This is a genomic window from Bordetella tumbae (assembly GCF_965139195.1).
Classification (GTDB): domain Bacteria; phylum Pseudomonadota; class Gammaproteobacteria; order Burkholderiales; family Burkholderiaceae_B; genus Bordetella_A; species Bordetella_A tumbae.
This window is the reverse complement of the sequence record NZ_CBCSJH010000011.1, coordinates 113,288-153,863: the sequence shown is the minus strand read 5'-3', so window position 1 is coordinate 153,863 and position 40,576 is coordinate 113,288. Positions and strand designations below refer to the sequence as shown.

The window sequence follows — 40,576 nt, the reverse complement described above, 5'->3', positions numbered from 1 at the left end:
GATCGATCAATTACTGCCGCATAACTGGCAACCGCAAACACCATAAACAGCAACGCCCGCTTATGCGGGCGTGTCAATATGGGATGGCCGGACGCTTACAGTCAAAGACACCAGGTGCATATGCCCAGAGATAGGCGCGATGAGTCTTCTTGTTGCCAGGCTGGAGTCTGCACCGGCGTTTCGTCGGCATGCATCACGCGATGTGCGACGATCGCCTCTTGCCGGTATAGCGGTAGATGGTCGGCGTACTTGGCCACCAATACGTGAGCCACCAAGCCAGTGGTGGCCATCCACTTGTCGATGATATGCTCTTAGATACGTCCTACCGTTTCAAGATGGGTTGTGCCCGGACGTTAACACCAAATTGGCAAGTCTTACATGGTGACAGACAGGGGCGGACGGGTTAACCGGTCCGTCCTTTTTGTCTGCAACTCCAGGTAATATAGCCCTCATCTGCATTAGAGCTTTGGGACCCATCACAATGAACGGATACATCACCGCAGCGTTGCCGCTGCTCATGTGCGCGGTGACCTTTGGCATCATTGGGCTATCCGTGAGCAATCTCACATTTATGTTGTTAGGTGCCGGTATGCTCATTGGAGGAGTACCTCTGCTCGCGATGGGAATGAGTCGGCCTCGAATGGCGAGCAAATAGCTATTCTGGTCACTCCGTTACGCTCACAATATTCATTAGGAGCCCGCCATGAGGCTTTTGATTGCTGTGCCGCTGCTTGCAGTATTCGCCGGCTGTGCGACGCAGACGCACAACTTGCCTACGCAGACTGACGTCAATCTGCAGAAGTACGCGGGAACGTGGTACGAGCAGGCGCGGTTACCAAATCGCTTCCAGGAGGATTGCGCAGGCGATGTCCGGGCCGATTACACCCTTCTCGCCAACGGATCGATCGAAGTCGTGAACCAGTGTCGTACCAGCGACGGAATGACGAAAGTCGCTCAGGGCGAAGGACGATTGGCGACAGCGTTTGATCCGCCAGATCCGGCGCGACTGGAGGTACGCTTCGCACCGAAATGGACATCATGGCTGCCCATGGTCTGGGGTGATTACTGGATCATGCGATTGGAAGGAAACTACCAGTATTCGCTGGTCGGCACGCCAGATCGAAAGTACCTGTGGGTGCTATCCCGGGAACGCCGTGCTGATGACGGGACCGTTCGTCGATTGCTTGACCACGCCAGAACGCTGGGGTTTGATGTGGATAAGGTAGTTCGCACCAAGAACGAATCGAGTTAGCAGGATCTCCGTGGCAACGCGGCGATTGCCAGATCGAATCGCAATGCAAGCCAAAAAGCTACCGCGTTCGTGCAAACAAGAAGATTGAAGACTTGCTCGACCAAAAGAAAGCCGCCCGTAGGCGGTCAATAGCGAGCAAGCGCGCAGCGCTGTTCTTCTAGTTCGTTTTTCAAATTCTCCTGGGCGCTCTGCTCGCGAGTCGCAATCCCAATTCCTGCATGTATTCCCGTAGCTCGTGTTCGGCGGATGTCGCCTGACTCGGAGCGGGAGTGGGGTTGATCAACTGCCGTCCGGCAGCGACAGCGCGCCGAGCGCGTAGTTCGGATTCTGATAAAGGCTTAAGTGTTTGATGGTAGAAAGACTCCATCGCCATCTCCTGATTTGTGCAGCATGAGCGTGAACTGATCGCTCAGGGCTCAATCTTACATGCGGCTCAGGAACGCAACCAACTCAAGAATTGCAAACTTAGTGCGTTAAACGGACTTCGTTCATGAAGTCACGCGCGAGCCCTGCATGACAAGTCGACGCGCAGTACGAGACGTCGAATAAGTCAAGGATTGCAAAGTGTGCAGTCATACGCGACGTTTACCTCGGATTTGAATTTACACTCGCCGCTCGTTCACATCAGTCGCAGAACGACACTCCTTCTGAATAAAACACGCTCTTGGCGAGACGGCATTTCCATGCCTCTGTCGCCGAGCGAAGATGCGTGCGCGGAAGTTTTTTCTTTATCAAATTTTTCTACAGTAGTATCAAAAAATGGCAGATTTAAACGGCCTGCAAGGCCGTATCAATTCAGTTCAGAACAACATCAACAGCCAATCGAGCTACGAATCCGATCTCAACCAACTGGAGCGCCTGAAAGCGGTCGCCGAAGAGTCCAAGGCGCTCGACGATACAGAGCAAGCGCAAATTCGTAATGCCATCGAGAACGCGATTACGAACATCACGAACAATACTTCCCAGAAATACAGCACCGATGTAGACGCGAAATCGGATTTCGATCAAGCGATCGAAGCGGTACGTCACGTTTACGACAACGCTGTATGTTTTACGCGCGGTACGTTGATCGAGACGCCTCAAGGGAGGGTGCCTATTGAGAGCCTCAAAGAGGGAGACCTCGTCAATACGCGGTCTGGGCCTGCGCCGATCAAATGGATAGGCAAGCGCTCGTTTAAAGAAATATCTCAATGGAAAGGCAGCGCCAGGCTGCAGAACTATCCCGTCCGCATCATGAAAGGCGCAATAGGTGATGGGGTTCCGTCGACACAGCTATCCGTGTCTCCGTGGCATCACCTCTATGTCGACAACATTCTTGTGCGTGCGATGGACCTGGTGAATGGCATTAACGTCTATCAAGATTCCTCAATTGATGAGGTCCACTACCTGCATATCGAGCTTGAGCAATTCGATGTCATCGAGGCACATGGTATGTACTCGGAGTCGTGGGCCGACGGTGGCAATAGAGATTTCTTCGAGAACGTGGACGTCGCCGCGCTGCGACCGGAAGAAAGAGAACGACGCCGAGCTTCGCGCCCTGGATTTCAGGTTGTCCGTCCGGGTGACAAGAATGCCCATCTGTTGAAGCTGATCCAGGACGCCGTGAAAGAGCGTGCACCCGCCGCAGTCAAGAAAGCCGCATAACTCCTCAATATGCACCGCGACCAGACGCTCACGACCTTAAAGCAGGTTGTTGGTGTCTGCGAGCGGCGATCTGGCACTGCGGTCTTTCGATGATCCGGTGGGACCCGAACAGCTGCAGCCTGAATACGATGGCAACAGCTGTTCGTCGGCACCTATGACCGCGACTTAGTCGCCGTCCGCGCCCGACGCTTGCGCGCCCATATCACTACGCCGGTCACGCTCAGCGCCGCAACAAAAATCCCCGTGAGCGATATCAATACGCGTCCCGGCGTGCCCAGCAGCCGGCCGGAGTGCAGTGGCAACTGCGCCTGCATGAAGACATCGCCCGCAGTGCCTTGGCCCGGCACCATTTGGTCGAGGATCGCACCCGTGTCTGCGTCCAGGTAGAGCACCTCATTCCCCATGCCGTTTTCATCCCCGTCATTTTCCGGCGTGAAGAACGTCACGCCATAGATGCCGAAGCGCTGTGCATAGAAGAGGGACCCGGCAGGAGCGGCCCAGCCGCGGCGATGGCCCTCGGCCTCGGCTGTCGCGATAGCTTGCTGTCGGTTCACCAGCGGATCGGCCAGTTCGCGCTCGCGATTGCCTTGGCGCGACTGGAATGGCGTGGGCGTCAGGGTCGAGAACATCGACACCAGCGGCCGCATCACTTGCGTTCCCAGATTGAGCGACACCGAGGTCAGGGCCAGCATCAGCAGCAGACCCCACACCCATACGCCTCCGGAGCGGTGGATATCGAAGTTGAGCTTGGCGCCGCCCTGACGCAGCCGGAAGCTCAGTGACTTACGCCAGCTGCGTGCACTGGGAAACGAGATACAGAGCGCCAGAAAACAGTCGATAATCCAGACCGCCGATACCACCCCCATCAGCCACACTCCGAAGTCGATTCCCCAGCCTTTGGGGATGTGCATGGTGTAGTGCAGCTTGTAGAGAAAGGGCAGCAGGTTCTCGCGCGACAGCGATATCTGGCCCCACTGCCGCTTCCCTTGGATTTGGCCGGTGGCCGGGTCCACGGCCAGTTGGTTAAAGCCGAGGCGGTACGGCGCGCCTGTGACGGGATCTATGTGCGCAGCGACGCCCAGCATCGCAGTATGGCCAGACTCGAGCGTCAGTGGCACAAAGCTGACTCGCAGGCGCGGATCAGCCGCCTCGACCCGGCGTGCCAACTCCAAAGGAGAAAGCGGGTTATCCGTCTCACCGGAGGCGGCCACGTACAGGTCGGGATTGGCCCACTCGTCGAGTTCGTGATTCCAGGCGATCACCGCGCCGGTCAGGCCGGCGATGAACAGGAAAGCAGCGATGAACAGGCCGCACCAGCGGTGCAGCACTACCAGCGCGCCGCGCATCAGAACTGGTAGCGCGCCGTCAGCGTCACGCTGCGCGGCTCGCCATAGACATTACTCGGAAAACTCACATTGCCGGACAGCGCGTTGTAGTACTTCTTGTCGAAGACGTTGTTGATGTTGAGCTGCATGTCCAGCTTCGGTGTGGCCTGCCAGCCCACCACCAAGTCGGCCAAGGTGTAGGCGCTTTGGCTGATGCGATAGGGCACACCACTCGTGGTGCCCTCGTTGTAGATGGGGCCTTGGCGGTAGACCGAGCCGCCGATGCGCCAGCCTTGCAGGGCGCCGGACAGTCTATACATCGTCGACAGCTTGAACAGGTGGCGCGGCGTGTCGGTATCGAATAGCTCGCCCACATTGTCGGCATTCGCATCCCTGCGATAGCGCGCGATGGCTACCGTGTAGCCGAGACTCACCTGCCAATTTGGGGTGATGGCGCCCTGCACCTCAAATTCCACACCCTGGCTGCGCACCTTGCCAGCGGTCGAATAGCAGGTGACGGTCGGGTAGCCAGCGCACTGGGTCTGATCGGTGCTGCGGAAGGCACGGTTTTTCTGGTCCATGCGGAACAATGCTGCCGAAGCATTCAGCGCGCCATCGAAGTATTCGCCCTTGATGCCGATTTCGTAGTTTTCACCGATCACTGGATCCAGCAGATTGTTGCTGGCATCCATGTAGTTTTGAGGCTTGAAAATGTCGGTGTAGCTGGCGTAGAGCGAGTGCTGGTCGTTCAGGTCGTAGACAATGCCGGCGTACTTTGTCAGTTGGTTATTGATGCTGTAGCGGTTATGCGCACTGGCGGATGGCGTGTTGGAGGTGAAGCTCGAATAGGTGTTGACGGTGTCGTTGTAGTCGAACCAGTCCAACCGCCCGCCCAATATCAGCTTTAGCCGATCCGTCACATTGAGACGCGTCGTGGCGTATAAGCTTTGCTGGGTGACATTGGCGTCCATCCAGTCCCGCAGCGGGATGTTGGGGTTGGCAACGGCGCTCGGGTCGAAGTCGTAGAGATCGAGATCGTCGTACAGCACTACGCCTTGGCGGCTGTTGCCGTCGAAATCGACATCACGGTAGCTGGCGCCTAGGACCAGCTCATGAGTACGGCCTAGCAGTTCAAATGGGCCGTTGGCATAGAGGTCCACGCTGCTCTGCTTTTCCTTATGGGCGTTACGCGCACCTAATTGACGGTATTTGTCGGTGGTGACGTTGTAATTGAGGTAATGGCCCAGCATGTCGACCTCGGCCTGCGCGTAATAGGCCGAGAGATGCGTACGCCAGCCGTTGTCGAATCGGTGGTCGAGCCCCACGAATGCCGAGGTGGTGTTCTTGTTCCAATGTTCCCAGTCATTGGCATACGATGTGGATCGAGGCAGATCCAGATCACTGCCGTCGCGGGCCACGGGCAAACCGGTGAAGCCATTGCCATGCAGCCGGCTCTCCTGATGCAGCGCGCTGAGCGTGAGCGTGGTGGAGGCGCTCAGATCCTTCTCCAGAATCCCGTAGAACGTCTGGCCACTGCTGTCTTCGCCGCGCTTGTAGCTTCCGTAGTCCTGAGTGGCAATCACCGCGCGGCCGCGCAGACTGCCGTCCTCCGATAGCGGACCGGAGGCGTCCAACTCGGCTCGATAGTGGTCCCAGCTGCCAGCGCTCACGTCGGCGGATACCTGTGGCACATCGGTCGGCCGCTTGCGCACCAGGTTGATGGCGGCCGATGGATTGCCTGCGCCCTGCACCAGTCCAGTGGCACCACGCACGATCTCCACGCGGTCATAGATCGCCATATCGGTGGACAACAGGTCCTGTGACAGATTAGAGCTGTCCAGGCTCACGGGCAGGCCGTCGAACATGATGTTGTCCACGTACATGCCACGCGCATAAAACGAAGCGCGCTCCGGCCCGAAACGACGGTACGTCAGGCCGGGTGCAGCTTGCACCACGTCGTTGATCGTCTGCAGGTTCTGATCCTTGATGAGTTCGCTGGTAATGACGGTGACCGACTGCGGCGTCTCGCGCATGGACAGGTTGAGCCGGGTCGCTGTGCTCATACTGCCGGTGGTGTACGAGTCCGTGCCCTCGGTCGTGGCGTTGGCGGCAGTCGCGCCGGTCACCGTGACCACGGGCAGCGTGGCGGCGTCGGACGCCTCGGATGTCCGCGTAGGGTCGACACGCAGCACAAACGCGCCATTGTCCAGTTGCTCGGCCCGAAGGCCGCTGCCGGCGAGCAATAGGGCCAGCGCGCGGGCGGGTGGATGCCGGCCATTCACGCCGGCCGTGCGTTTGCGCTCGGTCTGCTCGGCGGTGAAGGTCAACATGATGTTGGCCGTGCTGGCTAACTGACGTAACGCGGGAGCCAGCGGCCCGGCGGCAATACTGAAGTCGGCCACGGCGGTCTCGGCAGCACCGGTGGCGCTTTGAGCATGCACGAGGGCCGGTGCGCCGGCTGCGAGGGCGACAGTCAGCGCTAGCGAGGCAAGCGCAACAGCAGATAAATGTGGGCGCTCCGAATCGTGGGCGCGGTGCGGGTTCGGCATGTTCTTCCTCTTGATTGGACCTCCGAAAATTCCGGTCCCTCATAAGGTAGGTGCCGCGAAAACGCCGATCGGGCAGTCGATGCGAAAAGTTTTTTCCCTAGGCCTTAATCAGCCGGTACGACCGTCGCCCAGAAACGGGTACGCCGCTGCACGCGTACCGGCAGCACGCTGGGCAGCGTGGCCAGGATGCGGTCGGTGTCGGCCAAGGGGAAGACCCCCGAAAGACGTAGACCCGCGATTTGGGGATCTACGCGCAGGATGCCCGGCCGGTAGCGATCCAGTTCAGCCAGAAAGTCGTCAAGCCGCTGCTCGTCAGCCACCAATTGACCTCGCACCCACGCATCCGCTCGGTCGTCGATCGAGCGCGGCGCTTCGACCGCGTTGCGGCTGAACTCGGTCTGTTGACCGGCTTGTAGCAGACGGGCACTGCCGGACTCGGCCCAGGGGGAGATTTCCACTGCGCTTTCCAGAACCGCAACACTGGTCCGCCCGGTGCGCTGTCGTACAGTGAAACGGGTGCCCAGCGAACGGATGCTGCCTTCGGCGGTCGTCACCAGCAGCGGCCGCGGATCGGCCAGGCCTGGTTCGTGGCGAGTGGTAATCATGATCTCGCCCGCCACCAATAGGATGCGGCGTTGGTTTGCATCGAAGCGCAGATTCACCGCGCTATCCGTGTTGAGCGTCAGCCGGGTGCCGTCATCCAGTGTGAAGTCGCGTTGCTCGCCGGTGCTGCTGCGGTAATCGGCCACGCTGGCCTGCCAGGTGCCGGAGCGAGAAGCGAGGAGCCCGACGCCGGTGGCTAATCCACCCCACAGTAGCATTCGGGTGGCCCTTCGGCGGGCGGTGGAGGACGGCCGGTCGCTCGCGCTGTAGGACGACAGGGCCGCGTAAGCCGGAGCGCGCTCCAACGATTTCATCCGGCCCGTGACGGACTCGACGTGCTGCCAGGCGGCTTCATGGTCGACATGCGCCTGGCGCCATTGACGCCATTGGCGTTGCTGCTCATCGCCAACCTCTCCGGACATCAGCAGGGTGAGCCAGTCCGCAGCAGCATCCGCAGTAGCCCGACTGATGGTCCGGCCACTGGGCAGGGTCAATGTGTCGCTATGGGAGGCCATGAGGTCAGACCGCCAGCGCGAACATGCATTCGCGGTTGGCCCTGGTCAGATATTGCTTTACCGAACTGGTCGAGGTCCCCAACCGCTCGGCGATCTCGGCGTAGCTCAGTTCGACCAAGTGTGCCAGCAGAAAGGCTTCCCGCACCTTGGGAGGTAGGCCATCGAGCACGCGGTCGATCTGCTGCAGGCTCTCGACGGCCATCAGCCGCGCTTCCGGCGAGGGGGCTACTTCTTCCGGCAGGCAGGCGAGGGCCTCGAGGTAAGCGGTTTCGAGCAACTGCCGGCGGTGGCGGTGCGCGAGGAGCCGACGGGCGACTGTTGCCAGGAACGGACGCGGCTCCCGGATCTCGATAGCCGCAGTCTTGCGGTCCAACAGGCTCAGAAAAGTGTCCTGCGCCAGGTCGGCTGCCGCGAACGTGTCGCCTACGCGCCTGCGCAGCCAGCCTTGAAGCCACGTGCTGTGCTCGACATACAGCCCGGCCAAATCATCGGTAATAGGTTGGTCCTGGGCGGGCATGGGGTGGAGCAGGGGAGGATGAAATAAAATGAGAATTGATCTCATTATACATACTCGACTTAATCGATTCGGCAGCCCCGTCTCGCACGAGTCATGTGCGTCTACAACCGTCAGGGAAAGACACTATCCGTTCGCAACGGCGATGGGCGCTTCAAAGCTCGGCAGGCTCATCGCACGAACGGCATATTTTTCCTGGAGCGCCTTCTCCGCATCGTAGTCGCGCAACACCGTAAATCCAGGACGATCAGCGCGACGACGTTTGCGATCTTGCGGCCGCAGTTCGGACACAGGCACGTTCTGGAAAAAATCTCGATTGCCACCGTCAGCCCACGATTCGGAATACACGCCATGTGCGATCACCACGTCGAACTGATCCAATTCCACGTGGTAGTACTCCACCCATTCCGTGCGTGGCTCTTGCACGATGGTGCTGCCATTGACGAGACACTTCGCGCGTACCAGCACGCCGTCCAGCCATAGATGGTGCCAGGGCGACACCAGCAGATCGGCGTCCGGCATATTCGCGGCAAAGGCGTGCTGCCTGATCCTGATAGGCAGGGTCGCGGCACGCTCGTCATCGGTGCGCAGTAGCGCGACACGGTACTTGCGCCAGCCTATCCATTTCACGGTGCGCCATCCGGATTGGCCCAGGACTTGATCACCAGGTTGCAATGCCTCGATAGCGACGCTGCCGCGTGGTGTACGTAAGCGCGACCCTTTCAGAAAGCAGACCGGCATCACAAAATCGCCGTTGGTGAAATAGCTTTGCGGATCGTCAGCAATGACGGCTCCTACGCTCGACGGCATGCCCTGGAACGACATCGTTACCGGCAAGGCGCCGCTTACGAAATGAACTGTGCCCGTCTCGGATGTCGGATCGTAGCTGAACTGCATAAAGGCGGCGCCGGGCACATGAATAGAATCCCCCGCGCTCATGCCATTTATCGTGATAGGGCTCGTGATGCCGGAACTCACGTATGTGAAACTACCATCACCATCGCCGCCGAACTCCACATTTAACTTCACGGTACCGCCATTAGGTACAGGACCCGTAAACTGATTCACCGTAGCCGAGGAGGTCCCATCGATCACCAGCTTGCCCGGTATCTGATCGGCACCGGTGGTAGCAAACAACAAGTCTGGCGTGTCCAGGGTCGCGCCGTTGGTCACGACCACAGTCGCGCCCGTCGTCGGAAACATAAACAGCGGGACCGACACTGTCAGATCCACGCCGTCGACGGTCAGCGTATGAGGACCGGGGAGCAGGGTGGCGCTGTTAATACCCGGATCTGCATTGGTCTGATCGACCGTCGCGTCGGCAGCCTTCAGATCGAAAAAGAAACTCGCCATTTTTTATTGCGCCTTATTAGTGGCAGGGACGTAGCATCAGCGTCCACGTCGCCGGGTTGTCACTCGAGTTCTAAAGCCGTGCCCGCCGAGGAGAGTCTATAACTAATTGAAACAATCATTAGGGCTTGATTACAACAGATGCTCGTGAGGCAATTATATTTTATTTTTTTACAAATTTATTCTATATATGACATTGAGAGAGTCGCGCTAACGACCTCAAGAACGAGGCTCCGCGCGTACTCCAGTAAACGAAACACCACACCGAACCCGGGGTTATCACTGCTGTGCCAGACGGGATCGATACCAGCCTCACGCTGGACATGGCTTCATTACCGCTCGGCGCTTACCACAAGCCATCGCCCGTAAATCGATTGCGGGCTGCCCGCCTGTTCCCAATAGTGGGCTTCGTCGGCATCTGCAGCGTGAGCGGCCTTGCGGCGGCAGTAGGNCGCCGCCGGCCAGCCCAATAGGCGTTCAACGAGTCGCTTTGGCTTCGGTTCGTCGACCTCGTGCAGTTCAATTTGCCGAAATCCTGAAGTGCTGAGCACCAGGTGCAGTTGGGGAAATGAAAATGGAAAATGCGTGATGTAGTCGCCCCGCTTTTTGCCATACATCGGGCTGAACCCTGAGTGAAATCCTCGCAAGAAGAACTGTCCTCGCGATCTGACGTGCCATGAATTCGGCGTGGTGACAATCAATTTGCCGCCGGGCCGCAGCACATCGCGAAAGCCTTTCAGGGCAGATCCTGGGTTGGTGAGCAAATGAATGGCTTCGCAGCAAACTACCGCATCGTATTCGCGGGGCATCTTGGGCAAGGGCTCGTCCAGATCGTGTTCACGGACCATCCCATAGGCAGGCACCTCCACCGGGTATTCCCACAACCCCAAACCGTCGATCTGCAAATCCGGCTGAAGTCGGGAGAATTCATGTCCCAGCCACCCATGGCCGCATGGAGCATCCAGGACCGCGCGAGCCGGCTGCCTTTGCAAGATATCGAGGACCACCGGGTGGTAGGGTTTTTTGATCAGGTGTGGCTGCACTGTGGTTTCCGTCCGTACTGCATGTCGTACAAGCGTAAGCCAAGAATGCCTGAAACTCTCGTGCATAGATGGGCTTGTCTCGGCCAGAAATGAGCGAATAGGACAGGGGTAGGGGCCTCGCCGTTCGTGATCGGCGTCGATTATCACGAAGGAAATTGATTACGTGGTTTGGTATTGATATTTCGCAATAATCTTGTGCAAAAGTGGAGTAGTGTTTCTCGTTCCTCCGTTACATTGTTATAGAATGTTCTCGTGTTGCCTGCGACCCGTTGTTATTCGCGGCGCTATTCGCGAACAGCTCCGGTTGCATTCGACCCCCATCTTGGTTACCGGAGAAAGGCATGTCTGAGCCTGTCGCTGTTCCCGTTAAACCCGCTTCATCCGCGGCCCCGCCCGCCAGTCCCCCCAGCAAAGCAAAAATCCCCATTGGCTTGATCGCCGGGGTGATTGCCATGCTCGCTGTCCTGTTTATGCCGATGTCTGACGCACTGCCCGTGGCAGGGCATCGCATGTTGGCCATCCTGGTGTTTGCGGTGGTGGTATGGATCACCGAGGCCGTGTCGTACGAAGCCAGCGCCATCATGATTACAACCTTGATGGCGTTTTTATTGGGTACTGCTCCGACGGTGCAGGACCCCAGCGTCCTATACGGTACCTCTCGGGCTATCACGATGGCGTTGACGGGGTTTTCAAATTCTGCACTCGCCCTGGTGGCTGGCGCGTTATTCATCGCCGCTGCCATGACGTTTACCGGCTTGGATAAACGGATCGCACTGGTCACCTTATCTAAAGTCGGGACCAGCACGCGCCGCATCATGATGGGCGCGATTGCGGTCACGATTGTGCTCAGCCTGGTGGTGCCTTCTGCGACGGCGCGCAGTGCTTGCGTGGTGCCGATCATGATGGGGGTCATCGCTGCGTTTGGCGTGGAAAAGCGCTCGCATATTGCCGCCGGCATCATGATCATCGTGGCGCAGGCCACCAGTATCTGGAACGTCGGCATTCAAACTGCCGCCGCACAGAACCTGCTGACGGTGGGCTTTATGGACAAGATGCTGGGCCAGCGTGTGGCCTGGTCCGACTGGCTGATCGCCGGTGCGCCGTGGGCCATCATCATGTCGGCGTTTCTCGTGGTCCTCGTGCTGAAACTGTTGCCCCCCGAAACGGACGCAGTCCAGGGCGGCAAGGAAGCCGTCGAGCAATCGCTGCGTGATCTCGGACCCATGACGGGGCCGCAAAAGCGGCTGATGATCGTATCGGTCCTGTTGCTGCTCTGCTGGTCAACCGAAGGAAAACTGCACAGTTTCGATACCACGTCGACGACGTATTTTGGTTTGGTGTTGCTGATGCTGCCGCGTATCGGCGTCATGACATGGAAAGACGTGCAGTCGCGTATTCCGTGGGGTACGGTGATTGTGTTCGGGGTGGGCATCAGCCTGGGCACCGCACTATTGACCACGCAGGCCGGCCAATGGCTGGGCTCTCAGGTGGTGGCCAATACCGGCCTGGATAAAGTCGGATCCGTGGGTATCTTTGCGATCCTGGGTGTTTTCCTGATTCTGATTCACCTGGGTTTTGCCAGCGCGACGGCGTTGACGTCCGCCATGTTGCCGATTTTGATCTCGGTGCTGCAAACCTTGCCGGGCGATTTCAACCGCCTGGGCATGACGATGCTGCTGGGTTTCGTGGTGAGCTACGGCTTCATGCTGCCCATCAACGCACCGCAGAATATGGTCTGCCTGGGTACGGAAACCTTTACCGCCAAACAGTTTGCCAAGGTCGGTATCGGCGTCACGATCGTGGGTTTCGGGTTGATGTTGGTGATGGCTGCAACGTACTGGCGCTGGCTGGGCTGGATGTGAGGATGCTGCGATGAAGATACGTATCGAAGACGCCATCGCTTATGGCACCGCGCTGTTGCAGGCGCAAGGCATACCCGACGACATCGCCGCCAATGTGGCCGAGCATCTGGTGGAGTCAGACCGTGTTGGCTATACCAGCCATGGCCTGTCCATTCTGCCGAATTACCGCAAGGTACTGGAAAAGGGACTGGCCAACGGCTCGGCGCGTCCCACGGTGATGTACGACCATGGGCCCATGCTGGCTTTTGAAGGCAATCAAGGCCTGGGCCAGCACGTGGGCAAGGTGATCATGCAGCAAGCCTTGGAGCGCACGCGCGAACACGGTCAATGCATTGTGACGCTGCGCAATAGCCATCATCTGGGCCGCATGGGTTTTTACGGTGAAATGGCCGCGCACGACGGCTTTATCCTGCTGGCGTTCACCAACGTGATCAACCGTGAGCCTACCGTAGCGCCGTTCGGCGGAGCGCAGGCTTGCATGACGACGAATCCCTTGTGCTTTGCGGGCCCGCTGCCAGATGGCCGCCCGCCTTTCCTGGTGGACATGGCGACGAGCTCGATTGCCGTGAACAAGGCGCGCGTGTTGGCTGCAAATGGCCAGCAGGCACCGGAGGGATCGCTGATCGATGCGCAAGGGAATCCGACTACGGACCCTAATGCGTTGTTTACCGATCCTCCCGGGGCGTTGCTGCCCTTTGGCGGGCACAAAGGTTATGCGATGGGCCTGGTGGCCGAGCTGTTGGCCGGCGTACTGTCGGGTGGCGGCACTATACAGCCGGCTCGTCCGCGCAAAGGTGCAGCGATGAACAATATGTTCGCGTTGCTGCTCGATGCCCGTGTGGGTTTTCAAGCGGATTGGCGCATTCAGGAGGTCGGCGCTTTTATCGACTATCTGCATGCATGCAAGCCGCAGCCGGGTGTGGATGCCGTGCAGTATCCGGGTGAATACGAGGCCGCGAATCGCGCGCGGAATAAGCATCAGATCGAGTTTGCTCCCGCGATTTGGGACAGCTTGGCAAAGTTGGGCGGCGAGCTCAACGTGTCACTGCCGGCATCGGCGGACTGAGTTGCCTCTGTTCTGATCCCAGGCGGTCTTGGTGCGATCGACGTGACGCTGTTCTTGTATACGTCGATCGCGGCAACGTAGCTGCATAGCGTCAGGCTGACCAACCGTTGTGTCGACTATTCACGCAGCCAATCATTCAGGACTTCCTCGGTATGTTGCCCAGGAGCAGGCGGCGCACTGCGTACGCTGGCAGGTGTGCGGCTGAACCGCGGCGCCGGCGCCGGTTGCACGACGCCATCCACCTGAACAAAGCTGCCACGCGCCTGCATCTGCGGATGGTGTGGGGCCTCGGCCATGGACAGCACCGGCGCGTAACAGGCATCACTGTCCGCCAAGCGCTGTTCGATCTCGGCCAACGTCATGGCCGCTACCGCGTCGGCGATTACCTGACGCAACCGTGGCCACGCGGCATGATCGTTGCGGGGCGGCAATGTCTCCGGATCCAAACCCAGACGCCGAATCAGTTCTTCATAGAAACGAGGCTCGACGGCGGCGAAGGACACATAGCGTTGATCACAGGTGCGATAAACGCCATACCATGGCGCTGCGCCGTCCAACAGATTTGATCCGCGCGCGTCACGCCACACGCCCGCAGCGCGTAAACCATACGTACTAGCCATCAGCAGATTGACGCCGTCGACCATGGCGGCGTCGACGACCTGGCCCTTGCCGGAATGCAGGGACTCGATATGAGCTGCCAACATGCCTGCTAATAGCAACATGCCGCCGCCACCAAAGTCACCGATCAAGTTCAGTGGCACGACAGGATCGCCATCCGGCTGGCCGATGGCGTGTAACGCTCCCGTCAGGGCAATGTAATTCAGGTCATGTCCCGCGACGTTGGCCATCGGTCCGGTTTGGCCGAAGCCCGTGACGCGGCCATAGACCAGTGCCGGATTGCGGGCCAGGCAGTCCTGTGGTCCGATGGACAGCCGTTCCATCACACCGGGGCGGAAACCTTCAATCAGCATATCCGCTTTGTCCACCAGGCGCAGCAGTGTTGCCACGCCAGTCTCTGTCTTGAGATCCAATGCTACCGACCGGCGGCTGCGATTCAGGACTTCGAATGTGGGCGGGATGGGAATTCCCCGCGCTGGAGCATTGGCACGTTCGATTCGCACCACGTCGGCGCCCATGTCGGCAAGCATCATGGCGCAAAATGGCGCGGGACCGAAGCCCGCCATCTCGATGACACGAATGCCATCAAGCGGACCGTTGCTGCTGTTTTGCATATGGTCTCAACCTAGTCGCAGTTCACGTCTGGCCACCTGCATAGCGTCCTCGCCATCGCGCCGTCCCAGTATCCAGCCTTCATGTGGCTGCAGGGCCTGTGTTTTGACGTCGACCAGCTGTTTCCAATCCTGGATCAGGGTGCGATGCGCGATTTTCCACTGCCCGTCTCGCCGTTCCATTCGATCCAGATAGCGTGACGACGTGAACATATCCACCGCGGCATCGGGATCGCCGCTGGCGCCGCCGGTCAACTGAGACAACTGAGATTTGGCGCCCTGCGGATACTGCTGGATCGTCCGAACGTAGGATTCGACCAGTGCAATGTCCTCGGTCGCAAACTCGATGAGCAGGTTGCCGACGAAATGGCTGGAAAAGGGGATGGGTTTGTGCCGCACCATTATCCAGTCCACCAGGCCCTCGATGGGACCGATATAGGGGCCGTGGCTGTCTATCGCCCCTGGATAGAAGAGGTCCAGGATACCCTGGCGGTCCAGGCGGTCTACCGCTCGGCACCAGCGATAGATGACATCCTGGATCATGAAGCGGTCGGCAATGCGTTCGGGGCTGTACTGTTCGATCACTGTCGGATTCCTTATGGTGGAAAGGGCAACGCCGTGGGTTGCCACGGGGAGGGGGTTTACGACGATGTGAAATTGACCTGTGCGGACAAGGCTCGGATCGTTTCGCTTTCTGTCGTTATCAGGGTTCGAATTTGCGACGGTGAGCCGCCGACGGGTGTGGCGCCATAGGACTCCAGTAGTTGGCGAACTGCGTCGTCCTTCAGCATGTCGTTCAACACTGCGTTCAATTTCTGTATGACCTCGGCAGAGGTGCCCGATGGCGCTGCGACACAGAACCAAGGCGCCATGACGTAGTCCGGCAAACCCGCTTCGATCATGGTCGGCAGTTGCGGCAGCAGAGGAGAGCGGTCTCTTGATGTGACCGCCAACGCTTTCAGCTTGCCAGCCTTGATCAGCTCCAGCGACGACGAAATATTGTCGATCGTGAAATCGATCGAGCCTCCCATGAGGTCTGCGAGCATGGGGGCGCTGCCCTTATAGGGCACGTGCTGCGCTTGAACACCTGCCCGCAGTTTGAATAATTCGGCGGATACGTGAGAGCTCGACGCCAGGCCAGGACTGCCATGATTCAATTTTCCCGGATTGGCCTTCATGTAGGCGATGAGTTCCTGGACCGAACCCACCGGCAGGCCGGGCCGTATCATCATCACATTCGGGGTTTCGGCAATATTGATGACGGGGTCAAAAGAATCGATCTTGAATGCCAGATTGTCGTAAACAAAATGATTGGTCACGATCGTACCGACCGATCCCATCAGCAAGGTATAGCCGTCCGGCGCGGCACGTGCCACCGCGGCTGTGCCGATAGTCCCGGTGGCGCCTGGCAAGTTTTCGACGATCACGGGCACGTCGAATGTTTTTTGCAGGTAATCGGCTGTGCGCCGGCCCAGGATATCGGTTGACCCGCCCGGGGGAAACGGCACCACAATACGGATATTCCTGACTGGCCACATATCTGCATATGACCAGCCGGGAATCATTAATGTGCTTGCCATCGCACATGCAATGAAATGTCTGCGCTCCATACTCATTGTCTGCTCCTTTGGTGTGATCTGCTTGTTGTCGTTGTGAGGTGCTGAGCACTGATCCTGCTTATTCCCTCCAGACAGAGGCCAATGCATCGGCCAGGCGCATGCCTTGCGCCAGCCCGGCTTCGGCACTGGGTTGGCGGCCGGCAGGGTCGAGGACATTGTCTCCAATCGCCTTGCGTGAATAGTCGTCTGGCAGCACTGCTTCTACGTGTGCGCCGGCGCGTTGCAGCACCAGGACTTCGGCGCGCAAATGGCCACTGACGGGGTTGGTGTCGCTATAGCCGAGCGGGGCAAGTACCAGCACGTGCTTACAACCCAGTGCAAGGTCCGCATTGGTCATGGATCGAATGCCGCCGTCCATGAGTTGCCTATCATCAAATGGCACGGTGGGCCATACGCCGGGGACAGCGCAGCTGGCCATCACGGCATCGGTCAGCGCTAGACCGGATTGCGCGTCCAGTACGACCAGTTCCGCCGTTGTTGCATCGACGGCTGTCAGACGCAGTGCGGTGGCGGGCCAGGCTGTGCGGCTCAGTCGCGCGCTGATGACAGCGCGGCGTGTGTCCAGCGATGGCGTCTCACTGCGTATGGCAAAGGCGCCTATCCGTCGGCGAGCCTTTGTGAGGTCACCCTGGACTTTATCCACCAGGACGCGGTTTTTCTGGTCGGCATCTTCTTGTGAATAGTGTCTAAATAGCTCACCTGATGCTTCGGCTGGCTGTTGCTGGCGCGCGAGTAATTCTTCGGCGGGCACGCCTTGGGCAAGTTCGGTGCTAACGACCGATCCGGCTGATGTTCCGATCAGCAAACAATCGGATGACACTATGATGCCGGCACGCGCCAATCCCGCCATGACGCCGATTTCCCAGGCAATGCCGGTGACGCCGCCTCCGCCGAAAACGACGCACTTCTCGAAGCCCTTCTCCATAGGGCGTTCCATCAGATCACCTTATCGGCGCGTAACTGATCCAACTCGTCGCGCGATAGTCCCAACAGACCTGCATACACTTCTTCATTGCTGTCACCGAGTTCCGGCGCCGGTGTGATGCTCTTTTCGGGAGCGTTCGAGAATTTGGGCACGACGCCTGTCATGCGGATAGGCCCGATCTTGGGGTCATGGACGGTAGTGATCGTGCCTCTGGCCTGATAGTGCGGGTCGTTCACCATGTCCGCCACGCTGTAAATGAACGAGTACGCGAGTTTGCCTTCGTCCAGGATGCGGCAGATCTCGTCGGTGGGCTTGCTCAGTATCCATTCAGCCACCCCGCGATTGAGCTCGTCCACATTTTCCCAGCGCGATTCGTGCGATACGAAGCGCGGATCCGTTGCCCAGTCCTGCCGTCCCATGACGGCGCACAGACGCTCAAACCCTGCATTAGCGGAGATCGTCAGGATGATGTAGCGGCCGTCACTCGTCAGGAAATGCTCGCCCGGCGCCGAGGCAAAATGGGTATTGCCACGCCGCTGCCGAGCCGTGCCCAGGCGGTCGTAGGCGGGAATCAGCACATCGGTGAATCTGGCGATGGACTCATACATGGCCAGATCGATTTCCTGTCCGCCGCCGTCATGCGTATCCCGGTGGTAAATGGCCATTAATAGCGCAAACGCGCCGAGGATCGCGGTCTGGTAGTCCGCAATCGATGTGCCGATCTTGACGGGCGGGCGATCAGGAAAACCGGTGATGCCCATGACTCCGCCGAACGCCAGTGCGATACGGTCGTAACCTGCGCGTGCATGGTAGGGCCCGGTCTGGCCAAAGCCCGAGATGCGCAAGAGGATGAGATCCTCGTTGTGTGCCTTCATGACGTCGTACGGCAAACCCCATTTTTCCAGGGTGCCGGGGCGAAAGTTTTCGACAACGGCATCGGCATGCGCGATCAGCTTCAATAGCAGCTCGCGCCCTTGCTGCGTACGCAAATCGAGCGTGACCGATTTCTTGTTGCGGTTCTCGACGCTCCAGTAAAGGCACACATCGTCCACATAGGGGCCGATGTCTCGAACCGTGTCGCCGCGTTCGGGGACCTCGACCTTGATCACCTCGGCCCCGAAGTCGCCAAATAGCGTGCACGCAACAGGGCCCGCGACCATCGTTCCTAAATCCAGAATCCGCAGCCCGCTCAACAGGTGGCCGGTGTTGCTCTCTGTGTTCATCGTGTTCATGATTTACTCCACTGCCTGTGGCTCGTCCTGACTGTCGCAGGGATGCTGCGCTTTCACGACGAAATCATCGAGCCGGGTATCGCGCAACATGTGCCAGTAGTCGTCATTGCGAAACGGTGTCGGGGCGACTACCTTGCCATTGGCGTTGCAATACCAGTTGGACATGCCTTTATGCGTCCAGATCATCTTGCGGTGGGCATCCTGGACGCGGCGGTTAAAGGTATCGTGCACGTCCTGCCGGACTTCGATTTCGAAATGCTCGTCGCCGGCCTGATCCATGGCTTGACGCAGCAAACCCAGCACGTAGCGCACTTGAATTTCCAGCGACGCGACGACGCTGCCGCCATGGCCCAGCGCGGTATTCGGTCCAGCCAGCACAAACAGGTTGGGGAACCCCGGGGTCGTCACGCCCAGGTAGGCCTCGGCCCCTTCGTTATCCCAACGTTCGCGTATGGATTCGCCTCCTCGTCCGTAAACCTCCACCGACGAGAGAAAATTCACGGCATCGAAGCCTGTCGCGATAATCAGGACATCCAATTCGTGTTGCTTTCCATCCTCGGTCCACACGGTGTTGCCGTCGACCCGGGCGATGTGGTTGTTTTCGAGCGTGACGTTGTCGCGCGTCATCGTGCGGTACCAGCCGTTATCCATCAGCATGCGTTTGCCGAATGGCGGGTAGTCCGGCAATACGCCGTCAAGCAACTCCTGTCTGTCGCCCAACTCGGTCTTGATGTAGTTGGTGAAATACTCGCGATGTTTGTCATTGCGGCGATTGATCGCACGCTCCGGATGCGGCCAGGACGCATCGACCTGCAGTGATGCATGTATGCGGTCATTGAATACCCAGGCCAGTCGCTGCCGATACCATTCTTGATAGAACGGGACTTCGCGCAACAGGAACCGCACACTATGCGGTACGTCTTTCTTGAATCGCTCGAAGGGCGCTGCCCATTGTTTGGAGCGTTGGAATACCGTCATGTGCTTTACCTGGCCGGCAGTGGCCGGCACGATCTGCATTGCGCTCGCGCCGTTGCCGATGATGCCCACGCGCTTGCCCGTGACATCCATGTCCGCCGGCCAGCGGGCGGTATGAAAACAAGGCCCAGTGAATGTGTCCAGCCCTTTGATGGACGGGTACTTCGGCACGTTCAGAATGCCGACGGCACTGATCACCACATCGGCGACCAATGTCTCTGTCTGGCCGTTCGGGCCTGTCACCGTCACCGACCAGGTGCAGCTCGACTCGTCATAGGCCAGGCGTTCGCATTGGGTGCTCACGCGAATGTGTTGACGCAGTTTGAAGTCGTCCACCACCTTCAGAAAATACCCTTGGATTTCGTCGCGCAGCGCGAAATATTTCGTCCAGTCCCGCTTGGCAAAGGAGAATGAATAAATATGATTCGGCGTATCGACGCCAGCGCCGGGATAGTGATTTTCGTACCACGTGCCGCCGATATCCGGGTTCTTTTCGATGACCGTATAGTCGATCCCTGCGCCTTGCAGCCGGATGGCGGCGCAGATGCCGGCGACGCCCGCGCCGATCACCACGACCTTGAAGCCCTCTCTCGGGTGGAATCGCTCGCGCTGATCCAGCTGAAACTCCGGGTCCAATCCCAACCAGGAAGCAATCATCGGCCCGTACGAGTCGGGGACGTCCTCGCCGATGCTGGTCGAGAGCATCCGGACCAGATCTTGTGGCGTCGGATCGGGCAGGGCAGGGGTCTGTCCCGCTTTCCAGTCCAGGATTGCCTGGTACGCCGTGTTTCTGATCTCGTCTTGAATGGTGTCGGGCAACCCACCGGAGTCGTTGTCATCGAGCCCGGCGATACGGCTGCACTGATAGGGTTCGGCCAGCCATTTCCGGTCTCCGGTCAAATGCACCAGGACCATCAGCAAGGTAGGTAAATTGGCCGATTGAAGCGCCTGGCGAAGATCTGATGACCAGTCCTGATTCTGGTTGGATTGCGTGATAGACATGCGATTTTCCTGCAAAGAGAAACAGCTCTCCCCGCCGTGCCGCAGTGGCGGCACGGTAATAGGCTCAAGCGAAAGGAATGCCGCTCCGACGGACCGGCTTGAAAAACGTTAGTTGGCTGCCATGCCGGAATTACGTACGACCTCACCCCATTTGTCGTAATCCACGTCGATCGTTTTCTGCAGGCCCTCGGGCGTGCTGCCGTCGGGCTGAAAACCCAGCGACATCAGTTTGTCTTTGAACTCGGGCTGCTCGACGATTTGATTGATTTGTTTATTCAGTTTGGCGATCACGTCTGATGGCGTGCCCTTGGGCGCCAGCAATGCAATCCATCCTACGGCATCGTAATCGGCCACTCCGGCCTCCTGCATCGTGGGCACCTCTGGCAGCACCGGCGAACGTTCGCGGTCCAGGACCGCTAACGGCCGCAATTTGCCGTCCTTGATGTTGCTCAGTTGGGCGCCGATACTGTCGATCATGATCGGTACCCGCCCGGCAATCACATCGATGGATGCGGCCGCGCCGCCTTTGTACGACGCCGACGTAATCTGCACATCGGCGCTGTGATTCAACAATTGCAGGGCCAGTTCGAACGCTTGGGCTCCCGAAGCGAACGTCATGTCCCCAGGCTTGGCCTTGGCCTGGGCGATCAGGTCCTTGACAGAGTTTTGCATCAAGCCTGGGCCGGCCAGCAGCACCATGGGGACCTTGGCGATCATGCTGACCGGCGCAAAATCTGTCTTGGGCGCGTATAACTGATTCTTTTGCAGATGAGGTCCGGTCACCAAGGTGCCGCTCACGCCGAGGCCCAATACATGGCCATCAGCGGGGCTTCGGGTCACGGTGCTCAGGCTCAGCATCCCGCCGACGCCAGGCTTGTTCTCTACGACGAACGCCTGCTTGTTCATTTCCTCCAGGTCCTTCGCCACGAGCCGGGCCACGATATCCGAGGCTCCGCCAGGGGGATATCCCACGATGATGCGAACTTGTTTGTCGGGATAGGTCCCCGCCAGGGCTGGCGTTCCCGCTACGGCCAGACTCGCGAGCGCCATCAGCAGCACGTGCTTCATTCGGTATTCCTCCTTTGGTGGTGTAGTGATTGTTATGACGGCCAGAGTATTTGCGCGACGACGAGTCGGGTCAAAGCGGATATGCGAAATCGATCACAATATGCACATTTGACATAAATCCGTCGTCACGCCTGAGGCATATATTCATAATATGCACATTATTGAGGCATCTACCGCGTGGTGTTTCCATGTCCATACCGACCAAAGTCTCTGGTGGCCAGTCTGTCTTTCGTGCACTGAGTTTGCTAAAGCTCGTGGGCATGCACCACGAGAGTGGCATTGCTCTGCGTACCTTGGTGGATGCCACGGGCCTGGATCGCACCACGGCCTATCGACTGGCCAGCATCCTGGTCGAAGCAGGCTTGGTCGAGCGTGATGACAAGAAACGCTATCGCCTCGGGCTGGAGGCGATGCAGCTCGGTTTGAAATCCATGAGCAGGGTGCCGATCCTGGAGCGGTGCCGGCCCTTGATGATCCGGCTTGCGCGTCGAACCGAAGACACCGTTTATGTCGTGGTTCGTAATGGCGACTATGCCCACTGCATTCACTACGAAGAAGGCACGTTTCCGATCAAGGCGCTGGTTCTGCAGATAGATGGTTTGCGCCTGCTTGGCGTGGGTTCAGCGGGCACGGCCTTGCTGTCGACATTGAGCGATGCCGAAATCAGGGAGTTTCACCGGCGTCAGCAAAAAGAGCTGCCGCCATCGCGCGCGAAGTTGGCCACGGTGCTCGATGAAATGCGGACCATCCGCAAGCTCGGCTACGCGTCGACCGAGAATCTGGTCGCCGACGGTGTGGGGGGCGTAGGCGTGGCGTTCGAGGTCACGCCGGGTTCTTATGCTGCCATCAGTGTGGGAGCGATACGTAGCAGGATGACACCGGAACGCACGCGCCGAATCGCTAAAATCATGATTGAAGAGCTGAGCGCAACGGGCTGGAAATCCAAGTCCTCGTCAGGATGATTGGAGGCGGCAACGTCTGATTCTCGGGCGGTGACGAGCGCCGGCTCGGCCTCGGATTTGCGACGAGGCGGACAATCTACAGATGTCGTATTTTTTCTCACAGGAGCGCACGTGCCCATTGTTCTAGCATTCATCGTGCTCGCGGCCATTATTTATGGTGCGGTTGCTTTGTACATGAGCGTTGCCGCAAAGTTCGGCTGGTTGGCGGGTGTAGGTGCCGATTTGCTGGCGGTCGCGCTGATCGTTGTTGTGATCGCCGGCTTCGTTCAACGGTACCGCACGATTCATGGCAAAACCGTCAATGGCAAACGTGGGTTGTCGCTAAAAGAATCCTGGGGTGGAATTCATATCGACGCCAATGAAAAGCGAGGTTCGTTGACGGTCGATGGCAGCAATGCTCAATTCATTTTCACGGATATCGGCAACGTCCGGGCGCTGACGCGCGACGGGCACTGGATGCTTGCATTGCATCTGGCGCACGACGCTCAAGGCGACTGGGAAATCCCCATGCCGGATCGCAAGCAAGCGCATCGCTGGGCCAAGATATTTACCTTGGCGGCCGAACAAAATCTTTGACTATCTCTGAGTCGCTGGCAGCAGCGGTGCCTGTCGCCGCCACGAGACCGTCATACCGAGAATAGTGCTCTTTCGGTAAAGCCACACCGAATAGACGCGTATCAAACCAGGGCGGTTGTCACCGATTGACGTTCCGGACCATACGCACGGGCGATCATGGCTATCCGCTGCTCGACGGTCATGGCGCGGAATTGGTCGTCAGTCAGTTCGCCAAAATTGTTGACGTATTCGTCCCAGAGCACGAGGTCGGAAGCAATCTGGCGGTAGGAATAGGGCTGCATGGCTGGGCTCCTTTCTGTCAGAGCCTGTAGTGTGCCTTGCGAATATGACATTTTTGCCGACGCCCTGTCGGCAATGAAAAGCGGCACCCGGGGGTGCCGCTGACTTGCAAGCAAGCTTTAGCTGCTGCTGCATGTATCAGACGTCCTCACTTCGTTTATAGCGGTCTCTTTGCGATTGGGGACATAGTTGTGGTCTAGCTGCAGGCCGGTTTTGCTGCCGGGGACGCACGAGTCGCCGCCTGCGCCGGTGGGCATTGCATAGCGGTTGTCAGTATTACTCTGACCACTTTGCGCCGGGTAGGTTGCGCCGGAGGGCGAGGTCTGGCCCGACGGCACGGGCGCATTGGACGGTACGCTCGTATCGGGTGCGCTTTGGGCATATGCACCGCTAGCCATGGCGCCTATGAAGGTTATCGCTGCAACCCGGGCAAGTAGTTCACGCTTCATGTGAGTTCTCCAAACGGTGTGTGGGCTCGGTGCACCGCAAATATCGTGCCGACGGTGACTACCGTAATTGGAATTCTGACGCCTGACTGCATGTAGGGCGAGTCTCGAACCGCAACGAACCGTCGGTAAATTTTTCTGTGCGGATACATAAACAGACGCTTCAAAAGCGCGGTGGTAGATCTTGATTCCCTCTCCAAAAGTCCTTTTTTATGCAGGATTGTTACGTTGATTGAAAAAAATCACGAAATACAACAATATTTCTCTGCCATCTGTTTACATTATTGGCAATGCGCCGGGACAGGTGCGACGGCGCTAGCAGGCCAACAGGGAGGAGGAGAGATATGCGTACGTTCAATCGCAAGATCGCCGCATGGCTGGCATGTGGCGCCGTGGCATTGCTGGCAGGTTGCGCGGGGCCGGGTGGCGACAAGCATGCCACCATCGATATGCCGGGTTTGACGCAGCCTGTAGAAATTCTGCGCGACCAGCACGGCGTGTCGCACATTTACGCCCAGAATCAACACGATCTGTTCTTTGCCCAGGGGTTCAGCGCGGCGCGCGACCGGTTGTGGCAACTGGATCTCTGGCGCCGGCAGGGCGAAGGCAAAATGGCCGAGCAGTTCGGCCCGCGTTTCGTCGAGCAAGATCGAGCCGCGCGCTTGTTTTTATACCGCGGCGATCTGCAGGCCGAGTTTGCCAGCTATCACCCCGAAGGGCAGGCGATCCTGACGGCCTTTGCCGATGGTATCAATGCTTATGTCGATTGGGTGAAGGCCAATCCCGAACAATTGCCCCCCGAATTCAAACTGACGGGTACCGAGCCGGGTTACTGGAGCCCGCAGACATCGCTGATCCGTATCTATGGGCTGACCCGTAACGCGACGAGTGAAGTCAAGCTGGCCCAGCAGATCGCGGCGCTCGGTGTGAATACTGTGCAGGACCTCGGCGTCTATGAGCCGCCCATTGCCTTGCAGGTACCGGCTGGATTGAACGTGAGCCAGATCAATGAAAACATTCTGGCCGACTACAACCTGGCTCGCAAGGGGCAGAAATTCGAAGCGGGCGATTTCCCTCGCAGTCCCTTGGCTGCGGCCGAGCGCGAAGAGCTCGCGCGCAGCCTGTCGGCCAATATGCTGGCCTCGCTGGACCCGGCCTTTGATCCGATGGCGCCTCGCTATGAGAGCAACAACTGGACCATCTCTGGCCAGCGCACAGCCACAGGCCGGCCGATTCTGGCGGGCGATCCGCATCGTGCGATCGCGATGCCATCGCTGCGCTACATGGTGCACCTGAACGCGCCGGGGTGGAATGTCATAGGCGCAGGTGAGCCAGCATTGCCTGGCGTATCTATGGGGCATAACGACCGTATCGCATTCGGCCTGACCATCTTTGCCTTTGCCGACGAAGAAGACCTCTACGTCTATGACACGAATCCGGCGAATCCCGATCAGTATCGTTATCGCGGCGGCTGGGAAAGCATGCGGTCCGTGGACGAATCGATTCCGGTACGAGGCCAGGCCGCTGCTGCACGGCAGTTGAAGTTCACCCGGCATGGGCCCGTCATTCACGAAGACCGCGTGGCTCACAAAGCCTACGCGCTGCGCGCCGCTTATCTGGAGTTTCCGGGAACGGCGGCCTACTTGGCCAGTTTGCGCCTGAATCAAGCCCAAAACTGGCAGGAGTTCGTCGCCGGTATGGAACGGCATTACACCCCTAGCGAAAACATGGTGTATGCCGACGTGGATGGCAATATCGGCTGGTTCGGCGGCAGCATCGCGCCGATTCGCCCACGCAAGGACTGGTCAGGCATGCTGCCGGTGCCGGGCAATGGCGATTACGAATGGAACGGTTTCCTGCCGACGCGTTCGCTGCCTAAAGCGTTCAACCCGCCTGAGGGCTATATCGCTACAGCTAATGAATACAACCTGCCTTATGACTATCCGTACAAGGACATGTCCGGGCGCGCTTGGGCAGAGCCGTTCCGTGTCAAGCGAATCCGAGAAGTCCTCGCCGATGCAAAGGGGCTGGATCTGGAGGCCTCGCAGCATCTGCAGTTCGACAATCTGTCGTTGCCGGCACGGACATTGACGGGCTATGCAAAGACGCTGAACTCTACCGATCCTGTGGTTGGCGAGGCACTGCGCTTGTTGAAGGACTGGGACTACCGCACCGAAGTCGATTCCGACGCCGCCACTGTGTATGAGTTCTGGTTGCCAGAGGTGGTCAAGCGAGTGTCCGAGCTCTATGTGCCTCCTCAGGGCAGCAAGGTGTTCGGTAACTTGGCGACGATCAAAGTGCTGGAAAAACTGGCGACGCCCGATGCGGCCTTCGGTCCGCGGCCAGAGCAGGGCCGGTCAGCGTTGCTGCTGGCCGCGCTCGGCGATGGGATGCGTAAGCTGACCGCGGCACTGGGTACCGATCCCAAACAATGGGAATGGGGGCGTCTGCATCATATCCAGTTCGAGCACGGCCTCGCTGGCCTACTACCGTCCGGCACCGCCAAAGCCTACGGCACGCCTCGCTATCCGGTCAGCGGCGACAACGATACGGTACATCGCGCGACATTCCGCAAGTCGGATTTCCGGCAAATCAGCGGCGCGTCGTATCGGCAGGTGATCGACGTAGGCAACTGGGATAACTCTCGCATCCAGAATACGCCGGGACAATCCGCCGATCCGCGCAGTCCGTATTACCGGAATCTGCTGGAGGGCTGGGCGACAGGGAAATATATTCCCATGGCATTCAGCCGTCAGAAAGTTGAGAGTGAATTGGGGGATACGTTGGTATTGCGGCCTCGATAGCGTTTGGTAAAAAGGCAGGCGGAATGCCTGCCTGACGCTGGTGTGGTATTGACGATGGCGCGGTTCGATGGAACCGCGCCATATCTTATTTATTACCCTTCACGTGCCTGAGTACTTCGCCTCGATGCGCCGCGATATGGTCAGTTTTGTCGCTCTTTATCTCGTACTGAGGGTGATCTGGCGAGGCACGGTGGGTATGTCCCTTGTAGTCGAAGTCCTCAGTATGGACGGCAATGATCGTGCCTGCTACGTGGCCCGCCTCGGAATTCCAGGATACGTGGTCGCCGATCTTGAATGTCTTGAGCATGGCTCGGGCTCCTTGTGTGCCGATGAGGGTTTCAGAGTAACTCTTGTTCGGGGAAATTGTTTAATTGTTGTTTTATCAAAATTAAATTAACATAAATATTGGTATTTCAATGATTAATCGTGATGCCCCGATCTTATCCTCTTCCCGTTGAGGTTGACCAGACGCTGGTCGAATTTGGTGAAAGACTGGCCCTACGCCGGCGTATGGTTGGCCTGACCCAGGCTGATCTGGCCGAGCAGGTAGGGATAGGGTTGTCTACACTCACTGCCATTGAACGTGGAGACGCGGGCACCTCTATCGGAGCTGTGGCCCGGGTCCTTTGGGGGCTGAATGTGCTGTCCGACCTGGATACGATTGTCACGTTCGAAACCAGTGACCCTTTGCTGATCGAACGTATTGATGACGTGCCTAAGCGTGTGCGCAGAAGGAAGTCCAAATGAGTTCATCACAGCTCAAGACAGTGTGGGTCTGGCTGCCGGGGCAGACTCATCCCATCATTGCCGGGCGGTTCGAGATACAGATAAGAGCCGGTCAGCCGATCGGTTCTTTTGTCTACGATCCGACATACGTCGCTCACGCAACGTCGTTTAGTCTCGATCCGGCTCATCTGGTTCTCAATCACAAACGCCCCGATAAAAAATATGAGACTCGGCTGAATAAAGGGCTTTTTGGCGTTTTCCGAGATGTATGCCCCGAAGGGTATGGCCGTGATCTGCTGAACTATCGATTTGGCAGAGAGGACGAGCCTCTCTCCGATATGGATCTGTTGGAAAAGTCCGTGGGCGATAGTGTTGGCGCCATTGAGATTTGTGACGACATCAAGGCGAAATTGGACTCAAGTGTTTCTCCTTCCTTGAGTTGCTTAGTGGATGCGCTTTCTGACCTCAGCCCTGAGCGCGCCGCAAGTCATGCCGTACACCGGATGTACGAGATTGGTACCAGCATGGGGGGTGAGCGGCCTAAGCTGACCGTCCACGATGACGACTCTCAGTGGTTGGCCAAGCTGCAAGATCGAGGCGATGCTCCGCACATGCCGGCCCGTGAGAATGTCGCGATGAGGCTTGGACGGCTGTGCGGTCTAAATGCGGCAGAGGTTCGATTCATACGTACGCCGAATCAACATGAGCTTGTGCTTGTTAAGCGCTTTGACCGTCTTGGTATTGACGGACAACGGATCCCATATTTAAGTGCCCATACAGCTCTTGGGCTGGATATAGGAACTTTACCAGGTCATCGCTCCAGATCTTATTTGGCGTTGGCGGACCGAGGGCGTCGAATGGGTGTCGGGGAGGAGGATATCAAAGAGATCTGGAAACGCATGGCATTTAATGCACTGATCAATAACGTGGATGATCATCCACGAAATCACGGGTTCGTGCGAGTCGATGGACAATGGAGACTGGCGCCAGCATTTGATCTCGTGCCCTTGATGAGAAAAAATGATGGAATTGGTCCAATATTGGCCATGTCTGTCACGCGTTCGGGAGAACGCCAAGCCGGCGTGACGCAGCTCCTGGAATCCAGTCGGCATTTTGGGTTGAAGCCTCGAGAGGCTGCCGCATGGCTGATAGAGTCAGCATCTACGATTAACGATCGGTGGCTTGCCGAGATGCTGCAAGCCGGCGTGAGTGAGGAGTTTTGTACATCGCGGCAAATTGCTAGTTTTACATTCGCCAAAATGATCGCGAGTTCTCCTGAGTTGACCTTGAATGCTGCAGATCACTTAGGCAAAGGGACATCTGGAGTCAAAAGACAATCAGGTTCATCGTGAGTCGTCAGAACATCACGGACTGTGCCGGGTGGCCATCACGCTGATAAACCAGAATGGCCGCAGCCAGATCTTCGGATGCTGTCCCCACCGCTTTATAGACCGTAATTTCATCCGCAGACCTACGCCCTCGATGAACGCCATTGCACAGGTCTTCGAGCGTGGCCCGCACGTTGGCGGCGTCGAACCGGCCGTTCCTGATAGGGGAAAGCAGATCACCGGATTTTTCCAACGCCTCGGTGGTATCGATGAACACGGATGTGTCTGCGAACGTTTCGTCATCTGATTCCCGCATGGCGGGTTGAAAACTGCCGATGAGGTCCAGGTGCGTTCCGGGCTGCAGCCATGCCCGCTGAATCAGCGGCGCGCGCGATAGCGTTGCGCACGACACGATGTCGGCTTGTTCGACCGCGCTGCGCAGATCGGCGACGCTATGCGCGTCAAAGCCTTCGGCACAAAGCTGTTGTGCGAGGCTATCGGCTTTTTCGGGATTGATGTTCCACACCGAGATTTTCTGGATAGGACGTATCGCTGCATAGGCTGGCGCGAGTGCACGGGCGACGTTGCCGGCGCCCACGATCAGCATGTTTGTCGCGTCCTCGCGTGCGAGATAGGATGCCGCCAATGCCGAGGCTGCTGCGGTGCGTCGTACGGTGATCTGGTCACCGTCGATGATGGCCAGCGGCTGGCCGTTGGTGGCGTCAAACAGCGTATAGGTAGAAAACAAGCCAGATTTGCCCTGTTTGGCGTTCTCTGGAAAGATCGTCACGTGCTTGATGCCCAGGTATTTGCCGTCCTGCCACGCAGGCATGATCAACAGCGTATCGGTCGTGTGCTCGCGTTCATTGATGGTATGAATATGCCGGCGAGGGACTACGCAAGTCTCAATGAACATCTGCCGAATGGCCGGAATCAGCGCATCGAATACCAAGCGTTCTGCAGTGGTGTTGCTGTCGAAAATTTTCATCGATTGCATCTCCGGTCATCGAATTTCAGGACATAAGACGTGCGCGTACACCCTCGGCTGCGACTACGCCGCTGGCCATGCTTGCCGTCAACAGATAGCCGCCCGTTGGGGCCTCCCAGTCGAGCATTTCTCCCGCACAGAAAATACCCTGTGCATTGTTGAGCATCAAGGTGTCGCCGGTGGCCTCCAGCCGTACACCGCCAGCGCTGCTGATGGCCTCATCGATCGGCCGCGTACGCAGTAATCGCAGGGGCAGCGCCTTGATACGGCGCGCCAGCAATGCCATATCCTGCCAAACCTGCGCATCGGTGCACTCACGCAGCAATGCTGTCTTGACGCCCTTTAGTCCAAGCCGGCTCTGCAAATGACTGGCCATGGAGCGCGCGCCGCGAGGATGTGAAACTTGTGCGAGGACTTTGTCGGCAGAGAGGTCGGGTAGTAAGTCGACCCAGGCAGATGTTGAGCCCTGTGCGTCAATCGCGTCTCGCAACCCGGCTGACAGCGCATAGACCAGGCTGCCTTCGATGCCCGATTCGGTCAGCATGAACTCGCCGCGCCGCCATGTGCCGGGCTCGCCATTGCGATCCAGCGCCATGGCGACCGATTTGAGAGGCGTTCCTGCATAGCGTTCGCGCAGATGTGCGCTCCAATCTGCCTCAAATCCGCAATTGGCCGGACGCAGCGGCTCAACATCTATGTGATGCTCCTGCAGGCCCGCGACCCAGCTGCCGTCAGAGCCCAAACGAGCCCAGCTGGCGCCGCCCAAGGCCAGTATCGCAGCGTCCGCATGCACAGTCAGCGGCCCATGCGGCGTCTCAAAATGCAGCATCTGAGGGGTGGCGGTTTCACCCTCCGGCCAACCGTTCCAACGGTGCCGCATGTGAAAGCGCACCCCCGCGGCTCGCAGCCGCGNCAGCCAGGCTCTCAATAGCGGAGCTCCCTTCATTTCCAGCGGGAATACACGCCCGGATGAGCCGACGAATGTTTCGACGCCCAAACCATGAGCCCATTCACGCAACGCTTGTGCGTCCAGGTGTTGCAGCCAGGCGGCGACGGCTGAACTGCGGCTGCCAAAGCGCTGATTGAAGCGCTCTGATGGCTCACTATGCGTCAGATTCAATCCACCACGGCCAGCCAACAGGAATTTCCGTCCGACGGAGGGCATGCCGTCGTAGACGTCGGCCAGTATGCCGTGGCGCGCGAGCGTCTCAGCCGCCATCAAACCAGCGGGGCCGCCGCCGATGATGGCGACGCGGACGGAGGGGGATGAGGCGGGGGAGGTCGTATCGGGCATGAGCAGGGTTGTCGGAAGGGACAACGTCATTGTCGCATGGCAGGTACCTCAGTACCGGCGCCATGGCGAGAGCTAGGCCGGTATTCAGAAAGGAACGCCGAGGGTTTGCTGCCCGTCACCATTGCTGTTCAGAAAGCCTCGTCAGCGTATTCAACACAGCGAGTCCACGAGGAACGATCGTGTCGATCTCGCAATACTCATCCAGCGTGTGGAACTTCCCGCCCACAGGGCCGGTGCCGCATAAGGTGATGACCCCCAGGCTGGAGGTCACGCCGGAGTCGGCACAGCCGCCGCTGAATTCTCCCTCGGCCTGATGCCCCATGGCGTTCAATTCCGATTGGTACAACTCGAACAGTTGCTTGGATTGCGCAGTGGGCACGAATGGGCGGAATTCGCCTTTGATATCCAGCTTGGATAGCGTGCCGGTGATAAAGGACTTGTTGCAGATGCAGCGTATGCTGCTGACGAGCGATTCGCGCTGTTCCAGATCGAAAATGCGCAGGTCAATGGATGCTTTAGCTGATGGCGCCGAGGTATTGACCGACAGGCCGCCAGACACTAGACCGACATTGACGGTGACGCCTTGGTCTATGTCGGTGAGTTCGTCCAGCGCCACAATCTTGTGGGCGAGCTCAGAGATGGCGCTGATGCCTTCGGAAAAATTGGCGCCGGAATGCGCGGCGCGGCCCTCGATATCCATTTCAAAGAACACGCCGCCTTTGCGGCCGGTGACTACGTTGCCTGAGGGGCGGCCAGGCTCTGCATTGAATGCGAAACGAGCTTTCTCGGCAAAGGGCACGATGACGTCCTTGCTCAGTGGCGAGCCGATTTCTTCGTCGCAGGTGAATAGGGCAGTTATCTCAGGCAGCGGCTCCGAGCTCTGCGTGGCAGCGGCCAGGATGAACGCGTTCATGACGACACCGGGTTTCATGTCGGCCACACCGGGACCGTAGGCTCGGCCGTCCTGAATGCGAAAGGGACGTCGGGCGGCTTCACCGGCCGGGAACACGGTGTCGCAATGTCCCATCAATAAAACCGGCTGCCCCACTGTGCTGCCGGCGTTCACTGTGACAGAAATTGCGGCTTCGACATCGCCGACGAAATGCGGCGTCACCGCTAAGCCATGCTCGGAGAAGAATGATTCGAGACGTCGGAATACTCGCGCCACGCCGGGCTTGTCGTAGCTGTTGGAGTCGATATTGACCAGGTCTGCCAGCAAGGCCAGCATGTTGTCGTGTTGGCCAGCTAGCCATTGTGTTGCGGGAATTCCGGCGGTTTCGTTCATTTGTTCGGTCCGTTGGGGATGCTCGGATGAAAAGGCTGTTCCGGGGAGTTGCGTTAGTTGTGGTATTACTATTTAATACTTAATATTATTATGCGCTACTTGACCTAACCGGTCTATTCTGGAAAACGATGACAAGCAACGCTCTGTACGTAGGCTCAGTAGGCAAGGCATTTGCCGTACTGAACTGTTTTAAAAGCGCCAGCGGTGATCTGAGCCTGACTGAGATAATGGAACGGACCGGGCTGGACAAGAGCGCCGCGCAGCGCTACGCCTATACGCTGAACGCCGAAGGGTATCTGGAACAGAATCCGCAGACGCGCCGATATCGCCTGGGAAAGCGTGTACTAGATTTGAGCTTTCACTTTCTGCGCACGCATGAGTTGGTAGAGGCGTGGAATCCCATCATGCTGAGCCTATCGCAGGCCACAAGTGAAAAGATCAGTCTGTCTTTGTATGACGGCCGCGAGCTGGTGCATGTGATGCGTCACCAGACCAAGACAGAGCATTACCACGCATCGTTGATTGGCCGTCGCGTGCCATTATTCTGTACTGCTGGCGGGCGTGCGGTGTTATCGCGGCTCGATGAGGAACGGCTCACATCGGTGCTGGCCGACGCAGAGTTGAGGGCGTATACCCAACATACCTTGACGACGCCGAAGGCCATCAAGGCCGCATTAAAACCTGTACGGGAAAAGGGCTACGCCATGGTCGTCGATGAGTTCATCATTGGCGAGATCGCACTGGCTGCGGCAGTGATTGACGCCAGCGGGGCTCCGGTTGGGGCGTTGCACCTGGCGGGTGAGTCGCGCGAATGGGACGCAGCGCAGTACGAGGCCAGATTCGCGCCGCACCTGCTGAATGCAATTGCACAGTTTCAACGGCGCAATCAGTTTGGGTGAGAGGCGGACATATGGCTCGCGCGAGGCGCCGGCCGCTAATTCGGCGGCTTTGTCGTCAATCGGGCATGCCGCGCCAGCAACGTGTCAAGCTGATTGGCAAAGGCCTTGCGATCCGCCTGGCTGAATGACGCCGGGCCACCCGTCTCGATGCCGCTGGCTCGCAACTCCTCCATCATGTCACGCATAGCCAGGCGCTCTCGAATCGTCTCCGGCGAATAGCGCTCGCCGCGCGGATTCAGCGCCATGGCGCCTTTTTCGAGTACTTCAGCGGCCAACGGGATGTCTCCCGTGATGACCAGGTCGCCCGCCTCGGCATGCATAACGATATGCGCATCGGCCACGTCGAAACCACGTGGCACCTGCACCGCCCGTATCAGCGCAGACGGGGGCGTGTACAGCATTTGATTGGCCACCAGCGTGAGAGAAATCTGCCAGCGCTGAGCAGCGCGAAACAGAATGTCCTTGATGACTGCGGGGCAGGCGTCGGCATCGACCCAGATATGCATAAATAATTCAGGCGTCGAGCGCTTTTTGCAGGAGCTCGGCCACGATGTCGTTCGTGGATACGCCTCGTTCCTGGGCCAGGGCACGCAGGCGATCAGCCTGCACCTGGGTGAGTTTCAGAGGAAAAGGCACCAGACCTGCGGCCTGGTCCAGTTTGCGCTGTTCGCGCCGATCGAGCAATTGATCGGAACCGTAACGGCCGGGGGTGCCCGCTTGCTTTAATTGGCCAGCGAGTTTCAGGGCTTTGTTCTTTTCGAGATCGTATTTTTTCATGGTTTTTCTGATTGAGACGGCCGTTCGAGAACTGCTCACGGAAAGGAATTTTGAGTAAGTCAGTTCGCAGCAGACCGGGAGTTTGTGCGGCGCGCAGTCCAGCTACGAACTATAGCGTATTGGCGTCGCTTCCAAACCTCAGGGAAGAAGCAAATAACAAATAAAAGTCTTTTTGCAACAGCGGCTTAGGTGACATTCGGAATGCATATATGCATACAAATTTTGTTTCGTAGCGGCAACTGCGTTGCGCAGTTTTAATAGTCCTCTTTCCTTCATTCCGCCTAGCTCTTTCGGAGCCCTCCATGACATTTTCCCGCTGGTTCATTGTTCCTTTGGCCGCACTGACAGTTTTCAGCGCCCATGCCGCCGACAAACTGCGTATTGGCGTGGTGCCGGGCGCTTACGCTGATTCGATCAATGTCGCCGCCAAGGAGGCCAAGGCTCAAGGTATCGATGTGGACGTGGTGGAGTTTACGGATTGGACGACGCCCAATGTGGCGGTGGATTCGGGCGATCTGGATATCAATTATTTTCAGCATCAACCCTTTCTGGATAACGCTATCCAGAAAAACGGCTACAAGCTCGCCAGCGCAGGGACGGGGATTCTGGCCAATGTGGGGTTGTATTCGCTCAAGCACAAGGATATCTCGCAGGTGCCAGAGGGCGGCAAAGTGGGCATTGCCAACGATCCGGTGAACCAAGGGCGTGGCTTGCTGTTGTTGCAAAAGGTGGGGCTCATCAAGCTCAAGGACGCAGTGGGTTTTTTGGGGACGCTGGACGACATCGTCGAGAATCCGAAGAAACTCAGTTTTGTCGAGGTGGAAGGACCACAGCTGGTGCGCATCACGGGCGACGTGGATATTGCGCAGGGGTATCCGCATTTCATCGTGGCGGCCAAGGCATTTGATCCCTCCAGTGGATTGGCCTATTCAGGTATTGAGGACGCCCGTTTTTCGATTCAGTTTGTCGTGAAAAGCGAGCGTACACAAGATCCTGTGATTCAGAAGTTTGTCCAGATTTATCAGAGCTCTGATGCGGTCAAAGCCGATATCCATCGTGCGTTCTCTAACGACAATCGCCTGTACACGCTGGCCTGGATCAAGCAGTAAGAACGCCAAGGGTCTCGCGCAGCGTGTTGCGTGAGACATAGAGAAAGGGGCATTTCGATGGGAGTATCCGTTGCAATAAGGCAAATGCTGGCGGGGCAGGATGCCAAGGAGGCGGGAGGCAGTGAGCTGTCATCGACAGCAGTTCTGCCCCCGAGAAGCGCAGAGCGCGGGACAGGAGCCGTATCGTTTCGCAACGTGGCCAAGACCTATTTTTCGTCGGCTGGCCCGGTGCAGGCGCTGCAGGCAATCAGCCTGGATATCAAGCCGGGCAGTATCTTTGGCATCATCGGACGCAGCGGTGCCGGAAAATCCAGCCTGTTGCGCACGATCAACCGGCTGGAGCCGCTAACAAGCGGTCAGGTGCTCGTTGACGGTGTAGACATTGCCACGCTCGACGAATCGCAATTAGTCGAATTGCGCCGCCGCATCGGGATGATCTTTCAGCATTTCAATTTGCTCTCGGCCAAGACGGTGTTTGAGAACGTCGCGTTGCCGTTGCTGGTGGCGGGAGTGCATAAAACTCAGGTGACGGAACGGGTCAATGAGCTGTTGGCCCTGGTCGGTCTTCAGGACAAGGCCAACACCTATCCGGGCCGCTTGTCGGGAGGCCAGAAGCAGCGCGTCGGCATTGCCCGCGCCCTGGCGACCGGGCCGGAGATTCTGCTGTGCGACGAGGCGACGTCGGCGTTGGATCCCGAAACGACACAAGCCATTTTGCAGTTGCTGCGCGATATCAATCGTACGCTTGGTATTACCGTCATTTTGATCACGCACGAGATGAGCGTGATCCGAGAGATTGCCGACCAGGTGCTGGTACTGGAGCACGGACGCGTCGCTGAGTTGGGAGAGGTATGGCAGGTATTTGGGAATCCCCAACATACGGCTACGCAAGCGCTGCTTGCGCCGTTGCAGCATGGCCTGCCCGATGATGTACGGCGTTCTCTGTTGCCGACCCGGCCAGCAGGGCGCAGTGCACAGGTCTTGCAGCTGACCTACGGGGGCCAAGGTGGATTGGAGCCGGATTTTTCTCGCATAGGCCAGGCACTGAGCGGTTCTGTGCGGTTGTTGCACGGAGGGCTGGATCGCATACAAGGGCACGCGCAGGGACAGTTGCTGGTCGCGTTGCACGATGTTGTTGTTGGCGAGCCGGATCGGAAAAAATTGACGCAGGGGTCACAGGCCATTGCGCACGATATCAAGGTGCTGGGATATGTCGCTGACGCTGTCGATTTCCATTGAGCGTTATTGGAATGCGTTGATCGACACCCTGATGATGGTTGGCGTGTCGGGGGGGATTGCTTTTGTCGCGGGCGTTCCGTTGGCTGTCTTGCTGATTGTGACCGCACCGGGCGGGTTTTTGGCTTCGCCGCGTATTAACCGTGTGGTGGGCAGTGTGATCAACGGGTTCAGGGCAACGCCATTCATTGTCTTGCTGGTTGCGTTGATTCCGTTCACCCGCATCGTGGCAGGCACCACGATCGGGGTGTGGGCAGCCATCGTTCCGCTGGCGATCAGCGCCACCCCGTTTTTTGCGCGCATTGTCGAGGTGAGTTTACGGGAGGTCGATCCGGGCCTGGTCGAAGCAGCCCAGGCGATGGGTTGCAAGAAATGGGACATTGTGCGGCATGTCTATTTGCCGGAAGCGCTGCCGGGGATTATCGGGGGATTCACCATTACGTTGGTTGCGCTGATCAGTTCGTCGGCGATGGCCGGTGCAGTGGGGGCGGGCGGCTTAGGGGATTTGGCCATCCGCTACGGCTATCAGCGTTTCGACACGCAGGTGATGCTGATCGTGATTGCTGTGCTGATTCTGTTGGTGACTATGGTGCAGGTCCTCGGCGATGGCTATGTGCGGTGGCTGCGCAACCGCTGAGTGTTCGAGGGGCTGCCCACAGCGTGCTCGCCGTTGCGAGGGGCAGGGAGCCGCTATTTTTGCGATTCAATCTTGAGGTCTGGAATGACAATACTGAAAGCTCGGAGCGGTGCTTTGCCTGCTGAGGGGCTCGGTGCTACGGTGCCATCGTCATCAGCAGGGGAATCCCCTCGCATTCTCGAGCGGCTGCCCCTGCCGCCGCAGACGCCATATCGCGTCACTAGCGACGCAGAAGCGTTACAGATCGCACGGGCTTTGGCAGAAGAATTTCGTGTGAGCGCCGCCGAACGCGACCGAGAGCGCCGCCTGCCTTGGGACGAAATAGAGCGCTATACCGCCAGCGGTCTATGGGCGATCACCATCCCCAAGGAATACGGTGGGCTTGGGGCTTCGTACGAAACGCTGGCGCAGTTGTTTGTCACGATCTGCGGGGCGGATCCCTCGCTGGGACAGATTCCGCAGAATCATTTTGCGGTCATTCAAAATCTGAAAGACACCGCTAGCGAGGCACAAAGACAGCGTTGGTTCGCAGATGTGCTCGGCGGACATCGGATTGGTAACGCGGGGCCGGAACGTAAAGCAAAGGCCGCGCAGCTGGTCTCGCCGACAGCCCGCTTGCAGCTCAAGGCAGACGGCAGTTTGAGTGTGAGCGGCTCGCGGTTTTACTCCACGGGCTCGGCTTTTGCACACTGGATACCGTTTCGGGCGCAGGATGAACAGAGCAGGCCCTTACAGGTTTGGGCCAGGCGCGATGCTCCCGGTGTGACGATCTTTGATGATTGGAATTCCTTTGGCCAGCGTACGACGGCCAGTGGCGGCATAGTGTTCGATCGCGTGCCGGTCGGCGAGGACGACGTGGTCCCTATATGGCGTTTCCAGGATGTTCCCACCTTGTCTGGCCCGGTATCGCAGTTGATTCAGGCTGCCATTGATGCTGGCATCGCTCAAGGGGCGCTACGTGATGCGCTGGATTTTGTTCGGGAAAAAAGCCGGCCATGGGTGGATTCGGGGGTGACGCGTGCGAGCGACGATCCTTACATCATCAACGAGGTTGGTCAATTGCAGATTGAGGTGGATGCAGCTCATGCTGTATTGCTGGAGGCTGCGCGGCATCTGGATGCAGTTGCACACCAGCCCATTGACGAACACGTCAGTGCTCGAGCTTCTGTCGCCGTGGCACAGGCCAAGATCCTGACAACCGAGGCCGCCTTGCTCGCCAGTGAGCATTTGTTTGCCTTGGCGGGTTCGTCTTCCAGCCGCGCGGCACATAACCTGGATCGGCATTGGCGCAACGCGCGAGTGCATACGCTGCACGACCCGGTACGGTGGAAATATCACTTGATTGGAAATTATGTGCTCAATGGTGCGTTGCCCAAACGCCATCAATGGAATTGAGAGCGATGAGCAGAGGTATCACTATGGCGAGCAGACCAGCACATGAGGCATCGACGTCGGGGGCACGGGCTGCGCCGGCGTCATTGCCTGCGCAGCCCGCACAGATCATTCGCAGCGAATCAGAAGCCTTGGAGATTGCAAATCAGCTTTCGAGCGAGATTGCTATCGAGGCACAGCAACGCGACCGTGACCGTATTTTGCCCTGGCAGGAAGTGGACGCATTGAGCCAGAGCGGTCTGTGGGGGATCACGGTGCCACGGGAATACGGCGGCGCGGGCGTTTCTACCGGAACGCTGACTCAAGTTGTTGCCTTGATCGCCGAGGCGGACGGGAGCGTCGGGCAGATTCCGCAGAATCACTACTATGCGCTGGAGGTACTGCGCGTTGGTGGGTCATCGGCACAAAAGGCGTTCTTCTATGAGCGTGTGCTACGCGGTGAGCGGCTGGGCAACGCGCTGGCCGAGATCGGGCATCGCGATTTCAAGCGACGCACACAGCTATTGCGTGAGTCTGGCGGGTGGGTTGTCAATGGTGCGAAGTTCTATTGCACCGGCGCTATCTATGCGCATTGGATTCCGACGCTGGTCACTGCCCATGAGGATGAGGGAGAACGCCAGTATCTCGCGTTCGTGCCACGTTCGGCGGCCGGTGTGATCATTACTGATGATTGGGATGGTTTCGGGCAGCGCGTCACTGGCAGCGGCTCTGTGCAGTTTGATCGAGTGAGGGTCGAGCCGGAATGGGTTGTTCCGTTCACGGCTTCGTTCGAGCAGCCTACGACCATCGGGCCATTTGCCCAGATTATCCATGCTGCACTGGATCTGGGTATCGGATGGGGAGCGTTACAAGCGACCTTGCCCTTTATCCGTGAACATGCGCGCCCGTGGGTAGATGCTGCGGTGGAAAGCGCGACACAGGATCCGTTATTGCTGGCGCAGATTGGCAATGTGCACGTACGCCTGTGTGCCGCGCAGGCACTGCTGGCAAGAGCAGCGTTGGCTGTCGATGCTGCCCAGTTGCAACCCGACGAGGACAGTGTCGCAGCCGCCTCTATCGCTGTGGCGCAAGCCAAGGCGTTGAGCACGAGTGCCAGTTTGTTGGCGGGCAGCAAACTATTCGAGCTGAGCGGCACGGGCGCGACGCTGGATGGTTTGGGATTGGATCGGTTTTGGCGTAACGCGCGTACGCATACGTTGCATGATCCCGTTCGTTGGAAATATCACGCCGTGGGGAACTATGTCCTCAACGGTGTGCGGCCGCCGCGTCACGGCGCGTTGTGATACCGATATCAGGGTCGAACCCAGCATGACACAGGCAAAACGGCATATACACGTCAACGCGTTCAATATGAATTGCGTGGGCCATATCCATCATGGCTTATGGACGCATCCTCGCGATCAGTCTACGCAGTTCCAGACCTTGGAATACTGGACGAATATTGCGCGGGTACTCGAAAAAGGCCTGTTTGACGGTATTTTTATCGCTGACGTGATTGGGTACTACGATGTTTATCAGGATGGCGTGGACCTTACGTTACGTGAGGCGATTCAGTTGCCGGTGAATAATCCCTGGCTGGTCGTGTCTGCGATGGCCGCCGTGACCAAGCATATAGGCTTTGGGCTGACAGCGACTGTGGGCGCACACAATCCCTACGCGTTTGCACGCGATGTGACGACCTTGGATCAACTCACCAACGGCCGTATCGGTTGGAATATTGTCACGGGCTATGTGGAGAGCGGGGCGCGTGGATTGGGTCAGGCCGGACTGGCCGAGCACGACAGCCGTTACGATCGCGCAGAGGATTTTCTGGCGCTCGCCTACAAACTATGGGAAGGCAGCTGGGAGGATGACGCCGTGGTGACTGATCGCGCGCGCCGTATTCATACTCGGCCAGAGAAAGTGCATCCAGTGAAGCACGAGGGCCCGTTCTATCGGGCCAACGCCATTCACATGAGCGCGCCATCACCGCAGCGCACCCCGGTATTGTTTCAAGCAGGCACGTCGCCGCGCGGACTGCAGTTCGCCGGGCAGCACGCCGAGGGGATTTTCATCGGCGCGCGTA

Annotated in this window: 37 protein-coding genes and 3 pseudogenes (1 of these 40 only partly in view); 16 read left to right on the top strand and 24 right to left on the bottom strand. The window is 58.3% G+C overall.

Annotated features, from left to right (window positions below; translation table 11 throughout):
• Window positions 1-82: 82 nt before the first annotated feature.
• Window positions 83-305, bottom strand: a pseudogene (locus ACNA0J_RS14470) (IS66 family transposase); the annotation flags it as partial.
• A 398-nt stretch (window positions 306-703) separates the two neighbouring features.
• On the opposite strand from ACNA0J_RS14470, the gene ACNA0J_RS14465 reads away from it, so the two are divergent.
• Together ACNA0J_RS14465 and ACNA0J_RS14460 are read left to right on the top strand one after the other, a co-directional pair.
• Window positions 704-1,252, top strand: coding sequence for a lipocalin family protein (locus tag ACNA0J_RS14465; protein WP_415819578.1), 549 nt, complete (start codon window positions 704-706; stop codon window positions 1,250-1,252).
• Between the two features lie 759 nt (window positions 1,253-2,011).
• Window positions 2,012-2,896, top strand: coding sequence for a Hint domain-containing protein (locus ACNA0J_RS14460; protein WP_415819577.1), 885 nt, complete (start codon window positions 2,012-2,014; stop codon window positions 2,894-2,896).
• A 152-nt stretch (window positions 2,897-3,048) separates the two neighbouring features.
• Here the strand turns inward: ACNA0J_RS14460 and ACNA0J_RS14455 are convergent, their stop codons facing one another.
• The 7 genes and pseudogenes from ACNA0J_RS14455 to ACNA0J_RS14425 all read right to left on the bottom strand — a co-directional run.
• The gene (locus ACNA0J_RS14455; protein WP_415819576.1) at window positions 3,049-4,242 is read right to left on the bottom strand and encodes a PepSY-associated TM helix domain-containing protein; all 1,194 of its coding nucleotides are present in this window, start codon (window positions 4,240-4,242) and stop codon (window positions 3,049-3,051) included.
• The gene (locus tag ACNA0J_RS14450) at window positions 4,242-6,770 is read right to left on the bottom strand and encodes a TonB-dependent siderophore receptor (protein WP_415819575.1); all 2,529 of its coding nucleotides are present in this window, start codon (window positions 6,768-6,770) and stop codon (window positions 4,242-4,244) included. Before ACNA0J_RS14450 ends, ACNA0J_RS14455 begins: the two co-directional genes overlap by 1 nt.
• Before the next feature lie 104 nt (window positions 6,771-6,874).
• The gene (locus ACNA0J_RS14445) at window positions 6,875-7,591 is read right to left on the bottom strand and encodes a FecR domain-containing protein (RefSeq protein ID WP_415819584.1); all 717 of its coding nucleotides are present in this window, start codon (window positions 7,589-7,591) and stop codon (window positions 6,875-6,877) included.
• A gap of 120 nt (window positions 7,592-7,711) precedes the next feature.
• A pseudogene (locus ACNA0J_RS14440) lies at window positions 7,712-7,888 on the bottom strand (DUF4880 domain-containing protein); the annotation flags it as partial.
• A 4-nt stretch (window positions 7,889-7,892) separates the two neighbouring features.
• On the bottom strand, window positions 7,893-8,405 hold the full coding sequence (locus ACNA0J_RS14435) for a sigma-70 family RNA polymerase sigma factor (protein ID WP_415819583.1): 513 nt from the start codon (window positions 8,403-8,405) through the stop codon (window positions 7,893-7,895).
• Between the two features lie 123 nt (window positions 8,406-8,528).
• Window positions 8,529-9,755, bottom strand: coding sequence for a Hint domain-containing protein (locus ACNA0J_RS14430; protein WP_415819574.1), 1,227 nt, complete (start codon window positions 9,753-9,755; stop codon window positions 8,529-8,531).
• 449 nt (window positions 9,756-10,204) lie between these two features.
• Window positions 10,205-10,795, bottom strand: a 591-nt coding sequence (locus ACNA0J_RS14425) for a class I SAM-dependent methyltransferase (RefSeq protein WP_415819573.1), incomplete at its 3' end; no start/stop codon positions are given.
• A gap of 341 nt (window positions 10,796-11,136) precedes the next feature.
• Between ACNA0J_RS14425 and ACNA0J_RS14420 the strand changes: the two genes are divergently transcribed.
• Together ACNA0J_RS14420 and ACNA0J_RS14415 are read left to right on the top strand one after the other, a co-directional pair.
• The gene (locus ACNA0J_RS14420; protein WP_415819572.1) at window positions 11,137-12,657 is read left to right on the top strand and encodes a DASS family sodium-coupled anion symporter; all 1,521 of its coding nucleotides are present in this window, start codon (window positions 11,137-11,139) and stop codon (window positions 12,655-12,657) included.
• A gap of 10 nt (window positions 12,658-12,667) precedes the next feature.
• On the top strand, window positions 12,668-13,723 hold the full coding sequence (locus ACNA0J_RS14415; RefSeq protein WP_415819571.1) for an Ldh family oxidoreductase: 1,056 nt from the start codon (window positions 12,668-12,670) through the stop codon (window positions 13,721-13,723).
• A gap of 116 nt (window positions 13,724-13,839) precedes the next feature.
• Here ACNA0J_RS14415 and ACNA0J_RS14410 read toward each other — a convergent pair whose 3' ends face one another.
• The 7 genes from ACNA0J_RS14410 to ACNA0J_RS14380 form a co-directional block, all read right to left on the bottom strand.
• Window positions 13,840-14,955: a CaiB/BaiF CoA transferase family protein gene (locus tag ACNA0J_RS14410; RefSeq protein ID WP_415819570.1), complete on the bottom strand. Its 1,116-nt coding sequence runs from the start codon at window positions 14,953-14,955 to the stop codon at window positions 13,840-13,842.
• A gap of 6 nt (window positions 14,956-14,961) precedes the next feature.
• On the bottom strand, window positions 14,962-15,537 hold the full coding sequence (locus tag ACNA0J_RS14405) for a nuclear transport factor 2 family protein (RefSeq protein WP_415819569.1): 576 nt from the start codon (window positions 15,535-15,537) through the stop codon (window positions 14,962-14,964).
• A gap of 56 nt (window positions 15,538-15,593) precedes the next feature.
• Window positions 15,594-16,562, bottom strand: a complete 969-nt coding sequence (locus ACNA0J_RS14400; protein ID WP_415819568.1) for a Bug family tripartite tricarboxylate transporter substrate binding protein — start codon at window positions 16,560-16,562, stop codon at window positions 15,594-15,596.
• A 67-nt stretch (window positions 16,563-16,629) separates the two neighbouring features.
• A complete protein-coding gene (locus ACNA0J_RS14395) occupies window positions 16,630-17,508 on the bottom strand; it encodes a patatin-like phospholipase family protein (protein ID WP_415819567.1) in 879 nt (292 codons plus the stop codon).
• Window positions 17,508-18,728 carry a CaiB/BaiF CoA transferase family protein gene (locus tag ACNA0J_RS14390; RefSeq protein ID WP_415819566.1) on the bottom strand — a complete coding sequence of 407 codons (1,221 nt, stop codon included), beginning with the start codon at window positions 18,726-18,728 and terminating at the stop codon, window positions 17,508-17,510. The genes ACNA0J_RS14395 and ACNA0J_RS14390 overlap by 1 nt, the downstream gene beginning before the upstream one ends.
• Before the next feature lie 3 nt (window positions 18,729-18,731).
• Window positions 18,732-20,705 carry an FAD-dependent oxidoreductase gene (locus tag ACNA0J_RS14385; RefSeq protein ID WP_415819565.1) on the bottom strand — a complete coding sequence of 658 codons (1,974 nt, stop codon included), beginning with the start codon at window positions 20,703-20,705 and terminating at the stop codon, window positions 18,732-18,734.
• 108 nt (window positions 20,706-20,813) lie between these two features.
• On the bottom strand, window positions 20,814-21,773 hold the full coding sequence (locus tag ACNA0J_RS14380) for a Bug family tripartite tricarboxylate transporter substrate binding protein (RefSeq protein WP_415819564.1): 960 nt from the start codon (window positions 21,771-21,773) through the stop codon (window positions 20,814-20,816).
• Window positions 21,774-21,961: 188 nt separating this feature from the next.
• On the opposite strand from ACNA0J_RS14380, the gene ACNA0J_RS14375 reads away from it, so the two are divergent.
• Both ACNA0J_RS14375 and ACNA0J_RS14370 read left to right on the top strand, forming a co-directional pair.
• The gene (locus tag ACNA0J_RS14375; protein ID WP_415819563.1) at window positions 21,962-22,735 is read left to right on the top strand and encodes an IclR family transcriptional regulator; all 774 of its coding nucleotides are present in this window, start codon (window positions 21,962-21,964) and stop codon (window positions 22,733-22,735) included.
• 111 nt (window positions 22,736-22,846) lie between these two features.
• Entirely contained in the window at window positions 22,847-23,311 is a 465-nt protein-coding gene (locus tag ACNA0J_RS14370) for a hypothetical protein (RefSeq protein ID WP_415819562.1), read from the top strand.
• A gap of 101 nt (window positions 23,312-23,412) precedes the next feature.
• Here ACNA0J_RS14370 and ACNA0J_RS14365 read toward each other — a convergent pair whose 3' ends face one another.
• Both ACNA0J_RS14365 and ACNA0J_RS14360 read right to left on the bottom strand, forming a co-directional pair.
• Complete coding sequence (locus ACNA0J_RS14365; RefSeq protein ID WP_415819561.1) at window positions 23,413-23,592, bottom strand: hypothetical protein; 180 nt, start codon at window positions 23,590-23,592, stop codon at window positions 23,413-23,415.
• 117 nt (window positions 23,593-23,709) lie between these two features.
• Window positions 23,710-24,039 (bottom strand): hypothetical protein, encoded by a 330-nt coding sequence (locus ACNA0J_RS14360; protein WP_415819560.1) that lies wholly within the window; start codon window positions 24,037-24,039, stop codon window positions 23,710-23,712.
• A gap of 341 nt (window positions 24,040-24,380) precedes the next feature.
• Here ACNA0J_RS14360 and ACNA0J_RS14355 point away from each other — a divergent pair, with 341 nt between their 5' ends.
• On the top strand, window positions 24,381-26,840 hold the full coding sequence (locus ACNA0J_RS14355) for a penicillin acylase family protein (RefSeq protein ID WP_415819559.1): 2,460 nt from the start codon (window positions 24,381-24,383) through the stop codon (window positions 26,838-26,840).
• An 85-nt stretch (window positions 26,841-26,925) separates the two neighbouring features.
• Here ACNA0J_RS14355 and ACNA0J_RS14350 read toward each other — a convergent pair whose 3' ends face one another.
• The gene (locus tag ACNA0J_RS14350; protein WP_415819558.1) at window positions 26,926-27,147 is read right to left on the bottom strand and encodes a hypervirulence associated TUDOR domain-containing protein; all 222 of its coding nucleotides are present in this window, start codon (window positions 27,145-27,147) and stop codon (window positions 26,926-26,928) included.
• Window positions 27,148-27,269: 122 nt separating this feature from the next.
• Here ACNA0J_RS14350 and ACNA0J_RS14345 point away from each other — a divergent pair, with 122 nt between their 5' ends.
• Both ACNA0J_RS14345 and ACNA0J_RS14340 read left to right on the top strand, forming a co-directional pair.
• Window positions 27,270-27,587: a helix-turn-helix domain-containing protein gene (locus ACNA0J_RS14345; protein WP_415819557.1), complete on the top strand. Its 318-nt coding sequence runs from the start codon at window positions 27,270-27,272 to the stop codon at window positions 27,585-27,587.
• The gene (locus ACNA0J_RS14340; RefSeq protein WP_415819556.1) at window positions 27,584-28,918 is read left to right on the top strand and encodes a type II toxin-antitoxin system HipA family toxin; all 1,335 of its coding nucleotides are present in this window, start codon (window positions 27,584-27,586) and stop codon (window positions 28,916-28,918) included. The genes ACNA0J_RS14345 and ACNA0J_RS14340 overlap by 4 nt, the downstream gene beginning before the upstream one ends.
• Window positions 28,919-28,922: 4 nt before the next feature.
• On the opposite strand, the gene lhpI is transcribed toward ACNA0J_RS14340, so the two are convergent.
• The 4 genes and pseudogenes from lhpI to ACNA0J_RS14320 all read right to left on the bottom strand — a co-directional run bounded on the left by lhpI (window position 28,923) and on the right by ACNA0J_RS14320 (window position 32,461).
• Window positions 28,923-29,882 (bottom strand): bifunctional Delta(1)-pyrroline-2-carboxylate/Delta(1)-piperideine-2-carboxylate reductase, encoded by a 960-nt coding sequence (gene lhpI, locus ACNA0J_RS14335; RefSeq protein WP_415819555.1) that lies wholly within the window; start codon window positions 29,880-29,882, stop codon window positions 28,923-28,925.
• A 25-nt stretch (window positions 29,883-29,907) separates the two neighbouring features.
• Window positions 29,908-30,794 (bottom strand): annotated as a pseudogene (locus ACNA0J_RS14330) (TIGR03862 family flavoprotein); the annotation flags it as partial.
• Window position 30,795: 1 nt separating this feature from the next.
• Window positions 30,796-31,176 (bottom strand): NAD(P)/FAD-dependent oxidoreductase (locus ACNA0J_RS14325; protein ID WP_415819554.1); only part of this gene is annotated, 381 nt, incomplete at its 3' end.
• 115 nt (window positions 31,177-31,291) lie between these two features.
• On the bottom strand, window positions 31,292-32,461 hold the full coding sequence (locus ACNA0J_RS14320; protein ID WP_415819553.1) for a M20 family metallopeptidase: 1,170 nt from the start codon (window positions 32,459-32,461) through the stop codon (window positions 31,292-31,294).
• Window positions 32,462-32,589: 128 nt separating this feature from the next.
• Between ACNA0J_RS14320 and ACNA0J_RS14315 the strand changes: the two genes are divergently transcribed.
• Window positions 32,590-33,360: an IclR family transcriptional regulator gene (locus tag ACNA0J_RS14315; RefSeq protein ID WP_415819552.1), complete on the top strand. Its 771-nt coding sequence runs from the start codon at window positions 32,590-32,592 to the stop codon at window positions 33,358-33,360.
• Window positions 33,361-33,395: 35 nt separating this feature from the next.
• On the opposite strand, the gene ACNA0J_RS14310 is transcribed toward ACNA0J_RS14315, so the two are convergent.
• Window positions 33,396-33,866, bottom strand: a complete 471-nt coding sequence (locus ACNA0J_RS14310; RefSeq protein ID WP_415819551.1) for a YaiI/YqxD family protein — start codon at window positions 33,864-33,866, stop codon at window positions 33,396-33,398.
• Window positions 33,867-33,873: 7 nt separating this feature from the next.
• Complete coding sequence (locus ACNA0J_RS14305) at window positions 33,874-34,137, bottom strand: hypothetical protein (RefSeq protein WP_415819550.1); 264 nt, start codon at window positions 34,135-34,137, stop codon at window positions 33,874-33,876.
• A gap of 302 nt (window positions 34,138-34,439) precedes the next feature.
• Here ACNA0J_RS14305 and ACNA0J_RS14300 point away from each other — a divergent pair, with 302 nt between their 5' ends.
• From ACNA0J_RS14300 to ACNA0J_RS14275, 6 genes are all read left to right on the top strand, one after another.
• Entirely contained in the window at window positions 34,440-35,246 is an 807-nt protein-coding gene (locus ACNA0J_RS14300) for a MetQ/NlpA family ABC transporter substrate-binding protein (protein WP_415819549.1), read from the top strand.
• Between the two features lie 57 nt (window positions 35,247-35,303).
• The gene (locus tag ACNA0J_RS14295) at window positions 35,304-36,485 is read left to right on the top strand and encodes a methionine ABC transporter ATP-binding protein (RefSeq protein WP_415819548.1); all 1,182 of its coding nucleotides are present in this window, start codon (window positions 35,304-35,306) and stop codon (window positions 36,483-36,485) included.
• Entirely contained in the window at window positions 36,457-37,119 is a 663-nt protein-coding gene (locus tag ACNA0J_RS14290; protein WP_415819547.1) for a methionine ABC transporter permease, read from the top strand. The genes ACNA0J_RS14295 and ACNA0J_RS14290 overlap by 29 nt, the downstream gene beginning before the upstream one ends.
• Before the next feature lie 84 nt (window positions 37,120-37,203).
• Entirely contained in the window at window positions 37,204-38,514 is a 1,311-nt protein-coding gene (locus ACNA0J_RS14285; RefSeq protein WP_415819546.1) for an SfnB family sulfur acquisition oxidoreductase, read from the top strand.
• A 23-nt stretch (window positions 38,515-38,537) separates the two neighbouring features.
• Complete coding sequence (locus ACNA0J_RS14280) at window positions 38,538-39,794, top strand: SfnB family sulfur acquisition oxidoreductase (protein WP_415819545.1); 1,257 nt, start codon at window positions 38,538-38,540, stop codon at window positions 39,792-39,794.
• Between the two features lie 25 nt (window positions 39,795-39,819).
• Window positions 39,820-40,576: the 5' portion of an LLM class flavin-dependent oxidoreductase gene (locus ACNA0J_RS14275; RefSeq protein WP_415819544.1), read on the top strand. Its footprint extends 626 nt past the window's final position; only the first 757 of its 1,383 coding nucleotides appear in the window; it begins with the start codon at window positions 39,820-39,822; its stop codon lies beyond the right edge, outside the window.

What these genes read in the sequence shown, in the direction of transcription:
- ACNA0J_RS14400 (WP_415819568.1), bottom strand. Translation starts at nt 16,562, where the DNA reads ATGGAGCGCAGACATTTCATTGCATGTGCGATGGCAAGCACATTAATG.
- ACNA0J_RS14430 (WP_415819574.1), bottom strand. Translation starts at nt 9,755, where the DNA reads ATGGCGAGTTTCTTTTTCGATCTGAAGGCTGCCGACGCGACGGTCGAT.
- ACNA0J_RS14450 (WP_415819575.1), bottom strand. Translation starts at nt 6,770, where the DNA reads ATGCCGAACCCGCACCGCGCCCACGATTCGGAGCGCCCACATTTATCT.
- lhpI (WP_415819555.1), bottom strand. Translation starts at nt 29,882, where the DNA reads ATGAAAATTTTCGACAGCAACACCACTGCAGAACGCTTGGTATTCGAT.
- ACNA0J_RS14320 (WP_415819553.1), bottom strand. Translation starts at nt 32,461, where the DNA reads ATGAACGAAACCGCCGGAATTCCCGCAACACAATGGCTAGCTGGCCAA.
- ACNA0J_RS14445 (WP_415819584.1), bottom strand. Translation starts at nt 7,591, where the DNA reads ATGCTACTGTGGGGTGGATTAGCCACCGGCGTCGGGCTCCTCGCTTCT.
- ACNA0J_RS14350 (WP_415819558.1), bottom strand. Translation starts at nt 27,147, where the DNA reads ATGCTCAAGACATTCAAGATCGGCGACCACGTATCCTGGAATTCCGAG.
- ACNA0J_RS14420 (WP_415819572.1), top strand. Translation starts at nt 11,137, where the DNA reads ATGTCTGAGCCTGTCGCTGTTCCCGTTAAACCCGCTTCATCCGCGGCC.
- ACNA0J_RS14380 (WP_415819564.1), bottom strand. Translation starts at nt 21,773, where the DNA reads ATGAAGCACGTGCTGCTGATGGCGCTCGCGAGTCTGGCCGTAGCGGGA.
- ACNA0J_RS14305 (WP_415819550.1), bottom strand. Translation starts at nt 34,137, where the DNA reads ATGAAAAAATACGATCTCGAAAAGAACAAAGCCCTGAAACTCGCTGGC.
- ACNA0J_RS14300 (WP_415819549.1), top strand. Translation starts at nt 34,440, where the DNA reads ATGACATTTTCCCGCTGGTTCATTGTTCCTTTGGCCGCACTGACAGTT.
- ACNA0J_RS14455 (WP_415819576.1), bottom strand. Translation starts at nt 4,242, where the DNA reads ATGCGCGGCGCGCTGGTAGTGCTGCACCGCTGGTGCGGCCTGTTCATC.
- ACNA0J_RS14295 (WP_415819548.1), top strand. Translation starts at nt 35,304, where the DNA reads ATGGGAGTATCCGTTGCAATAAGGCAAATGCTGGCGGGGCAGGATGCC.
- ACNA0J_RS14375 (WP_415819563.1), top strand. Translation starts at nt 21,962, where the DNA reads ATGTCCATACCGACCAAAGTCTCTGGTGGCCAGTCTGTCTTTCGTGCA.
- ACNA0J_RS14315 (WP_415819552.1), top strand. Translation starts at nt 32,590, where the DNA reads ATGACAAGCAACGCTCTGTACGTAGGCTCAGTAGGCAAGGCATTTGCC.
- ACNA0J_RS14390 (WP_415819566.1), bottom strand. Translation starts at nt 18,728, where the DNA reads ATGAACACGATGAACACAGAGAGCAACACCGGCCACCTGTTGAGCGGG.
- ACNA0J_RS14460 (WP_415819577.1), top strand. Translation starts at nt 2,012, where the DNA reads ATGGCAGATTTAAACGGCCTGCAAGGCCGTATCAATTCAGTTCAGAAC.
- ACNA0J_RS14410 (WP_415819570.1), bottom strand. Translation starts at nt 14,955, where the DNA reads ATGCAAAACAGCAGCAACGGTCCGCTTGATGGCATTCGTGTCATCGAG.
- ACNA0J_RS14365 (WP_415819561.1), bottom strand. Translation starts at nt 23,592, where the DNA reads ATGCAGCCCTATTCCTACCGCCAGATTGCTTCCGACCTCGTGCTCTGG.
- ACNA0J_RS14395 (WP_415819567.1), bottom strand. Translation starts at nt 17,508, where the DNA reads ATGGAACGCCCTATGGAGAAGGGCTTCGAGAAGTGCGTCGTTTTCGGC.
- ACNA0J_RS14340 (WP_415819556.1), top strand. Translation starts at nt 27,584, where the DNA reads ATGAGTTCATCACAGCTCAAGACAGTGTGGGTCTGGCTGCCGGGGCAG.
- ACNA0J_RS14355 (WP_415819559.1), top strand. Translation starts at nt 24,381, where the DNA reads ATGCGTACGTTCAATCGCAAGATCGCCGCATGGCTGGCATGTGGCGCC.
- ACNA0J_RS14285 (WP_415819546.1), top strand. Translation starts at nt 37,204, where the DNA reads ATGACAATACTGAAAGCTCGGAGCGGTGCTTTGCCTGCTGAGGGGCTC.
- ACNA0J_RS14435 (WP_415819583.1), bottom strand. Translation starts at nt 8,405, where the DNA reads ATGCCCGCCCAGGACCAACCTATTACCGATGATTTGGCCGGGCTGTAT.
- ACNA0J_RS14465 (WP_415819578.1), top strand. Translation starts at nt 704, where the DNA reads ATGAGGCTTTTGATTGCTGTGCCGCTGCTTGCAGTATTCGCCGGCTGT.
- ACNA0J_RS14345 (WP_415819557.1), top strand. Translation starts at nt 27,270, where the DNA reads ATGCCCCGATCTTATCCTCTTCCCGTTGAGGTTGACCAGACGCTGGTC.
- ACNA0J_RS14310 (WP_415819551.1), bottom strand. Translation starts at nt 33,866, where the DNA reads ATGCATATCTGGGTCGATGCCGACGCCTGCCCCGCAGTCATCAAGGAC.
- ACNA0J_RS14360 (WP_415819560.1), bottom strand. Translation starts at nt 24,039, where the DNA reads ATGAAGCGTGAACTACTTGCCCGGGTTGCAGCGATAACCTTCATAGGC.
- ACNA0J_RS14280 (WP_415819545.1), top strand. Translation starts at nt 38,538, where the DNA reads ATGGCGAGCAGACCAGCACATGAGGCATCGACGTCGGGGGCACGGGCT.
- ACNA0J_RS14415 (WP_415819571.1), top strand. Translation starts at nt 12,668, where the DNA reads ATGAAGATACGTATCGAAGACGCCATCGCTTATGGCACCGCGCTGTTG.
- ACNA0J_RS14290 (WP_415819547.1), top strand. Translation starts at nt 36,457, where the DNA reads ATGTCGCTGACGCTGTCGATTTCCATTGAGCGTTATTGGAATGCGTTG.
- ACNA0J_RS14385 (WP_415819565.1), bottom strand. Translation starts at nt 20,705, where the DNA reads ATGTCTATCACGCAATCCAACCAGAATCAGGACTGGTCATCAGATCTT.